This is a genomic window from Alteromonas sp. KUL49 (assembly GCF_006538345.1).
In the GTDB taxonomy this organism is placed as follows: domain Bacteria; phylum Pseudomonadota; class Gammaproteobacteria; order Enterobacterales; family Alteromonadaceae; genus Alteromonas.
Window position 1 is genome coordinate 1 of sequence record NZ_BJKL01000015.1, and the last position, 52,132, is coordinate 52,132.

48 protein-coding genes are annotated in these 52,132 nt (G+C 44.8%); 32 read left to right on the forward strand and 16 right to left on the reverse strand.

Annotation, left to right across the window (positions count from 1 at the left end; genetic code table 11):
• On the reverse strand, window positions 1–2,019 hold a 2,019-nt coding region (locus EYS00_RS18920), incomplete at its 3' end, for a phosphoenolpyruvate carboxylase (protein WP_130639480.1).
• Window positions 2,020–2,252: 233 nt separating this feature from the next.
• Here EYS00_RS18920 and EYS00_RS18925 point away from each other — a divergent pair.
• The 18 genes from EYS00_RS18925 (at window position 2,253) to EYS00_RS19010 (ending at window position 21,742) form a co-directional block, all read left to right on the forward strand.
• Window positions 2,253–2,873 carry an FKBP-type peptidyl-prolyl cis-trans isomerase gene (locus EYS00_RS18925; protein WP_130639481.1) on the forward strand — a complete coding sequence of 207 codons (621 nt, stop codon included), beginning with the start codon at window positions 2,253–2,255 and terminating at the stop codon, window positions 2,871–2,873.
• Between the two features lie 270 nt (window positions 2,874–3,143).
• The gene (locus tag EYS00_RS18930) at window positions 3,144–3,683 is read left to right on the forward strand and encodes a TRAP transporter small permease subunit (protein ID WP_130639482.1); all 540 of its coding nucleotides are present in this window, start codon (window positions 3,144–3,146) and stop codon (window positions 3,681–3,683) included.
• 1 nt (window position 3,684) lies between these two features.
• Window positions 3,685–5,058: a TRAP transporter large permease subunit gene (locus EYS00_RS18935; protein WP_130639483.1), complete on the forward strand. Its 1,374-nt coding sequence runs from the start codon at window positions 3,685–3,687 to the stop codon at window positions 5,056–5,058.
• 15 nt (window positions 5,059–5,073) lie between these two features.
• The gene (locus EYS00_RS18940) at window positions 5,074–6,198 is read left to right on the forward strand and encodes a TRAP transporter substrate-binding protein (RefSeq protein WP_130639484.1); all 1,125 of its coding nucleotides are present in this window, start codon (window positions 5,074–5,076) and stop codon (window positions 6,196–6,198) included.
• Window positions 6,199–6,312: 114 nt separating this feature from the next.
• Entirely contained in the window at window positions 6,313–7,491 is a 1,179-nt protein-coding gene (gene fabV, locus EYS00_RS18945) for an enoyl-ACP reductase FabV (protein WP_130639485.1), read from the forward strand.
• Between the two features lie 478 nt (window positions 7,492–7,969).
• On the forward strand, window positions 7,970–9,310 hold the full coding sequence (locus EYS00_RS18950; protein ID WP_130639525.1) for a Na(+)-translocating NADH-quinone reductase subunit A: 1,341 nt from the start codon (window positions 7,970–7,972) through the stop codon (window positions 9,308–9,310).
• A gap of 3 nt (window positions 9,311–9,313) precedes the next feature.
• On the forward strand, window positions 9,314–10,516 hold the full coding sequence (locus EYS00_RS18955) for an NADH:ubiquinone reductase (Na(+)-transporting) subunit B (protein WP_130639486.1): 1,203 nt from the start codon (window positions 9,314–9,316) through the stop codon (window positions 10,514–10,516).
• Window positions 10,506–11,270, forward strand: a complete 765-nt coding sequence (locus EYS00_RS18960) for a Na(+)-translocating NADH-quinone reductase subunit C (protein ID WP_130639487.1) — start codon at window positions 10,506–10,508, stop codon at window positions 11,268–11,270. The genes EYS00_RS18955 and EYS00_RS18960 overlap by 11 nt, the downstream gene beginning before the upstream one ends.
• A 10-nt stretch (window positions 11,271–11,280) precedes the next feature.
• Window positions 11,281–11,913, forward strand: a complete 633-nt coding sequence (locus tag EYS00_RS18965) for an NADH:ubiquinone reductase (Na(+)-transporting) subunit D (RefSeq protein WP_130639488.1) — start codon at window positions 11,281–11,283, stop codon at window positions 11,911–11,913.
• A 3-nt stretch (window positions 11,914–11,916) separates the two neighbouring features.
• Window positions 11,917–12,525: an NADH:ubiquinone reductase (Na(+)-transporting) subunit E gene (gene nqrE / locus EYS00_RS18970; protein ID WP_130639489.1), complete on the forward strand. Its 609-nt coding sequence runs from the start codon at window positions 11,917–11,919 to the stop codon at window positions 12,523–12,525.
• A 20-nt stretch (window positions 12,526–12,545) separates the two neighbouring features.
• Window positions 12,546–13,778 carry an NADH:ubiquinone reductase (Na(+)-transporting) subunit F gene (nqrF, locus tag EYS00_RS18975; protein ID WP_130639490.1) on the forward strand — a complete coding sequence of 411 codons (1,233 nt, stop codon included), beginning with the start codon at window positions 12,546–12,548 and terminating at the stop codon, window positions 13,776–13,778.
• A 68-nt stretch (window positions 13,779–13,846) separates the two neighbouring features.
• Window positions 13,847–14,875: an FAD:protein FMN transferase gene (locus tag EYS00_RS18980; protein ID WP_130639491.1), complete on the forward strand. Its 1,029-nt coding sequence runs from the start codon at window positions 13,847–13,849 to the stop codon at window positions 14,873–14,875.
• A 10-nt stretch (window positions 14,876–14,885) separates the two neighbouring features.
• Entirely contained in the window at window positions 14,886–15,119 is a 234-nt protein-coding gene (gene nqrM, locus EYS00_RS18985; protein ID WP_130639492.1) for a (Na+)-NQR maturation NqrM, read from the forward strand.
• A 285-nt stretch (window positions 15,120–15,404) separates the two neighbouring features.
• Window positions 15,405–17,213 carry an ATP-binding protein gene (locus EYS00_RS18990; protein ID WP_130639493.1) on the forward strand — a complete coding sequence of 603 codons (1,809 nt, stop codon included), beginning with the start codon at window positions 15,405–15,407 and terminating at the stop codon, window positions 17,211–17,213.
• Window positions 17,206–19,428, forward strand: coding sequence for an EAL domain-containing protein (locus tag EYS00_RS18995; protein ID WP_130639494.1), 2,223 nt, complete (start codon window positions 17,206–17,208; stop codon window positions 19,426–19,428). Before EYS00_RS18990 ends, EYS00_RS18995 begins: the two co-directional genes overlap by 8 nt.
• Before the next feature lie 75 nt (window positions 19,429–19,503).
• Complete coding sequence (dinB, locus tag EYS00_RS19000) at window positions 19,504–20,574, forward strand: DNA polymerase IV (RefSeq protein ID WP_130639495.1); 1,071 nt, start codon at window positions 19,504–19,506, stop codon at window positions 20,572–20,574.
• 11 nt (window positions 20,575–20,585) lie between these two features.
• A complete protein-coding gene (locus tag EYS00_RS19005) occupies window positions 20,586–20,822 on the forward strand; it encodes a DUF1653 domain-containing protein (RefSeq protein WP_130639496.1) in 237 nt (78 codons plus the stop codon).
• A gap of 56 nt (window positions 20,823–20,878) precedes the next feature.
• Window positions 20,879–21,742, forward strand: a complete 864-nt coding sequence (locus tag EYS00_RS19010; protein ID WP_130639497.1) for an MBL fold metallo-hydrolase — start codon at window positions 20,879–20,881, stop codon at window positions 21,740–21,742.
• Between the two features lie 39 nt (window positions 21,743–21,781).
• Here the strand turns inward: EYS00_RS19010 and EYS00_RS19015 are convergent, their stop codons facing one another.
• From EYS00_RS19015 to EYS00_RS19025, 3 genes are read right to left on the reverse strand one after another with little or no spacing between them, the layout of a single operon-like run.
• A complete protein-coding gene (locus tag EYS00_RS19015; protein WP_130639498.1) occupies window positions 21,782–23,041 on the reverse strand; it encodes an APC family permease in 1,260 nt (419 codons plus the stop codon).
• Window positions 23,042–23,067: 26 nt separating this feature from the next.
• The gene (locus EYS00_RS19020; RefSeq protein ID WP_130639499.1) at window positions 23,068–24,720 is read right to left on the reverse strand and encodes an amidohydrolase; all 1,653 of its coding nucleotides are present in this window, start codon (window positions 24,718–24,720) and stop codon (window positions 23,068–23,070) included.
• A 2-nt stretch (window positions 24,721–24,722) separates the two neighbouring features.
• Window positions 24,723–25,727 (reverse strand): serine/threonine dehydratase, encoded by a 1,005-nt coding sequence (locus tag EYS00_RS19025; RefSeq protein WP_130639500.1) that lies wholly within the window; start codon window positions 25,725–25,727, stop codon window positions 24,723–24,725.
• A 124-nt stretch (window positions 25,728–25,851) separates the two neighbouring features.
• Between EYS00_RS19025 and EYS00_RS19030 the strand changes: the two genes are divergently transcribed.
• Window positions 25,852–28,413, forward strand: coding sequence for a bifunctional diguanylate cyclase/phosphodiesterase (locus EYS00_RS19030; RefSeq protein WP_130639501.1), 2,562 nt, complete (start codon window positions 25,852–25,854; stop codon window positions 28,411–28,413).
• A 9-nt stretch (window positions 28,414–28,422) separates the two neighbouring features.
• Window positions 28,423–28,797 (forward strand): PH domain-containing protein, encoded by a 375-nt coding sequence (locus EYS00_RS19035; protein ID WP_130639502.1) that lies wholly within the window; start codon window positions 28,423–28,425, stop codon window positions 28,795–28,797.
• 63 nt (window positions 28,798–28,860) lie between these two features.
• On the opposite strand, the gene EYS00_RS19040 is transcribed toward EYS00_RS19035, so the two are convergent.
• Complete coding sequence (locus EYS00_RS19040) at window positions 28,861–31,071, reverse strand: S9 family peptidase (RefSeq protein ID WP_130639503.1); 2,211 nt, start codon at window positions 31,069–31,071, stop codon at window positions 28,861–28,863.
• Between the two features lie 61 nt (window positions 31,072–31,132).
• Between EYS00_RS19040 and EYS00_RS19045 the strand changes: the two genes are divergently transcribed.
• The 3 genes from EYS00_RS19045 (at window position 31,133) to EYS00_RS19055 (ending at window position 33,065) form a co-directional block, all read left to right on the forward strand.
• Entirely contained in the window at window positions 31,133–31,762 is a 630-nt protein-coding gene (locus EYS00_RS19045; protein ID WP_130639504.1) for an NAD(P)H-binding protein, read from the forward strand.
• 83 nt (window positions 31,763–31,845) lie between these two features.
• Window positions 31,846–32,547, forward strand: a complete 702-nt coding sequence (locus EYS00_RS19050) for a tRNA1(Val) (adenine(37)-N6)-methyltransferase (protein ID WP_165399433.1) — start codon at window positions 31,846–31,848, stop codon at window positions 32,545–32,547.
• Between the two features lie 11 nt (window positions 32,548–32,558).
• Window positions 32,559–33,065, forward strand: coding sequence for a YgjV family protein (locus EYS00_RS19055; RefSeq protein WP_130639506.1), 507 nt, complete (start codon window positions 32,559–32,561; stop codon window positions 33,063–33,065).
• Between the two features lie 60 nt (window positions 33,066–33,125).
• Here EYS00_RS19055 and EYS00_RS19060 read toward each other — a convergent pair whose 3' ends face one another.
• The 4 genes from EYS00_RS19060 to EYS00_RS19075 form a co-directional block, all read right to left on the reverse strand.
• Window positions 33,126–33,533: a biopolymer transporter ExbD gene (locus EYS00_RS19060; protein ID WP_130639507.1), complete on the reverse strand. Its 408-nt coding sequence runs from the start codon at window positions 33,531–33,533 to the stop codon at window positions 33,126–33,128.
• Window positions 33,534–33,673: 140 nt separating this feature from the next.
• Window positions 33,674–34,459: a CLCA_X family protein gene (locus tag EYS00_RS19065; RefSeq protein WP_130639508.1), complete on the reverse strand. Its 786-nt coding sequence runs from the start codon at window positions 34,457–34,459 to the stop codon at window positions 33,674–33,676.
• A 6-nt stretch (window positions 34,460–34,465) separates the two neighbouring features.
• Entirely contained in the window at window positions 34,466–35,005 is a 540-nt protein-coding gene (gene fldB, locus EYS00_RS19070; protein ID WP_130639509.1) for a flavodoxin FldB, read from the reverse strand.
• Window positions 35,006–35,053: 48 nt separating this feature from the next.
• Entirely contained in the window at window positions 35,054–36,973 is a 1,920-nt protein-coding gene (locus EYS00_RS19075) for an alkaline phosphatase family protein (RefSeq protein WP_130639510.1), read from the reverse strand.
• A 147-nt stretch (window positions 36,974–37,120) separates the two neighbouring features.
• On the opposite strand from EYS00_RS19075, the gene EYS00_RS19080 reads away from it, so the two are divergent.
• Window positions 37,121–38,236, forward strand: a complete 1,116-nt coding sequence (locus EYS00_RS19080; protein WP_130639511.1) for a hypothetical protein — start codon at window positions 37,121–37,123, stop codon at window positions 38,234–38,236.
• A gap of 249 nt (window positions 38,237–38,485) precedes the next feature.
• On the opposite strand, the gene msrA is transcribed toward EYS00_RS19080, so the two are convergent.
• Window positions 38,486–39,025 (reverse strand): peptide-methionine (S)-S-oxide reductase MsrA, encoded by a 540-nt coding sequence (gene msrA / locus EYS00_RS19085; protein ID WP_130639512.1) that lies wholly within the window; start codon window positions 39,023–39,025, stop codon window positions 38,486–38,488.
• Window positions 39,026–39,205: 180 nt separating this feature from the next.
• Here msrA and EYS00_RS19090 point away from each other — a divergent pair, with 180 nt between their 5' ends.
• Together EYS00_RS19090 and EYS00_RS19095 are read left to right on the forward strand one after the other, a co-directional pair.
• A complete protein-coding gene (locus tag EYS00_RS19090) occupies window positions 39,206–39,601 on the forward strand; it encodes a thiol-disulfide oxidoreductase DCC family protein (RefSeq protein WP_130639513.1) in 396 nt (131 codons plus the stop codon).
• Window positions 39,591–40,313, forward strand: a complete 723-nt coding sequence (locus EYS00_RS19095; RefSeq protein WP_130639514.1) for an SDR family NAD(P)-dependent oxidoreductase — start codon at window positions 39,591–39,593, stop codon at window positions 40,311–40,313. Before EYS00_RS19090 ends, EYS00_RS19095 begins: the two co-directional genes overlap by 11 nt.
• 145 nt (window positions 40,314–40,458) lie before the next feature.
• On the opposite strand, the gene EYS00_RS21115 is transcribed toward EYS00_RS19095, so the two are convergent.
• Window positions 40,459–40,584, reverse strand: a complete 126-nt coding sequence (locus EYS00_RS21115; RefSeq protein WP_258313042.1) for a hypothetical protein — start codon at window positions 40,582–40,584, stop codon at window positions 40,459–40,461.
• A gap of 186 nt (window positions 40,585–40,770) precedes the next feature.
• Here EYS00_RS21115 and EYS00_RS19100 point away from each other — a divergent pair, with 186 nt between their 5' ends.
• On the forward strand, window positions 40,771–42,192 hold the full coding sequence (locus tag EYS00_RS19100; protein ID WP_130639515.1) for a sodium-dependent transporter: 1,422 nt from the start codon (window positions 40,771–40,773) through the stop codon (window positions 42,190–42,192).
• Between the two features lie 52 nt (window positions 42,193–42,244).
• On the opposite strand, the gene EYS00_RS19105 is transcribed toward EYS00_RS19100, so the two are convergent.
• Both EYS00_RS19105 and EYS00_RS19110 read right to left on the reverse strand, forming a co-directional pair.
• Window positions 42,245–43,057, reverse strand: coding sequence for an NAD-dependent epimerase/dehydratase family protein (locus tag EYS00_RS19105; protein ID WP_130639516.1), 813 nt, complete (start codon window positions 43,055–43,057; stop codon window positions 42,245–42,247).
• Window positions 43,058–43,148: 91 nt separating this feature from the next.
• Entirely contained in the window at window positions 43,149–43,937 is a 789-nt protein-coding gene (locus EYS00_RS19110; protein ID WP_130639517.1) for a DUF2884 family protein, read from the reverse strand.
• A 298-nt stretch (window positions 43,938–44,235) separates the two neighbouring features.
• On the opposite strand from EYS00_RS19110, the gene EYS00_RS19115 reads away from it, so the two are divergent.
• A complete protein-coding gene (locus tag EYS00_RS19115) occupies window positions 44,236–44,427 on the forward strand; it encodes a hypothetical protein (protein ID WP_130639518.1) in 192 nt (63 codons plus the stop codon).
• An 87-nt stretch (window positions 44,428–44,514) separates the two neighbouring features.
• Here EYS00_RS19115 and EYS00_RS19120 read toward each other — a convergent pair whose 3' ends face one another.
• Genes EYS00_RS19120 through EYS00_RS19130 form a run of 3 tightly spaced genes read right to left on the reverse strand, consistent with a single transcriptional unit; the run spans window position 44,515 to window position 47,572 of the window.
• Window positions 44,515–45,762, reverse strand: coding sequence for a mechanosensitive ion channel family protein (locus tag EYS00_RS19120; protein ID WP_373995580.1), 1,248 nt, complete (start codon window positions 45,760–45,762; stop codon window positions 44,515–44,517).
• Between the two features lie 14 nt (window positions 45,763–45,776).
• Window positions 45,777–46,661 (reverse strand): acyltransferase, encoded by an 885-nt coding sequence (locus tag EYS00_RS19125; RefSeq protein ID WP_130639520.1) that lies wholly within the window; start codon window positions 46,659–46,661, stop codon window positions 45,777–45,779.
• On the reverse strand, window positions 46,658–47,572 hold the full coding sequence (locus EYS00_RS19130) for an acyltransferase (RefSeq protein ID WP_130639521.1): 915 nt from the start codon (window positions 47,570–47,572) through the stop codon (window positions 46,658–46,660). The genes EYS00_RS19125 and EYS00_RS19130 overlap by 4 nt, the downstream gene beginning before the upstream one ends.
• 139 nt (window positions 47,573–47,711) lie before the next feature.
• On the opposite strand from EYS00_RS19130, the gene fghA reads away from it, so the two are divergent.
• The 4 genes from fghA (at window position 47,712) to EYS00_RS19150 (ending at window position 52,095) form a co-directional block, all read left to right on the forward strand.
• Window positions 47,712–48,554 (forward strand): S-formylglutathione hydrolase, encoded by an 843-nt coding sequence (gene fghA, locus EYS00_RS19135; protein ID WP_130639522.1) that lies wholly within the window; start codon window positions 47,712–47,714, stop codon window positions 48,552–48,554.
• A 319-nt stretch (window positions 48,555–48,873) separates the two neighbouring features.
• On the forward strand, window positions 48,874–50,319 hold the full coding sequence (locus tag EYS00_RS19140; protein ID WP_242618842.1) for a sulfatase: 1,446 nt from the start codon (window positions 48,874–48,876) through the stop codon (window positions 50,317–50,319).
• Window positions 50,320–50,578: 259 nt separating this feature from the next.
• Window positions 50,579–51,598 carry a tRNA dihydrouridine(20/20a) synthase DusA gene (gene dusA / locus EYS00_RS19145; protein ID WP_130639523.1) on the forward strand — a complete coding sequence of 340 codons (1,020 nt, stop codon included), beginning with the start codon at window positions 50,579–50,581 and terminating at the stop codon, window positions 51,596–51,598.
• A gap of 215 nt (window positions 51,599–51,813) precedes the next feature.
• Entirely contained in the window at window positions 51,814–52,095 is a 282-nt protein-coding gene (locus EYS00_RS19150; RefSeq protein ID WP_130639524.1) for a hypothetical protein, read from the forward strand.
• Window positions 52,096–52,132 lie beyond the last annotated feature (37 nt).

The window sequence follows — 52,132 nt, forward strand, 5'->3', positions numbered from 1 at the left end:
GTAAGGGACAAATTCTGGATCTGATCGAACTACACCGCGATAGTTGTCACGACCTTGCGCTGCCATTTGGGTAATCACTTCACGCCATTCGTCTTTGGGTGCCGGTGGTGGGAACAACATAGCTTCGATGATCGCACTGGCGTAAATACCTAGGCTACGTTTTGCCAGTTTAGGCATACCGAACTTATAGCGAATAGTTTCGCCTTGCTCAGTCACACGGAAGCCGCCATCTAGTGAGCCTGGAGGTTGTGAGTAAATGGCTGCGTGTGCAGGTAAACCACCACGACCAATCGTACCACCACGACCGTGGAACAAAGTGAGCTCACAATCAAACTCTTTGGCTAGCGCTACGAGTGCTTCTTGTGACTGATACTGTGCCCAGCCCGCTGCAATTGCACCAGCGTCTTTTGCTGAATCCGAGTAGCCGATCATTACGAACTGACGGCCTTTAATATAACCGCGATACCAATCTACAGATAGTAGCTTGCGCATAACATCTGGCGAGTTGTTCAAATCATCGAGTGTCTCGAACAATGGTGCTACCGGCATTGGCCAATCGACACCACTCTCTTGCAATAGCAACTGAACTGCCATTACATCAGAAGGTTCACTGGCCATCGAAATAATGTAAATACCAAAGCCGTGCTTGCTGTGCTTAGCAATAACTTTACAGGTATCTAGCACTTCTTTGACGTCGTCTGAGGCATCCCATTGTGCAGGGAAAAGCGGACGCTTAGAAGCTAGCTCTCGGAGTAAGAAGGCTTGTTTGTCCGCTTCACTCCAAGATGCATAGTCACCTAAACCAAGATAACGAGTAAGCTCGCTAAATACGTTCGCATGACGTTCAGAATCTTGTCTTACGTCTAGCTTAAGTAAGTGAACACCAAATACGTTTGCACGGCGAATCGTGTCTAGTAGTAAGCCATTCGCTACAACACCAAGACCGATTTCGGTTAATGAGTCATAACAGAGCATAAGTGGCTCTAGTAACTCATCGTTACTGGCAATCCAAGCGTCTGGGTTGCTTGGGCGACCTGCTATGTAGTCGTTGATACCGTCACGAGTGACGACAAATTTCTGCAACAACGGACGTAATATGGCGCGGTATGGCTCGATGGAGTCACCTACTTTTTCGCGCAGTGCATCGTTACACTGGTACATTGATAGCTCAACTTGAAGGCGATCAAGGTCTTTGGCGAAAAGCTTAGCAGCGCGTTTGCGCGCCAATAGTAATACTTGCTCTGTGACTTTTGAGGTAACAAATGGGTTACCATCGCGGTCTCCACCCATCCAAGAGCTAAATTGAACCGGCGAAGCTTCTAAAGGCAACGACACCTGATAGTCAGCATTGAGGCGAAGGTCTAATTCGCGCATGAAGTCCGGAACGGCTTCCCAAAGTGAGTTCTCAATAACGGAGAATCCCCAACGGGCTTCATCTACTGGCGTAGGACGAACCGAGCGAATCTCTTCAGTGTGCCAGGCTTGACTAATCAGATCTGCAATTCGTGTTTCAAGTTTCATTCTGTCTGCGTCAGACAGGGATTCTTGATGAATCTCTTGAAGACAACGAGCTAATTCTTTGTGTTTGTGAATTAAGGTACGTCGAGTAACTTCCGTAGGGTGAGCAGTCAGAACCAAATCAATATTAAGCTTTCCAACAGCTTCTTGAACCTTGTCTACTGTCAGCTCTGCTTTGTCTAGGTGCTCAAACAGTGCATCAATTGACGCATCAACATTCATTGCACTGTTATACTCTTGTTCAGCGATGTTGCCCAAATTTAAAAATTGAGCGAAAGCGCGACCTACAGTGAGTAGGTCACCGTCGGTCATTGTTTTGAAAGTTTCTTTCAATTCATCGCCGCAACTAGTATCCCCTTGATATGAGGCGCGTCCGCTTTTGCGGATGTTTTCGATGCGCTCCAACCATTCTGTGCCCAAATGGCTTTCAATGGTCTCACCAAGGACCTTTCCTAAATAGCGAACAGTATCTTTTAGTTCAGCATCATAGTGTGATTGCATGCTATCCTCCTATTTTCACGGCCTTCACCTTACTGTTTCCAAACGCAGTTGTCTAACCACTTTCGGTTATAATTTACTACATTTTGTTGGGTACTTGAGGATCAGAATATTGCTGAAGGCAAGATTTATCCTGATGTGCTACACTCCGTGCACCAAAAATATTGGTCGTTTTTTACATTTACACGACTGTTTATAAAATGACCGATATGTGTAATTTAATTTCAGGAGTTATTGTGACAGATACATTTAATACTGTAGAAACCCAAGCGAGTTACGGCATTGGTTATCAAATGGGTCAGCAACTACAGTCGAATCCTTTCGATGGTTTAGCGCTAGACGCCGTTGTTGCCGGACTAAAAGATGCATTCAATGGAACTGCACCTCAGGTAGACAACGATACATTACGTGACGCATTCGGAGAAATTCATCAACGTATGCAAGCAGCGAAAGAAGAACAGAGCAAAGCAGTTATTGAAGAGGGCGCTAAGTTCTTGGAAGAAAATGCTAAGCGTGAGGAAGTGACTGTGACTGAGTCTGGTCTTCAGTACGAAGTACTTGCCGAGGGTGACGGTGAAACACCAACTGCACAAAGTACTGTGCGTACTCATTACCACGGTACATTGACAGACGGTACAGTATTCGACAGCTCATACGATCGCGGCGAGCCAGCTGAGTTCCCAGTAGGCGGCGTTATTCGCGGCTGGACTGAAGCACTTCAAATGATGAAAGTAGGTGCAAAATGGCGTTTGTACGTTCCACATGACCTTGCTTATGGTGAACAAGGTGCTGGTGCGGCAATCGGTCCATACTCAACACTAGTATTCGACGTAGAACTACTTGACGTAGTTGCTTAAGCATCATTCGCGTAATTAAAAATTACGTAAATCGTTGTTGATGGGTGGTCTAGGCCACCCATTCTTTTTCCCTTTTCAGCGTCAATCTCCTTTAATTAACACCTCTGACCATGCATTTTGTGTTGCCTCTTTGCGCTAAATGATTGGCAATTAGACGAAAACTGATTACTCTACGGACACGTGTAAAACTCGTGTTAAAAACAGGGACGGTCTTCACACTCTCGATATTCTGCCCCCTGCACAACGACTCAATGATAGAGAACAAGTAACATGTCTGATGCTCATAGCGCATCTTCATCACAATATTCCGCACCGCTCAGCCTATTAGATAAAATTAATAAAGCGCTGTTTAACGTCGTATGTATAGCAACGGTTTTGATGGTACTGGTTACCTTTGCCATTGTTGTTCTGCGCTATGGCTTTAGTATGGGGTGGATTGCCCTGCAAGAATCAGTCATGTATCTGCATGCCATCGCGTTTATGTTGGGAATGGCATATACGTTGCGCACTGAAGGACATGTGAGAGTTGATGTGCTTTACCGCGCATGGTCAGAAAAGCGCCAATTACTTGTTAACCTGTTTGGTACGATGTTTTTGCTTTTGCCCTTTGCACTTGTGGTCCTAGTGTATAGTTTGCCCTACGTGTCTGAATCCTGGCGACTCCTGGAAGCATCAAAGGAAGCGGGTGGGCTGCCGCTGGTCTATATACTTAAAACACTCATTCCCCTGATGGCAGTTCAACTTATACTGCAGGCGTTTTCAGACGTAATGAGATTATTTAAGGCATACAAAAAGCTGGGAGGGCAATAACATGGAATGGATGGCTATTGCTCTATTTGTATGTATTTGTGCCGTATTGTTGTTAGGCTACCCAGTTGCAATTTCACTTGCTGGTACCTCGTTAATTTTCGCTGGTATCGGCTACTTAAGCGGTGGGTTTGACGCTACTTACCTCACAGCGTTACCCAGTCGTTTGTACGGTATTCTCACCAATCAAACCTTAATTGCCGTGCCGCTCTTTGTCTTTATGGGAGTCGTACTAGAAAAATCGAAGGTCGCGGAAAACTTGCTTCTCGCTATGTCGGCACTTATGTCTAAGTATCAGTCTGGCATGGCAGCGTCTGTGGTCATTGTGGGCATGTTGTTAGCCGCAAGCACGGGCATTGTGGGTGCTACGGTGGTTACCATGGGCTTGCTGTCTTTACCTGCCATGTTGAAGCGAGGCTATTCCGCATCGCTGGCAACCGGCACAATTTGTGCCACGGGTACTCTTGGTCAGATTATTCCGCCGTCGATTGCTTTAGTGCTGCTTGGTGACGTTCTTTCTAGTGCTTATCAAAAAGCACAGCTCTCTATGGGTATTTTCTCACCAGAGTCTGTATCTGTGGGAGATTTATTTGTAGGAGCTATGGTGCCTGGGCTTCTCCTCGTAGCTGCGTATCTTATTTATGTGATTTTTGTCGCCAGAAATAAAACGCAAGTAGATGAAACTAGCGAGAACAACGACAATGTTCTTGCTTTTGATGGCACGTTACTTGGTGCATTACTTCCGCCGCTTAGTCTAATATTCATCGTACTCGGTTCCATTCTCACTGGATATGCGACACCCACTGAAGCTGCGGGTGTTGGTGCAACTGGCGCACTTATTCTGGCGCTCGGTAAAGGGCAGCTGTCGTTTGGTCGCCTCAAAGAGGTAAGCCAAGAGACCACACGCATTACCTGTATGGTGTTTTTCATTCTCATCGGCGCATCGATATTTTCACTGGTGTTTCGAGGGTTTGGTGGCGAACATCTAGTACAAAACTTTTTAACTAACCTTCCGGGTGGTGTGGTCACCGCTATGATTTTGGTGATGACGCTGGTCTTCGTTTTAGGGTTCATCCTCGATTTTATTGAAATTACCTTCGTTGTTGTGCCAATTGTGGCGCCAATTTTACTCGCTATGGGAGTAGACCCCGTATGGCTGGGGATTATGTTGGCAGTGAATCTTCAAACCTCATTTCTAACGCCACCTTTTGGGTTCGCACTGTTCTATTTGCGCGGTGTGGCCCCAGCGCACGTGAAGACTTCAGACATCTATCGAGGCGTAGTGCCGTTTATCGCTATCCAGTTGATGCTACTGCTAGCATTAGCAATTTGGCCATCTCTGGCAACCTGGCTTCCAGATTTGGTATACAACTCTTAAAAAGGTATCGAGCTAATGATCAAACAATCTATTACCCGAATCACGAGTATTGCCGCAGTGGCAATAAGTGCGTTGATTGCCGGTTGCTCTCAGCCTCCTGCTCAGCAGCAGGGTAGTGCACCAGTGGCAGAACAGCAGACCTATGAATGGAAAATGGTAACCGCGTGGCCGAAGAATTTTCCGGGGTTAGGTCGAGGCCCTGAAACCTTTGCCGAGTATGTTGAAGAAATGTCAGGAGGGCGCCTTAAGGTCACCGTTTATGGTGCAGGAGAGTTAGTCCCTGGTTTTGAAGTATTCGACGCCGTTTCTCAAGGTACTGCGCAAATGGGACACGCTGGCGCATATTATTGGAAAGGAAAGATGCCTGCGGCACCTATATTTTCTGCTATCCCCTTTGGTATGAACGTCACAGAAATGAATTCATGGCTACATTACGGTGGTGGTATGGAGCTATGGCAAGAATTGTATGCGCCTTTTGGTGTCATCCCTTTTGCAGGTGGTAATACAGGTGTGCAAATGGCGGGATGGTTTAAAGAAGAAATTACCAGCTTGGATGACTTTGCCGGCCTTAATATGCGTATTCCCGGCCTCGGCGGCGAAGTGTTCAAGGAAGTGGGCGGTGTTCCTGTTACCCTTACCGGCGGTCAAATATTTGTGTCGTTACAAACTGGAGCCATTGATGCCACAGAGTGGGTAGGTCCATACAATGATCTAGCATTTGGTCTTTATCGCGCGGCAGATTATTACTATCACTCAGGATGGCACGAGCCAGGCACAATGTTGGAATTTATCGTCAATGAGGCAGCTTACAAGGAGCTACCTAGCGATTTACAAGCGATTGTTCGCGTTGCTACACGGGCTGTTAATCAAGATATGCTTGACGAATATACGGCAAGAAATAACAACGCACTTCAAACGTTAATCAATGAGCATGGGGTGCAGGTAAAAGCACTACCAGAAGACGTTATGGAGGCACTGAAAGCTGCCACTGTGACCGTCATGGAGCGACAATCTGCTGAAGACGAAACTTTTGCTCGAATCTACCAAGCTTATCAAGCTTTTTTCAAAGATGTATCTGCGTATCACGAGCTTTCAGAACATACCTATTACGAAAATCGTGAGAGCGATGGCGATGAATAGCGATTAAATAAAGCGTGCCGGTTTTGTTGGTTTTGCCAACAAGGTATCTGCTCCGAGTTGTTATAACCCTTGGCACCATTACAATAGCCGCACGCAATAAAAAGGAAATAAAATATGGTTATTAAGCCTAAAGTCAGAGGCTTTATCTGTACCAACGCTCACCCAGCGGGTTGTGCAGCATCAGTAGAAGAACAAATTGCCTACATTAAATCACAATCTGGGTTTGAAGACGGTCCAAAAAATGTTTTGGTGATCGGGAGTTCTACAGGCTACGGCTTGGCCTCAAGAATTACTTCTGCGTTTGGATATGGCGCTAAAACACTGGGTGTTTGCTTCGAAAAAGCCCCCACCGAGCGTAAAACAGGTACTGCTGGTTGGTACAATACGTCTGCATTTCACCAACAAGCCAAAGATGCAGGCCTGTATGCTGAAACACTAAACGGTGATGCCTTCTCTGATGAGCTTAAAACGCAAACCATCGAAAAAATCAAAGCAGATTTAGGTTCAGTAGACTTAGTGGTCTACAGCTTAGCTTCTCCCCGCCGTACTGATCCAGTAACAGGAGAAACGTACAAGTCGACACTGAAGCCAGTAGGAGATACCTACACCACAAAGACTTACGACACCGACAAAGACAAAGTTCACGAAGTCACGTTAGAGCCGGCTAACGACCAAGAGATTGCTGACACCATAAAAGTGATGGGCGGCGAAGATTGGGAGCGTTGGATGGATGCATTGGCGTCGGCTGGTGTATTGTCTGAAGGTTGTAAAACCACTGCGTACACTTATATAGGTAAAGCCCTTACATGGCCTATTTATGGTCAAGCGACTATTGGTAAAGCAAAAGAAGACTTGGATCGAGCAGCTGCGACAATCATTGCCAAACACAGTAGCTTGAAAGTCGAAGCAAACGTAAGTTCACTCAAAGCCTTGGTAACTCAAGCGAGCTCAGCTATTCCGGTTATGCCCCTGTATATCTCATTGATTTATAAGGTGATGAAGGAAGAGGGTACACACGAAGGCTGTATCGAACAAATCTTCGGTTTGTTTACAGAATGTTTGTATGGTGACTCGCCAACCTTAGACGATAACAACCGTTATCGTATGGACGGCAAAGAAACCAACGATGCTACCCAAGCAAAAATCGAAGCATTATGGAATCAAGTGACCCAAGAAAACTTCCATGAGCTCAGTGATTATGCAGGCTATCACCATGAATTCCTGAAGTTATTTGGTTTCGACATTGCATCTGTAGACTACGAACAAGACGTAGAAACGCTTGCAAGTTGGTAACTAAAAAACGTGAAAAAGCCGTCCATTGCGACGGCTTTTTTGTGGCTTAACTAATTTTAAGACTTCCACAAGACCGTGTAATTACGGAAACTTTACAGATATTTTTGGAAAATTTCCGCTTTATCCTTGATTTGCATAGCACAACTGACGTTGTTAATGCTAAAATCCCGAAATTAAGTGGGGGTCTAATTTTCCACTTAAGCGCTACAGTGCAGACAGCTTTCACAGGCAACAAAAATAATAAGTGAGTAGTTTTCTGTAACTGGTCAAGTTAAGGCGTACAGCTAATATAGCGGTATACATCGGGAGCGTTCTAGATGCTGGATTAATAAATCAGGCATACCAGTACTCTTAAGTTCGTTTCCTACTATCATAATGAAGATGTTTATATCTGTAGTAAATGCGTTTTCGCATGCTGACAGGCAGCTTGTCTGCGGTCATGCAAAAGGGTATTTCTATTAAAGTAGTGCGATTACATATGATAAAAATCAAGAAAGGTCTCGACCTCCCAATTGAGGGAGCGCCGACGCAGGACATCTCCGATGGAGCTTCTGTGTCTCGCGTTGCCATTCTGGGAGAAGAATATGTGGGTATGCGCCCTACCATGCACATCCAAGTTGGTGATGTAGTGAAGAAAGGCCAAGTTCTTTTTGTTGATAAAAAGAACCCAGGCGTAAAATTCACAGCACCGGCAGCGGGTGAGGTGGTAGAGGTTAACCGTGGTGCAAAACGCGTTCTTCAATCTGTGGTTATTAAAGTTAACGGCGATGAAGCTGTTAAATTTGATACTGTAGCAGCTGACAAGATTGCCAGTGCCCCACGAGAGCAACTTCAATCCATCCTTGTTGAATCTGGTTTGTGGACGGCTTTCCGTACTCGTCCATTCAGCAAATCACCAGCGCTTGACTCAGTGCCAAGCTCCATTTTTGTTACCGCCATCGACACTAACCCGCTTGCTGCAGATCCTGCAGTGATTGTTGGTGAACGTTCTGACGATTTCGTGAATGGTTTGAAAGCACTTACTCAGTTGAGTGGTGGCAAGGTTTATGTGTGTAAAGCACCAGGTGCATCTATTGCTACTGGCGATGCCGCGGTAGACGTAGAGGAATTCGGCGGGCCACATCCAGCGGGTCTGGCTGGTACACACATTCACTACCTAGATTCTGCAGGTATGAACAAGCAGGTTTGGCACCTTAACTACCAAGACGTTATTGCTATTGGCGCGTTGCTTACAACGGGTGAACTAGACAGTCGTCGAGTGGTTGCGATTGGAGGTCCTGCTGCAACTAATCCTCGTTTGGTTCGCACTGTTGTAGGTGCTGACTTGTCAGAGCTTACAGCAAACGAGCAAGCAGAAGGCGAGATTCGCGTTGTGTCTGGTTCTGTTCTTAACGGAACAACAGCACAAGGTGTTCACGGGTTCTTAGGTCGCTTCCACACGCAAGTTTCTATTCTTAAAGAAGGCCGAGAGAAGAAATTCTTGGGCTGGATTCTTCCAGGATCAAACCAGCATTCTGTTACTCGTGCCTATCTAGGTCACTTGAACGGAAGTAAGAAGTTTGACATGACAACAACAACCAATGGTTCTGAGCGCTCTATGGTGCCCATTGGTAACTACGAACGTGTTATGCCCCTAGATATCATTCCTACGCTGCTATTGCGTGATTTGATATCTGGTGATTGTGACGGTGCTCAATCATTGGGTTGCCTTGAATTGGATGAAGAAGATTTGGCGTTGTGTACTTATGTATGCCCGGGCAAATACACTTATGGTCCAATCTTGCGTGACGTTTTGACCACTATTGAGAAAGAGGGTTAAGTCATGGGTTTGAAAGCGTATTTAGAAAAAATCGAACCGGATTTTGAACCGGGTGGTAAGTACGAGAAGTGGTATGCGTTATATGAAGCTGCTGCGACTATCTTCTACACGCCTGGTAAAGTAAACAAAGCTGGCACGCACGTTCGTGACAGTATCGACCTTAAACGTATCATGATCATGGTGTGGATGGCGACATTCCCGGCAATGTTCTTCGGTATGTACAATATTGGTTTTCAAGCGCAAGACGCTATTGCCGCTGGTGCAGGTACGCTACCTGATACGTGGCAGGCAGCGATTTTTACCGCACTAGGTGGTGATTTAACCAACGCTGGTGTGCTGGGCTTGTTCTTCTACGGCGCATGCTTCTGGTTACCTATTTATGCAACGACCTTCGTTGTGGGTGGTTTCTGGGAAGTACTTTTCGCCTCAGTGCGCAAGCATGAAGTTAATGAAGGCTTCTTCGTAACCTCTGTGCTGTTCGCGTTAACCCTACCTGCAACTATTCCGTTGTGGCAGGTAGCGCTAGGTATTACCTTTGGTGTTGTTATTGCGAAAGAAGTCTTCGGTGGTACAGGCCGAAACTTCCTTAACCCAGCACTATCTGGTCGTGCTTTCCTTTACTTTGCCTATCCTGCGCAAATCTCTGGTGACCAAGTTTGGGTCGCTGCTGATGGTTACTCAGGTGCAACGTCTCTAAGCCAAGCAGCTTCTGGAAACCTAGACTACAGCAACATGGATCTGTGGATGAATTCATTCATAGGTACTATCTCTGGTTCTGCCGGTGAAGTATCAGCACTCGCTATTATGATTGGTGGTCTATTTATCATGTACATGCGAATTGCGAGCTGGCGTATCGTCGCTGGTGTTGCGGTCGGCGTAGCATTCTTTGCAACGCTATTAAACATGATTGGCAGCGACACGAACGCAATGTTTGCAATGCCTGCACATTGGCACTTTGTTGTTGGTGGTTTGGCGTTCGGTATGTTCTTTATGGCGACTGACCCGGTATCTGCGTCATTTACCAACCAAGGTAAGTGGGCATACGGTATCTTCATTGGCTTTATGACGGTACTTGTTCGCGTCCTTAACCCAGCCTTCCCTGAAGGTGTAATGCTAGCAATTTTGTTTGCTAACCTTTGGGCGCCATTGTTCGACTATTTCGTTGCGCAGAGCAATATCAAGCGGAGGGTAGCACGTGTCGGCTAAGAAAGAATCTTTAGGAAAAACAGTCGGTATCGTTGTTGCCGTATGTTTGGTGTGTTCAATTGTTGTATCTGGCGCGGCAGTAGGCTTGCGTTCATTGCAGCAAACCAATGCAGCACTTGATAAAAAGAGCAACATATTGACGGCTGCGGGTTTGTACGAGCAAGGTATGAGCAACAGCGCTATCGAAAGCACGTTCGAAGGTCAAATTGCAGAACGCTTTGTTGACCTTGAAACGGGCCAGTTTGTTGACGCTCCTTCAGCGAACTACGATATGTACAAAGCTGCTAAAGTCGATGACCTTAGTATAAAAGTTGAAGGTAGCAATGTTGGCTTCCAGCGCCGCGCGAAAGTGGCGAGTGTTTATTTGGTAAGCAATGACGCTGGTGAAGTCACTCGCGTTATTCTTCCGGTACACGGAAGCGGCCTTTGGGACCTTATGTATGGTTTCTTAGCGTTGGATGCAGATGGCGCAACTGTGCGTGAACTTATCTACTACCAACAAAAAGAAACGCCAGGACTCGGTGGTGAGGTTCAAAACCCTGCATGGCAGGCAAAATGGGATGGTAAGAAACTATTCGAAGGTAGCGATGTTGCTTTCCGTGTAGTGAAAAACGCTAACCCATCTAACCCATACACTATTGACGCGTTGTCAGGTGCTACGCTAACCAGTAACGGTGTTGAAAACACCATTCTTTACTGGGTAGGTGAGCAGGGCTTTGGCCCATTCCTGAAGACTCAAGCATGGCGTTCTTAAGGAGAGTCTCATGGCAGATACTAAAGAAATGAAGAAGGCGCTCTTTGGGCCGATTCTTGATAACAACCCAATTGCCTTGCAGGTACTAGGGATTTGTTCAGCCTTGGCGATTACTACAAAGCTTGAAACGGCGTTAGTAATGTCTTTGGCACTTACCGCCGTTGTGGCGTTCTCAAACTTGTTTATCTCGTTAATTCGTAACCAGATACCGTCAAGTGTACGTATCATCATCCAAATGACAATTATTGCGTCTTTGGTAATCGTAGTTGACCAAATCTTGAAGGCATATTCCTACGAGATTTCTAAACAGCTGTCGGTATTCGTTGGTCTTATCATAACCAACTGTATCGTAATGGGGCGCGCAGAAGCTTACGCGATGAAGAGTCCACCGCTCATGAGCTTCTTAGACGGTATTGGTAATGGTCTAGGCTACTCATTTATTTTGATCGTTATCGGTACAATCAAAGAGCTGTTTGGTTTTGGTACTATCCTTGGTTTCGAAATCCTTCCACTAATACAAAACGGTGGTTGGTATCAAGGTAACGGTCTACTGATTCTTCCATTTAGCTCGTTCTTCCTCATCGGCGGTATGATTTGGTTTATCCGTACCATTCGTCCAGCGCAAGTAGAGCCTAAGGAGTAAGTCGTGGAACATTATTTATCGTTGTTTGTTCGCTCAATTTTTGTTGAGAACATGGCGTTATCACTATTCTTGGGTATGTGTACCTTCTTGGCGGTATCTAAGAAAGTTAAGACCGCTATGGGTCTGGGTGTAGCGGTTGTCGTGGTACTTGGTATCTCGGTTCCTGTTAACCAAATCATTTACGTAAACATTCTTGCTCCAGGTGCACTAGCATGGGCTGGTTTCCCTGACGCAGACTTAAGTTTTCTTAACTTTTTGACCTTCATTGGCGTTATCGCCGCGCTGGTTCAGATTTTGGAAATGAGTTTGGATAAGTTTTTCCCTGCACTTTACAACGCGTTAGGTATTTTCCTTCCGCTAATTACGGTTAACTGTGCGATTTTCGGTGGTGTGGCGTTTGCTGTACAACGTGAATACAACTTGACCGAAAGTGTGGTTTACGGCGTAGGAAGTGGTATCGGTTGGGCAATCGCCATCGTACTTCTTGCTGCTGTACGTGAAAAACTGAAATATGCTGACATGCCTGATGGTATCCGTGGTCTTGGCTCTGTGTTCATGATCGCTGGTCTAATGGCGTTGGGCTTCCAGTCGTTCACTGGTATTCAGCTGTAATCAAGCTTGGGAGCGAATAAATGAATCAATTAGAAATTTATCTTGGCGTCGGCATGTTTATTGCCATCGTTTTGGCGCTGGTATTTATCATCATGTTTGCCAAGTCTAAATTGGTACCGTCTGGTGACGTTACTATTACCATCAATGGTGATCCTGACAAAGCAATCAAAACCGCACCAGGCGGTAAATTGCTGGGTGCCCTAGCCGATGCAGGTTACTTCGTATCGTCAGCTTGTGGTGGTGGTGGCTCTTGTGGCCAGTGTCGTGTAGACGTTCACGCTGGTGGCGGCGAAATTCTACCTACCGAGCTTGACCACATTACTAAAGGTGAAGCCCGTGAAGGTTGCCGTTTGTCATGTCAGGTTGCAGTTAAGCAAGACATGGACATCGAGCTAGAAGAATCAGTATTTGGTGTTAAGAAGTGGGATTGTGACGTTATCTCTAACGACAACAAAGCGACTTTCATCAAAGAGCTTAAACTTGCTATTCCAAATGGCGAGAGCGTTCCTTTCCGTGCCGGTGGTTACATTCAGATCGAAGCCCCTGCACACCACGTTAAGTACAAAGACTTCGACATCCCAGAAGAATATCGTGCTGACTGGGAACGTTTTGGTTTCTTCGATATTGAGTCTAAAGTAGATGACGAAACCATTCGTGCATACTCAATGGCGAACTATCCAGAAGAAGAAGGCATTATTATGCTGAACGTGCGTATTGCTACGCCGCCGCCCAATAACCTGAGCCTACCAGCGGGTAAGATGTCATCTTACATCTGGAGCCTTAAAGAAGGCGATAAAGCTACGATTTCTGGTCCGTTCGGTGAATTCTTCGCGAAAGAAACTGACGCTGAAATGGTATTCGTTGGTGGTGGTGCAGGTATGGCGCCAATGCGTTCACATATCTTCGACCAACTTCGTCGCTTGAATTCTGACCGTAAAATCAGCTTCTGGTACGGTGCCCGTTCATTACGTGAAATGTTCTATGTAGAAGACTTTGATGAGTTGTCTGCAGAAAACGAAAACTTTGATTGGCACGTAGCACTTTCTGATCCTCAACCAGAGGACAACTGGGAAGGTTACACAGGGTTTATCCACCAAGTACTTCTAGAAAACTACTTGAAAGATCACCCAGCACCAGAAGATTGTGAGTTTTACATGTGTGGACCACCTATGATGAATGCTGCGGTTATCGACATGCTTAAGAATCTAGGTGTTGAAGACGAAAACATCATGCTAGATGACTTTGGTGGCTAACCCCCCGAAGGTAAAAAATTAGAAAGGGGGCATAAGCCCCCTTTTTTGTGGACTGAAGGAATGAATCAGTGACCCGTTTCGCCATTAGAATAATGCTTGCAGCGCTTGCTGTGGGGATACTTATACTAGCCAGTTGTAGCAAGGATCCCTTGCCTGTCGTGCACTTGCAGGGCAGTACTATGGGGACTACCTACAATGTAAAATACGTTGTTGTCGATGGTATCGAGATAGATAACCTACAGCAGCAAATCGATGAAAGGTTGGTAGATGTTAATAAGAAAATGTCTACCTATGACCCAACATCTGAATTGTCGAGATTCAACCAATATCGTTACACTGATGACTTTGCCATATCACCAGACACGCATTATGTGGTTGAAGAAGCGCTCCATCTTGCAAGACTGAGTAACGGCGTTTTAGACGTGACTGTTGGTCCATTGGTTAATTTGTGGGGATTCGGTCCTAACAAGCAACCGGAGACTACTCCAACACAGATGCAGATTGACGATATTCGCGCGTATGTTGGGTATGACAAAATTTCACTGTCTGATGGTGTTATTCGAAAGTCACACCCGATGACATATGTGGACTTGTCGACTATCGCAAAAGGCTACGGTGTAGACGAAGTGGCGCGTATTTTAGAATCGCATAATCTCGCTAATTACCTCGTTGAGATTGGTGGTGAGATGCGTGTTAAAGGAGAGCGTGGCGATGGTAGTGAGTGGATCATTGCAATCGAAAAGCCCGTATCCACAGAGCGTGCGATTCAAAAGTTAGTGTCGGTGGGGGAAAATGCCATTGCGACTTCTGGTGATTACCGTAATTACTATGAAGAAGACGGTGTACGTTATTCTCACTTGATTGACCCAAATACTGGTAAGCCCATCACCCACAACCTTGTTGCAGTTACCGTTGTTCACCCTTCATCAATGACTGCCGACGGACTTGCAACTGCATTCAATGTGATGGGTTGGGAGAGTGCAAAAGCGATAGCGGAGCAAGAAAAGCTTGCTGTGTTCTTGATTAGAAGAACAGCTGACGGATTTGAAGAGTACATATCTTCAGAATTTGATAAACTTGTCGACGTGAAAAACTAAGAGGTACGCCATGTCTACATTCATTCTTGCATTTGTGTTCTTCCTTTTAATGGTTATCGCTATGGCCGTAGGCTACTTAGTGCAACGTAAATCAATTTCAGGCAGTTGCGGCGGGTTGGGTGCGATTGGTATTGAAAAGGCTTGTGATTGCCCTGAGCCATGTGATCGCAAGAAAGCGCGTATGGAAAAAGAAGAAGCACGAGAGAAGAAGTTAGCTGAGTGGAAGCAAAACCAAATTTTGTAGTCCACAAATAGTTTCATGGTTAGTATGAACGCCCACTAGTGATTTCGTCTAGTTTGGGCGTTTGTTTTATCTAGCGCCTACTTTTTTATTTCTGTTTATGCGGCCCTCACGGGTGCACTTGCTTGCTGTTTAAAATGCTGTTTTTACGTTGACTTTTCCCAGTTTTGAACAAGTATTTAGTGTAGTGAATCTCCACATAGCGCTTATATTCTTGTGTTCTCTTGGTTAATAACCCATCTTGCCTACAAAATAGAGAAAAGCCTTAAATTTAGGCGACCTTTACTCATGGTGTTTTCCTGCGTAATTAGCGCAGTGGTTATCGCTGTGTTGTTGCTTTCATTCAGTTCTACTCAGCGTATTTTTGAGCGCAATATCGAACAGGATACCCGAGATATTTACCGTTATTTCGACGCAGAAATTAAGAGCCAGTCTAGCCTCCAATCCCTATTGATTAACGCCATTGCAATGCGCCCTGATATTCAAAATGCGTTCGAGACAAAAACACATAATTTTGCAGGTTTGATTGACGACTTTTACTTGTCTGCTAACCAATCTCACAATATCACTCACTTGTATTTTCACGGTCTCGATAAAGTGGTTATTTATCGAGCGCACGGTCCCACACGCAATGGCGACGTGATAAATAGATACACTCTCGCCGATGCCATGCGTTTTAATCGGACCACCTCGGGATTAGAGCTGGGAAAATACGGAGTTTTTACGCTTAGAACAGTAGCGCCTGTCTTCAGCAATGGGAGTGTTGTAGGCTACATTGAGGCAGGAATGGAAATCGGCCATGTTATCAAGAAAACACAGTCCCAGTTCGACGTTGAGATAATCGATGTATTTCAAACCCAGCGACTAGTGAATACTACCTCTGAGACTATATTCTCCCTGACCGAGCGTCATAGCGATGGCAATCAAGTGGAAAACTATACACTTCAGTACAGCACACCAGCGGTTCTCGACAGTGTTGACCTGTCGGAAATTCCCTATCTTCTTTCTCACGATAATACGGATTCTGTGATAGGTCTTGTATCAGGTAATCGCGCGTTTTCCTCCAGACCACTTTACGACTATCACGGCGATTTTATCGCGAAGCAAATCATTGTCAGAGATATTACGGAAAAGCTCGCAACCAGAAGAACGGATATATTGCTGATTTTATGCTCTATTCTTTTAGCTGCTGCCGTTGGATTCTGGGTGTTCAACCATGTACTTCTGCACCTAGAAGCATTGTTTGCTGCCTATTTGGAAAAACAGAGTAAGCAACGTCAAATTATCGAAAACAATATGAAAAGCTTACAGTCAGCACAGGAGAGTCTGGTTCAGCAAGAAAAACTCGCCTCTCTCGGAAATATCGTGGCTGGCGTCGCGCATGAGATAAATACGCCTTTGGGTATCTCTGTGATGATGGGAAGTACGATGCAGCAGAGCGTGACATCGTTTATACAACAGCTCAAGTCAGGTCAATTGAGACGTTCAGATGTTGAAGCATTTGAAACGGATACCCAGGAGGCATTCAACGTGTTGCTGCCAGCGTTGGATAGAGCGGCCGGACTCATCCAAAGTTTCAAAGGTGTCGCCGTTAATCAGGCAAGTGAAAACCGAGCTAAGTTTGATTTGGAAGAAGTGATTACTAGCGTGCTCGATACCCTCAAGCACACCATCAAAAATAAACCTATCGAGTACACCCTTGAAATTACAGAGCAGATTTCACTAGATAGCTATCCCGGACCATTGGGACAAGTTATTACAAACCTTTTTGAAAACTCGGTGATTCACGGGTTCAAAGATGATCAAAACGGGCTTATTGAAATAAGTGCAGCAATGACTTCTGACCACAATCACGTCGAGATCAAGGTGAAAGACAATGGTGTTGGTATGACGCAAGAAGCCCTAGAAAAGGCATTTGATCCATTTTTCACCACACGGTTTGGCCAAGGTGGTTCAGGGTTGGGGTTGAATATCATTTTCAATATTGTTGAGCGAGTCCTCGGCGGAAAAGTACGCGCCAAGAGTGAACTTAATAAGGGTTCACAATTTATAATTAATATTCCTCTAGTAGCACCGGGAGAAGTTGAGCATGTCTGACGATTTTATTAGTTTGCTGGATGATGAGCCAGAAAACATAGATGATAGTCGCTCACAGGTAGAGCCTTGGGTTATTGGCATAATTGACGATGAGCCCTCGGTTCATGCGGCGACAGAGTTAGCGTTGCGAGGTGTTACCTTATACGACCGCCCGCTTAAATTTGTAAAAGCTTATAGCGCCAAAGAGGGATTTGAGCTGATCAAAGACAATCCCAATATGGCGGTAGTGCTGCTCGACGTGGTGATGGAGACATCAGATGCCGGTTTGCTATTGGTCGACCGAATCAGAAGTGAACTTGAAAATCAGGTGCTACAAATAGTCTTGCGAACAGGTCAAGCGGGTTATGCGCCTGAAGAAGATGTCATTGTTAAATATGAAATAAACTCTTATAAAACCAAGAGCGAGCTCACCCGTCAGAAACTGTTTACTGCAGTAGCTACTGCGCTGCGAAGCTTCCAGCAACTAGAAACCATAGAAAATAGCCGCAATGGTCTTCGCTCTATTATTAAGGCCTCTGCCATGCTCATGCAAGAGCGTGCAGTTTACGAGTTTTCCTCTGGGGTACTTGAGCAAATAGATGCCCTGTTTGACCTAGGTGCCAATAGTATGTTCTGTGTGTCTCAACGGCCCAGTATGGAGAACCAGCTCTTTAAACAAGGGCCTCAGGGCTACTACGTAGTGGCGGCAAATACTAAATACAAAGACTATTACGGCAAAGACATTACTACCTTGCGTGCAGGTTTGGATGAGATGGAGCTAGCGTGTAAGGCTCTTGAAGAAAAAAAGCATCAATTTAATGATGATTATGGTTGTGTCTATCTAAGTACACCCGCAGGGTGGGAAGGGGTAATAGCTACTGACAATACCGAAGGTTTGACGACCGCAGACCAAGAGCTTTTACAATTGTTTTGTATGAATGTGGCCTTGGGGTTAGAAAATGCAAAGTATTTTAGCTACCTCAATCAAGCGGCTTTCAATGATGAATTGACAGGTTTACACAATCGCACTGGGTTCATTCAAGAAGGAATGCATTATTTGGCTCGGGCCGATAAAAGCTGCTCTCTATACCTCATTGATATTGACTACTTTCACGAAATTATTACCTCTCTTGGTTATGAATTTGGTAACACTATTCTCAACAAGTTTGCTGATGTGATCAAAGAACTCTACGGTCATAACGCCTTGGTTGCGCGCATTCATGCTGATGTTTTTGCGGTACTTACATACAGTGACACCAAATCTGCACACGAGGTTGCAGTACAGTGCTCTAGACCTATGTTAGTCGACGGTCAATCGATACGCTTAGGGTTAACTGTGGGGCTTTGCCGCAGCGATATGCCATGCAGTACAAATGATGTTGCTAATATGCTTAGACAAGCTGAATTGGCACTTCATGTGGCAAAAACGACCAAACGCGGTTCTGGACAGAACTTTGACGAGTCCTATGAAGTGGAGTCTCGCAAGAGCATGACTATACTGAGTGACTTGCGTTTGGGCTTTGAGAAAAAAGAACTCTTCTTAGTGTTACAGCCAAAAGTGGATATGAAAACCGCTAAGGTTGTTGGGTACGAATCATTGATTAGGTGGCGTCACCCTGAAAAGGGAATGATTCCTCCGGGAGCATTTCTTACCTCGGTAGAAAAGTCAGGTATGTACTATGACTTGGATATGTATGTGGCCAATCACGTGTGCGAAATTGTCAACGCTAATCCAGATTTGAGCCTACCTATATCCTTCAATGTGTCCGCAAATTCGTTAAATCACGAAGCGTTTGTAGGTGATCTAATAGAAGTCTTTAATAAACACAAAGTGAGTGTTGATAAGGTGCAGGTTGAGATTACTGAAAACGCGCTTATTCATTCTGATCAATCGATTCTGCGGTTACAGTCGTTGTCTGATCACGGATTTGTAATTTGTTTGGACGATTTTGGCGCAGGTTTCTCGTCGTTGGGGTACCTACTCAATATGCCCCTTGATGTGATCAAAATCGATCGTATTTTCTTAGCGGATATTGTGTCGAACACGCGTTCTTATGCATTATTAAAAGGTATTGTAAGTATTATTAAGGAGTTAGATAAACAAATTGTAGTGGAAGGTGTAGAAACAGAAGAACAAAGAGTTTTGTTACAACAAATTGGCCTAGTAGAGGCACAGGGTTTCTTGTTTCATAGGCCCTTACCGGTTGACGAAGCTGTGGCGTTAGCAAGTAAATAATTACCACAGAGAACTTTATTCACCGAGACTGTGTTGTTATACTGTTTTTATATACAGCTATCGGTGAATGGGGATATGAGTCAACGTAAAATCATTCATGTGGATATGGATTGTTTTTATGCCGCAGTGGAAATGCGTGACAACCCTGCACTCAAAAATATTCCCATTGCCATTGGCGGTAGCTCTGACCGCAGAGGTGTTATTGCCACTTGCAATTATCCCGCCCGTAAATTTGGCGTTCGCTCGGCCATGGCCACTGCGCAAGCGCTCAAACTATGCCCCAATCTTACCTTAGTGAAAGGAAGAATGGAGGTTTATGCAAAGGAGTCTAAACGTATCAGGGCAATTTTTGCAGACTACACTGATATTATTGAACCTCTTTCGCTAGACGAAGCCTATCTAGATGTCACCGATAGCCCGCACTTCAAAGGTAGTGCGACGTGTATAGCTCAAGAGATACGCCGTCGCATTGAGTGCGAATTGGGGCTTACGGCCTCCGCTGGTGTAGCGCCTTGTAAGTTTGTTGCAAAGGTCGCAAGTGACGAGAACAAACCCAATGGTATTTGTATCGTCCCTCCTGAAAAACTCGATGAATTCGTCAAACAGATGCCCCTTAAAAAAATTCCAGGGGTAGGTAAAGTCACCTTGCTGAAACTCAATCGGCTTGGATTACACTCCTGTGAGGACGTTCGACAGTTTCCAAAGAAAGAGCTACAGAAATCATTCGGTAAGTTTGGTGATGTACTATGGGAAAGAGCCCATGGCATCGACGAGCGAGAGTTGTGTGTATCTCGAGAGCGAAAATCTATTGGTGTTGAGCGTACCCTTAGTGCTGATTTAAGCAGTGTGGAAGAATGTGAGTCATTGGTACCTAAGTTGTTAGAAACTTTAAAATCTCGTATTAGTCGCCACCAAGAAAAAAATGGTAACCGTATTGGTATTCGCACGCTTGGAGTGAAATTGAAGTTTCAAGATTTTCAGCAAACCACCGTTGAGCATCGTCAGGAAGGCTTTGATGAGGGATATTTTCTCACCTTATTGCAAGAGGCTTATAGCCGTTCTCGTGGACGAGGTGTTAGATTAGTGGGCTTGCATGTGGGCTTATCCCAATCACAAGATATCACCCAATTGTCGTTCCCCTTTTAGGAGTAAAAAAGTTGACAAAAGAGTTTCGCGCGGGCCGCTATAAGCATTACAAAGGTGCTTTTTATGACGTTTACGAAGTTGCCACCCATTCGGAGGATGAGTCTTTATTAGTGGTATATCGTCCATGTTATGGCGGGAAAAAGTTATGGGTGCGCCCGTTTGATATGTTCTTTGAAAGTGTGAAAGTCGAGGGCAAGACTGTTCCCCGCTTTGCATACGTGGGGGAAATACCTGAAGAGGAAAAATGATCTAAAGGTATAAATCGTCCATAGTGTAATTATCAATATCCAGCAGATAGAAAACAATGAAAAGAATAGTCTCTTACACCTTTGCTACCTTATTTTTGATTGTTGCCAGTTCAGCGCAGGCACAGAGTCGCTTTGATAATGTTGAGGTTACCGCCGAGCAAGTAAACGGTAACGTACACATGCTAACTGGTTTTGGTGGGAACATCGGTGTGTCGGCTGGCGATGATGGCATTTTGATTATCGACGACCAATTTGCCCCATTAGCAGAAAAAATTGCCGCTCAACTGGACAAGTTAGGTAGCGACGCGCCCAAATACGTTATTAACACGCATTATCACGGTGATCACACCGGCTCCAATGCCTTTTTTCATTCTCACAAAGGTGCAACGGTCTTTGCCCACAGCAATGTTCGAGTACGTTTGGCAAATGATGAAGAGATAGAGCCGGAAGCACTGCCTACAGTGACCTACGAAGACGGTATAAAACTCTATTTTAATGATGATGTATTGCACGTCATTCACTTACCCACCGGACATACCGATGGTGACAGTGTGGTGTGGTTTGAAAAGGCCGATGTATTACATACCGGTGACTTATTCTTCAATGGTATGTTTCCCTACATAGACTTAGGAGCTGGAGGGAGTGTTGAAGGGTACATGGACTCCGTTCGCATTCTTCTTGATAAAATTAGTGATGAGACACTAATCATACCCGGCCACGGTAAGGTGAGTAACAAAGCCGAATACGCCGCGTTTCTGGCAATGATTGAAGAAACGTTTGCTTTTGTAAAAGCAAAGAAAGCCGAGGGAATGAGTGTAGAAGACGTCGTGAAATCTGGTTTGGACGAGAAGTGGGGAACTTGGAATTGGAACTTTATTACCACTGAACGCTGGATCAACACGCTCTATACGGACGCCTAGACCATAAAACGCTGGAGTGAATACACCCCAGCGTTTTCTTTATCCTTCTTTCTTAAATCTGGACCAGATAAACCACAAAATGGCTCCCAAGGTTATTTCACCAACTAGAAATAGCCAAGACTCTGTTGTTGATTGAGCGATGGACCAGGCACATACGATTAGGGCAACGACAGGCAAGCAGCGCTCTAGTAAGGAGGTATCATGTATGCGTTGGTATTTCATCAATACAGCAATGCATACTGCATAAACCACTAGGCGAGCAAGTACGCTGGCAACAGCCAACCATACAAAACTTCCACTCAGGGCGAGTAAACCGGCGACTATGCCCAGAATCACGATAGAAATATGTGGTGTGGCGTAGGTAGGATGTACCCTAGCCAAGAAAGTCGGCACTTGCTTTTCCATGGCCATGGCATAGGTTAGTCGCGATGTGGAAATCATATTGGCGAGTAGGTTTCCAGCAACAGATATCACTGCTGTCGCTGTCATAACGAGCCCCCCCGTTTTACCAAATATGATATTTGCTAGCGTAACTAAAGGTGCGTCTTCAACTTGCTGGTTACCCACTACTTCCCAATAGAGCCACTGAACTAAAAAGTAAAATAACGCGATACTCATTACCGTAAGTAAAAGCGCTCTTGGGATCGACTTTTCAGGAGAACGGGTTTCACCACTGGTTACAACAACGGTTTCAAAGCCAATAAAAGCATACAGAGTAAGTAATGCGCCCGCTGATATAGCATCTAGTGGAGGAATAGTACTTTGTTGCACTACACTGAATTCTAATTGCAAAAAGCCAAATACCAGAAGTGCGACAAGTGGCACTATTTTGAGCAAGGATACACTGTTAAGTGAGCGCATAGCTGTTCTCAGGCCGGTGACATTTACCCAGATAAGTAAACCAGTAATACACAGTATTGCTACGCCCTTAACTACACCATTATTTAACTCTGGCCATAAGTAACCTGCATACAACAGCAATACATGCATATTGGCAGCAATTGCGGTTACCCGAGCCAAATAGTATATGAAGCCCGTTTGAAATGATGCTGCCGAACCAAATCCCGCGTTTGCGTACTCCACAGGACCACCAGTACGAGGGTAAGCTGCGACGAGCTTGCCAAAGCACCATACGATGGACAGCATGAAAAGCCCGAAGATGATAAATACCCAAGGACTAAAGCTTCCTAACTGGGCGGCCATTTTGGCGGGTAGAGCAAAAATACCTGCACCTATTAAACCGTTCAGGACGAGTAAGGCGGCTCCGATACCACTGATGTTTCTAGATAAACTACTCATAAAACTAGACGCGTGTTATCTCGAACTTACTTTTCATACACTTTTTCTCCGGCAATAAAAGTAGCCAACACCGTTGGCTGCCAGAGTGTTTCCGGTGCAGACTCGAAGATATCCCTATCAATAAAGATAAAATCAGCCCATTTCCCCGGTGTGAGTGTACCCAGCGTGTCTTCCATGTGCCCTGCGTATGCAGCATCTAATGTGAACCCTCTAAAAGCTTGCTCTAGAGTAAGTGCCTCATGTGAGTACCAGCCAGCTACCGGTTGATTGTTTCTGTCTTGACGAGTCACCGCAGCGTGAAGCCCGTAAAAAGGGTTGGCAAGTTCCACAGGGAAATCTGAGCCCAAAGGTAGAGGGATGCCTGATTCAAGGAGCGTTTTCCACGCATACGCCCCAGCCATACGCTCCTGCCCGATACGATCCTCAGCCATATTTTTATCACTAGTCGCGTGAGTGGGCTGCATAGAAGGAAGTACACCTAGCGTAGCAAAGCGAGGTAGGTCGTTGACTGAAATCACCTGTGCGTGCTCTATTCTGTGTCGTAGTTCACTACCGCCGATAGCATCAAAAGTAGACTCGAACTCATTGAGTGCGACATGGTTCGCTTTGTCGCCAATGGCGTGATAGTTCAGCTGAAAACCGGCATTAATAACTGTGATGAATAAGGGTTTCATACTCTCAGGTTGGGTGAGTAACAGCCCGTGTTGGTTGGGCGCATCATCGTAGGGTTCAAGTAATGCGGCACCACGACTACCCAATGCGCCATCACCATAGGCTTTGACTGAACGAATGTATAAAAAGTCTTTTGCATCTCGAACCGTGCCTTTGGCGAGTATTTTCATTAGATCAGGATCGGTGGCACTAACCATAGCGTAAACGCGAAGTGGCATTTCCCCATGTAACGCTTGCTTAATATAAAAGTCATAAACGTCTCTGCCTACGCCCGCATCGTGCATCGATGTAATACCTTGCGACAGAAGGTGCTCTGCAGCGGCATTGAGTTGACGTTCAAACACTGCATTACTTGCTTGAGGCAAATGAACTTCTACCAGTGCCATCGCATTGTCGATAAGCACGCCGGTGGGGTTACCTTCAGCGTCTTTGATGATTTGCCCGCCTACTGGAGATGGGGTGTCTTTAGTGATACCAGCAATCTCGAGAGCTTTTGAGTTTGCCCATCCAGCATGACCGTCTACACGAGTGAGCCAAACAGGGCGTGAGCGCTCAGCGGTGTCCAGATCGCTAGCTCGAGGAAATGCTCGATCAGACCACAATTCTTGGTTCCAGCCTCGCCCTGTAATCCAGGGCTGACCTTGGTTAGCAAACGCATAGGCCGCAACTTTATCGGCAGCATCGGCAGCACTAGAGGTTGCTCGTAGGTCGACTTCTAAAAGGTTTGCGCCTAAGCCAAGTAAATGGCCGTGAGCATCGATAAGCCCTGGTAACATCACTTGTCCTTTGCCATCAATAGTTTCCGACACCGTAAGATCGATACTATTCAAATCCGGATTGAGCGAGTGTACTTTGCCTTCCTCAATGAGTATTGATGAAAACGTAATGAGTTTACCTGCTTCGTCAAGGGTGTACCCTTTAACATCTGAGACCAAGGTTGCTGATACGGCAGTGTTGGTACCAAGGCATACACTGAAAAACAGCGCTGCAAGTCGAGCTATCTTCATTGTTATTCTTCCGTCGTTATTATTGGAGGCTGAAGCAAATAGTCATGCTCCCAAATGGCCTGCATTGATAATTGGCTGATATTCCCACCAGAGATCATTACTAGTGCTGTTTGTCCTGGCGGTGTATTGATGGCCCACGAGGCCACTGCCGCCATGGTCATGGCACAGGTGGGTTCAATATGAAGCTTGAGTAGGTGTTGTAACCACTGCGTCCAGTACGCGATTTGCACTTCGTCTACTTCATAAAAGTCGTCGAGTTGCTGAATAATAGGAAAGGTCAGTTCACCTACCGCTGGTGTAGCTGCGCCGTCTGCAAGCGTATTAGGAGTGGATGACAACGCCACTATTTCTCCTGCTTGAAGAGATTGAGAGGCATCATTGGCGTTAGCGGGCTCTGCTCCGATAACCAATGCTTCAGGCGCTTTTTCTCGCGCTGCGATAAGTGTACCCGAGAGTAATCCTCCACCACCGCAAGGTGCGAAAATAGCATCTACCTGCTCAGCGTCTTCCAGTGCCTCTAGTGCAGCTGTACCTTGCCCCGCAATAATATCTTGGTGATTGAACGGAGGGATCCAAACGGTATCCTCTGCCTGGGCTGCAACGGCTACCGCTGCATCAGCTTCAGGGCGAGTAGCAAATCGTTTAATTGTCGCGCCGTAGCCTTCTGTTGCCGCTGCTTTTATGGGCGAGACAGATTCAGTGGTGTAGATGGTTGCTGGAATACCAAACTGGGCGGCCGCGTAGGCAACGGCCTGCGCGTGATTGCCTGAACTATTGGCAACAATATGTTTGGGGAGTTTGCCTTCCTCTTCTAAGCGGCATAAAAAATTCAGTGCGCCCCTGATTTTGAATGCGCCTATGGTTTGTAGACATTCAGCTTTAAAGAGGATGCGGTGACCCATCCAACGGTTGAGCAAACTGGATTCCATGATAGGTGTTCGTTTCACCTTACCCGCCAGCCGTTCCATTGCTTTACTAATGTCTGAAAAATCAACGATTTCACTCATCACATCGTCCAGTTACTCTTGTTATAGGCTTATACCTTATCATTCGAAGGAGGGATCCGCGAATTCATAATAAATTCATATTTCTCAACTAACTTAGGCAATCCTTCCTCGGGGAGTTGTTGTCATGCAAAAAAGAGTAAAGCACCGAGTTTATGGTTTACCAGTGGTATTGTTCCTGTTTCTCTCCATGTTGTTTGTGGCTGCGGGAGTGTACCTAGAGCGGGACGAAAAACGCGTTCGCATCTCAAAAGCCCAGTCAGTTGCTCAGCAAGTTAAAATTGGTCTTGAAGTTTTTTCTAATGAACGTATCCAAGCTATTCAAAACTTGATGCGAACTTGGCCCACATTCCAGCCCAATCAAGTAGACTGGTTTAATGCGCAAGCCGTTTCGTTAATGGGAATGCAACGTGGCTTTAGCTCTTTAACCTTTGCCGATAGCAATCAGGTTATTCAATGGGTTGCATTGCCCACCAATACTCTTGCTTCCAGAATCGATAATACGCTACATGGCGATACTCTCGAGCGGACAGGTTTGTTTGTATCAGCACAGAAAGAAGCACTTGATAGCACCCTCGTTTACTCTGATGTTACTGAGCATCATCACATCCTTGTGGGTCGAGCTATTAGTCCGCAGGAACCCGAGCATGGCTATATAGTCGCGGGCTTTGATGTGCAAAACATTCTTGGCGTAATGCTGGGAGAGTTAGTAGGGCCTCAGTTTAATTTTGTATTACGTGCAAACGATGAGGATTTATACTCAAGCGGATCGTTTATTGACGATGGTACGGTAGTTACTGTCGACAGTTTTCCCTTCATTGAACGTGAATTTACGCTCTCGATGCAGTCGATTGCCGGGAGCTACCGACCGGGCCTACTGCTGACGATTATTGGACTTTTTATGTCCGCGCTAGCGAGCTGGATTTTTCACAAACAAATGCAAGGGGCAGTGAGCCTCACCGTAAGTCAGCAGCGATATCAAACGGCGAGTGATGCTTCGTTAGATGCACTGCTGATTTATCAGCCGCGTGATGGTGACTTCGCCCTAGTAGAAGCCAATCGCTATAGCCGCCAGCTATTTCATGGGGTGGATGAAAACCTCTTAAGCGCGCCGCTTTCAGAACAGCTTGCGATGTTAGGACACAGTGAACTACTACCTAAAATACTCCACGTGATCGAGAGTGGTGAGCCCTTTGAGCAGTATGTTTCCATACCGTCAGATATCATCAGTCCTGATTGGATTAAAGTGCAGGTGGTTAAAGCTGCCGACACGATCGCGCTGACGGTAAGAGATGTCACCAAAGAGCATGCTCTTCAAGAGGAAGTGGCATTCCAAGCAAACCACGACCAACTCACCGGCTTATTGAATCGTTACGCGTTTGACAACGAGTTGAAAGACATATTGTCCGCAGATACAACGCCGCCTGAGAACATTGCACACGAGGGCGAAGATGTAGCAAAAAGCTTGGGCGTGATGTGTTTCGTGGATATGGATCGCTTCAAATTAGTAAACGACAGTTGTGGACACCCTGCTGGTGACAAGCTTTTGAAGGAAGTATCAGCGCTCTTTGCTCAACACATTGGTGAGAGTGACTTGTTGGCGCGTATAGGGGGCGATGAATTTTGCTTTATCTATCGAGGACAGTCTTTAGAAGAGGTTAAAAAGCGCTTAGACCGGCTGCTTGATGCTATTTCCAGCTATCGTTTCGTTTATGACGAAAAGTTATTCTTCGTTGGCGCAAGTATCGGTGTTATTGAAATCGATCCCAATGCAACATCTGCAGCGGATTTGATAAAAGCAGCAGATAACGCCTGTTACAAAGCAAAGCACTTGGGGCGCAATCGTTATTTTGTCTATCAGGCCAAAGACGCACATTTAGCCACTAACAACAACGACAATGATGTACTTAACTCACTGCACAACGCACTCCAATATGATGGGTTTGAGTTGTTCAGTCAGGCAATTGTACCGCTCACTAACTCCCTTAATGTGTTTCAACAGCCTGCTTTAGAGCATTTTGAAATTCTCCTTCGTCTCAGCAATAAAGATGGTGCTTTGATTAGTCCAGGGTTGTTTATTCCGTTGGCTGAACGTCACGGGCTGATGAACAAGGTCGACTTGTGGGTAGTGGAAAATACGCTCAAGGCGCTTGATGCAAGTCCAGACTATCTGCCTAAAATTGGCAAAGTTGCTATCAACTTGTCGGGAATAACACTGGGCGATGAAATCACGCTCCATAAAATCGTCGAATATGTTGAAGCTAGTCAAGTACCTGCCAATAAGATTTGTTTTGAAATCACAGAAACCACAGCAGTAACCAACTTAAATGCAGCTAAGTTGTTTATATCCACATTAAGAGCCCTTGGATGCCGATTTGCCTTGGACGATTTTGGTGCTGGCATGTCGTCATTTATGTATCTGAAAAACCTTGATGTAGATTACGTAAAAATTGACGGCTCTTTTGTTAGAAACATGGTGAATGACAAAATAGACCGAGCTACGGTTAAGGCCATCAACAGTATCGCCCATAGTATGGGTAAAGAAACCGTAGCAGAATTTGTGGGCGATAATGAAACCTGTGAAGCCTTGCGCACACTAAGAGTCGACTTTGGGCAGGGTTTTGCACTGGACAAACCCAAGCCTTTGTCCCATCGTATTAGCTGGACACCAAATCTCGCGTCAGCGTAGGAGAGCAAAATGGGATTATTTGACACCATACTGGGTAACGCCAGTGAAACCGATGCCAGTGAAGTTAACGAAGAGCTGAGCCCAATTTTATCCGATAACGAAAGTGTTGTAGCAGCATTTAAGCTGGTACGAGACTTAAGTGTTTTCACCAACAAACGACTAATACTGGTTGATAAACAAGGTTTGACGGGAAGAAAGGTGAATTACCATTCGATTCCTTACAAGTCTATTACTCAGTTTATCGTGGAAACGGCCGGACACTTCGACACTGACGCGGAGCTGAAAATTTGGTTGTCGGGTAAAAGTGATGCCCTTGAAATAGAACTGAGTGCGTCGAGCGCTCAAGCGGTACAGAAAACATTGGCAAACCAATTGTTTTCATAAACTCGCTTTATAGGCCAATAACTTAAAACGAAAAGGCGATGCATGTGCATCGCCTTTTGTTTATCACTCTTGCGTAGGATGCAAGTTTCTGTTGAAGAAGTTTGTGATGGTTTTATACAGGTGAATACCTGTTTGTTTACCGCGAATACTGTGTTTTTTACCTGGGTAATCCATGGTCTCAAACGGAATCGCCAAATCCTGAAGGTGCTTGTATAGCATAGTAGAATGAGTAAACAACACGTTGTCATCCGCCATTCCATGGTAAATAAGCAGTGGACCTTTTAGATCTTTCGCGTAAGGGAATACGGATGATGCGGTATATGCATCATCGTCGGTAACGGGGTTACCCATATAGCGTTCGGTGTAGTGGGTATCGTAGAGCCTCCAGTCGGTTACCGGTGCACCAGACACCCCCGCTGCAAAGTGATCGCCCGCTTTGAACATGCTCATTAGTGTCATGTAACCGCCGTAGCTGTGCCCGTAAACACCGATGCGATCTGCATCTACATAGGGAAGGGTGCGAAGGAACTCGACGCCTGCCACTTGATCTTCAACTTCAATAAAACCCATGCGCTTGTAAATAGGATCTTCGAAGGCTTTACCGCGATAGTTTGAACCTCGGTTATCAATTGAGAACACCACGTAGCCTTGGTCTACCCAATGCTGCATCAGTAGGCCTCGGTTTCCGCCCCAACTATTAGTCACGACTTGCGCGTGCGGACCGCCGTAAAGATAAACAATAACCGGATGCTTTTTCTTCAAGTTTTCGGGTTTGTACAAACGGTACTGAAGTTCTGCGCCATCTTTGGTTTGAATAGTGCCAAAATCAGGCGTCGTCCAATCCGCTACGTACGGGTGAAGGGGGTGGCCCTCTACTACTGCATTTTCTTCAAGCCAAGTGATACGCTCGCCAGCTGCCGTGTTTAGGCTAACTTGTGCAGGTGTATTAGCGGTTGAAAAGCGGTCAATAAAAATTGACGCATCACGGCTGAAAGCAACGTGGTGATAGGCGCCCGCTTCAGTAATACGAGTAGTGTTTTTGCCGTCTAGCGTTACCGAATACAAGTGGCTTTCAAGCGGTGTATCTTTGCGTCCGCTGAAATAAATGAGGTTGTTTTTTAGGTCAATGGCTTCAACATCATCAACTACCCAATCGCCTTTGGTCAGTTGACTCACCAGTGAACCGTCGTTGTTGTACAAATAAAGATGTTTAAAGCCGTCGCGCTCAGATGCCCAAACAAACTGATTGCGTGCACCTAAGAAATATAAGTCATCGTGTAAGTTAATCCAGGTTAGACTTGTTTCTGTAAGTAGAACACTTTGGGTTTTGCTTTGGGTGTTAAACGCGCGAAGTTCCAGTGTTTGTTGATCACGAGTTTGCCATTGATAAGTAAATGTCTTGCTGTCTGACATCCAGTTGCCGCGAGCAAAATAAATGTCTTTATCTTCACCTAAATCAACCCATGTATCCTTGCCAGTAGCAAGCTCGTGAATAGCTAGCTCCACAATCACGTTAGGTGTGCCAGCTTTGGGGTATTTTTGTTCAATGAGTTTAATCTCATCGGCATAGATCTCTGAGCGCGTTATCACTTCGACAGGAGTTTCATCTACTTTGGTAAAAGCAATGAATGACTCATCAGGTGACCACCAGTAGCCGGTCATTCTGCTCATTTCTTCTTGGGCAACAAATTCGGCCATACCAAACTTGATGTTACCGCCACCTTCAGTGGTGATTGCCGTTTCTTTACCAGTGGTAATGTGCTTTACGTAAAGGTTTTGGTCACGAATAAACGAGATGAAGTTGCCTTTCGGCGACAGCTTGATATCGGTTTCGAATGCTTCGGTATCCAGCAGTTGTTGTGCGCCTTTCTCGCCGAGCTTGTGGTAATACACATCACCACCCAGAGGGAATAGGAGCGCTTTACCATCGTCAGACCACTGGTAACTTACAATACCACTGCCTGACAGACGCATACGTTCACGACGGGCTTTCTCTTCATCGGATAAGGTTTCTTCTCCTGCTTGAAGGTCATTAGAATCAAACAGCATACGTGTTTGACCGCTCGCGATATGGTATTCCCACAAATCTAAGCGTTCGTAGTCGGTGTCTTTACCTTTTAGAAAGGTAACGCGCTCTCCATCGGGAGATACTTTTAGTGATCTTGGCGCGTTGCCATCGAGTGAGGGAGAAGAGAAAATACGATCAATAGTGAGCGTTTCTGCCTGAATTACAGTACTGAGCATAGCGGCTCCAATTAATAAGGCTTTTTTCATTGTCGTTTGCATTATTGTTAGTTGAATACCTGATTGTAGAGAAACCACAGGATGATACAAGGTGAGTAGTTTAAAAACAGCGCTTGTGCTAGGAGCGACCGGATTAGTGGGACGAAATCTAGTAAACCTGCTTTTACAAGACCCCCGATACGGGGAAGTGACGTGCTTAGTTCGAAGACCACTGCAAACTAACCACTATCCCGATCCATTTAACAAGTTAAAGCCCGTGGTTATAGACTTCGAGAATTACCATGACTATCAAGGCTACTTTGGTGTGGATCATGTCTTTTGCTGCTTGGGCACAACGCTCAAACAAGCAGGCTCTAAGCAGGCTTTTAGGCAGGTGGACTTTACCTTGGTTCACGTTTCCGCTCAGCTGGCCCGTGGTCAACGGGCGGGCAGTTTTGTGTGGATCTCTTCGGTGGGCGCAGATCCGAAAAGTAAAAACTTTTATCTCAGAGTCAAAGGGGAGCTGGATAATGCAATTTTACGTATGCCTCAACTGCCCTATGCTGCCGCGGTAAAGCCCTCGTTATTGCTCGGTGAGCGCAACGATATGCGCCTTGGCGAAGATATAGCGCAAAAGCTGGCTCCGTATTACAGTCCGCTCATGCGCGGGCCGTTAAAAAAGTTTCGACCAGTGCGTGCTCTCGATGTAGCGAACAAAATGGTAACGTTACAAAAATGGTAAACTACCTCCTTTGTGTAATGTAGTGAGTAAGTTAGTCTATGTTTCGCTGTAAGCAGTTCGTGATACATCAAGACAAGTGTGCGATGAAGGTGAACACCGACAGCTTAACTTTAGGGAGTTGGGTAGGGCAGCAACACGCCGTTAAGCTGGCGGTGCCCACCACTATTCTTGATATAGGCACCGGGACGGGAATTTTGGCGTTAATGCTCGCTCAGCAAAGTGGTGAAGCCGCCCACATTGACGCTGTTGAACTTGATGTAAATGCAGCACTTCAAGCAGCTGAGAATGTGAAGTTATCTCCATGGGTCAACAAAGTGGTGGTGCACAATACGGATATTCATCACTTTGATTCAAACATTCGTTATGAACTAATCGTAAGTAACCCACCATACTTTGCACATTCACAACAACACACCCATGCTTACGACAAACAAAGTGATGCCAGGAGGGCGGCGCGACAAACCAGTCAGTTAACAGAACAAGCATTGTTCACTGAAGTCATGTTACGACTAACTGACGATGGAACGTTTTTCTGCTTGTACCCGTTTGATACGCGTGATGAGAAGCTGGCGATAGCAGAGCAGCTTGGGTTACATTGCAAGGCAATGCTACACATTCGTCACAGCGCCGGTACTAAACCTTATGTGACCGCGTTTTGCTTTGTCAGGCATACATCTATCCTTGTCCAAACAAGAGTCACGGATGAGCTTTCTATTCGAAGTGCGACCAATGAATATACTGATGAGTTTAAAGCATTATGTCGCGACTTTTATCTTAAGTTTTAAAGAGGTTGTTCATGCTAATACTGGCTGAAGCGTTTGGCGCAGTTGCTGTTGTATTAAATTTTATTGGCTATCGCCAGCGACATGTTGATCGTTATTTGATTTGGTCTGCCTGTGCATTGGCATGTGTAAGTACTCACTTTTTTATGCTGGGAGCGATGGCGGCAGGTGTTGGCACTATGCTGGCTTGTATTCGTAATGTTGTCGCTTTGAAGTACCGCGGTAAGCGGGTGGTTAGTATATTTATTGCGAGTAATCTTTGCTTTTTTGCTTATGAGTGGTTTGTGCTGAATCACGACGCAATGATTTTAGTGGCATATGCGTCTTCACTCATATTCACCGTGGGATCTATTATGATCCGTGACACGGTATTAATGAAACGCTGGTTCTTGTTAGCGGAATTTTTGGGGTTGGTCTATGCGCTGTCGGTGGGCAGTATATTTGGCACCATATTTAACATTAGCAATATGGCAAGCATTTTTATCTCGATGTATAAATCGAGAAAAAGTAGCGGTGAGTAACTGATTTTAGACACAAAAAAACCGGTGAAGCACCGGTTTTTTTAATTCTGTATAAAAGCGTTAGCCTTTTTTCACTAGTACAGACACTTTAGCAATACCGGCTATTTTCACCTGGTTCATTACTTCAACTACTGTACCGTGCTCAGTATCTTCGTGCGCTTGGATAGCCGCAGAATCAGTGTTGTTTTCCGCTAGGAAAGTTTGTGTGTTAGCAACAACACGACGAATATCAACCTCACGGCCACCCATCATGATTGTGCCGTTCTCATCTATGCGGATAGACAAAGAGCTTGAAGGCTGATCGTTCTTGTTTTGATTGTCCTCTGGACGGTTTACATCCAAACCTTTCTCTTTCACAAACGAGGTGGTTACGATGAAGAAAATCAACATGATGAACACGATGTCCAACATGGGGGTCATATCAATCTGAGCCTCGTCTTCAGCCGAGGTATGCTTTTTTCTTTTCATCTCGTCTTCTTTTTTGTTACGTTCGAGCGCTTTAGTATACTGCTTGTTACAAAAATAAACAGGGGTTTTGTACAAAACAATAGAGGCACTACCACTTGTTGTTGAATATTTGTTCAGTTTTTGCGGATAAAAACGACAAACTAATTGTTTTTGTGTGAAACTGCCGCGCCAAGTTGGTAAAAATACAACATCAACACAGATTCCAGCGCTGCTCTCAAGGTATCACGAGGATAAATGCCCAGTCTAGCTTCTGTGGACTTTTTTGTTCCGGATACCAGAAATGAATTCTTGATCACGTTGTCTTGCACTGTAGCTTCAAATGCGCGAGCGGCCATCTCTTGAGGTCGGGAATAATAATACATTTTTAGCGCACGGTCAGCCTCGACTGAGCGCACGAAGAAATCATTTGGTCGTCCATTATCATCGAGAAAAAGCAAAGTAAAATAGTCGTCTAGCTTTTTATTTAACGGATGTGGGCTCAGTTTTGTGTTGTCTAACCAGGCCTGCGACGCAAAGGCTGTTGAAGGTACATTTTCATACATTCTCGGGGCAATGTAATGGTCAAAGGCATGAAACCACTCGTGGGCCAGCGCGCCTGCGCCAGCGTTTTTGGCCAGGGCCAATTGGCGCTTTTGACTATCGTAATGAGCGCTACTGTGTTTTTGCCCGCCACTGCCAAACGCCAAAGACAAGCTTCCATTGAGTGATAACACGCTCTCATTGACGTTTAAAATGGTTTGTAAGTCGTATAGCGCATCAAAGAAGAGATTGGCCGCGATTTGTTGCTCTTCTTTGGTGACCCACTTGCCGATAGTAATACTGCGAAAATTAAACAGCTTTCTAATATCCTGAAAAGAAACATCAGCACCGTCTCTATGACTCGGACCGTTGCGATAAAAAGGCTGATGAAGTCTTCCGGTAGACACGCTAATTTAACTACTCATTTCAACGAGTATTTGCTCACACCATTGAGCAATACGTTCATCAGTTTGGTCAAACTGATTTTCGTCATCGAGAGAAAGACCAACAAAGTGGGTTTTGTCTTCGTTAAGCGCTTTCGATTGAGTAAACTCGTAACCGCTATTTGGCCAGTGTCCAATAACCTTGCAGTTCGAGGGCGCAATAGCGTCGTGCAACATACCTAAAGCATCTTGGAACCAGTCAGCATAGCCATACTGATCGCCCAAACCAAACAAAGCGATGATCTTGCCATCTAGATTTAGCGTGTGCACTTCTTCCCAATGAGATTCCCAGTCTTCTTGAAGTTCACCAAAATCCCACGTCGAGATGCCAAAAATGACGATGTCGTAGTGTTGGGTCAGCGATAAGCTGTCATCTTTGATGTTATGTAGTGTTACTACTTCTTCATCAAATAAGGTATTCAGCTGCCCTTGGATTTTCTCAGCAGCCATCTCGGTATAACAGGTAGTTGATCCGTAAAATAAACCAATGGAAATCGTTGGTTCACTCATGAAGTACCTCGTATTCTTCGGAAATTTAGTGAGGGGGTTAGCCTACAACTACCCCTCTTTTATGGGCGGGAATTCTACTTCTTTTCCATCACTCATCAAAGCCTTGCACAACACAGTATGATTATCTGGGCTTAATTCAAGTAAACCAATCGCACTACCGTTCAGAAGTTCTCCTCGCGAACCCGCGGGTTTACGCGCTTTTACCGTCATGTTTCGCCTACGGGTGAAAATATTCAGTAATGACGACGGACCGTAAAGTGCTCGATTGATTCGATCTAGCGTTTTAATGAGTTTGTCGGGGAACGCATTCTTCATTCCGCTACACGTAAACTGAGTGATATGCGGACTGTTTTTTCGATACCTGAGTCTTACGTCATAAACAAAGGAATAGTGCACATCGCCAGACAATATAATGAATTCTGGAGGGGTATTGTAATGGGTGAAAATGTTCAGCATCACATTGGCTGTGCCTTGATGGGCCATCCAGTTTTCAGCGTCTACCGTGAGGGCCTTGCCGAAAAAGGTAAACACTTTCTGAATTGCCTCGATAAATTTAACCCCATAAATGGGTGCCGCCGAAATTACGATTACAGCTTCTTTACCGATGATTCCTTGCTGAAAATCACAAAGAGCTTCCCAATCCATCAAACCTGAGGGTTTGTTTAAGCTCGACTCAGAACGCCAGCGGCGAGTACGCGTATCGAGCACCGCGATAGGTGGCGTGGTGTCTAAACGATAGTCCCACTGTTCGAAGTGCAATAAGGTCTGAATAAACTCATCTTGCTCTTTAAGTGACGACGTTTGAAACACTTGCTTCGCTTGGTTGATAAGTGGCGCAACTTTGGTCGGAGCATTTCCCCAACCCTGACACAATAAGTAGCCGGTGAGTGCATTCCCTATCATCCGCTTAGAAAATGGATTGTTGTATACCTCTTGTTCCCAGCCGCGAGTGAGGTTCCAGTCATCAGTGACGTCGTGATCATCAAAAATCATATAGCTGGGGATATGTGCAAGTACTCGTTGTACTCTTGGTAAATCCTCAACAAAGTTTTCAATGACTTTTTGTTCTTCATCAAAGAGCCCTTGGTGGATGTCTGGCACTTTTTCTGAAGAAAGTTTAATGTTTTCCCACAATACTGGTGACCACACCAGCAAATACATGGCGATAATCTCGTTACACGAAATGAGATGGTTTTTCGCATTCACCGAGGTAAACACTGGCTTTTTCTTAGCGCCAAAGAACATTGACGCCAGCAAGGTATTGGTTGCTATTTGAGGCAGTAATTGTTCGCGCTCGTAGTAGTTATGAACGTGGTTGGGCAAGTCATCTGAATGGCTAACTGTTGCACCTTCAATGGATTCTCCCGTCAGCCCCAACATAGAAATGGTTTGCTGTATGGCTTGTAGCATAGGCCCAGCGACATCGTCAGCATAAATTTGGTCGCCGGTCATAAACAAAATGTCTGGTTTGTCGTTTCCAGTCGCATTTGCTTCCGCAAAAACGTTATCTACCTGCGCAAGTGCGTCTCCACCTTTATGGTGAGGCTTTCTACAAGAGCCATGAAGAATCTTGGTCGGTGAGGGCACCCAGCGAAAACTCAGTGAAGGTTCGCCTTTGTAGAGCAGGCGAGGAAGATACTTTTGCCAGTCTTCTTGAAATCCATCATCCGCAAACTGAATGTCATAGCTTATTGGTTCGTTGGGCGTGAATGCTTGAGTAGGGGTAACCGACAACAGGTAAATATGTGCGAATTCGCCAACGCTCACGTATTCGCTGCTTGACCGAGTTTCTAGTTTTATACCGTTTTGCGCGAGCAATACGTCGACATCAACCACTTTAGAGGTAACTAACCATAGGTGGCAGCTTGTAGCTGACACATGTCTGACGATAGGACCTGCGATGACTGCGGGGAGCGAAGACGAAAAAATAACGACGGATCCTTCTTTGATGTTGTTTTTTGTTACCATACTCTTTTTTGGGCTTTAGGGGTATCGTCTATATACTCCGTTACAAATTTCACATTTATTTACGTAGAAATGACACGAATTGGTCATAATCTAGACTGTGATGATAAGTAATACTCCAATTTTTATATGTTTAGGAAAATATAGCTAATGAACAAATCATTGATTGCTATTGCAGCATTAGCATTAGTCATCTCGGGGTGCGGTGATGCGAAAACATCGCCCGTCCTATCAGAGTCCCAATCCGTAATTTTGGTCGGCGGGCAGTGGATTACTGGTGAAGATGGCAACATCATGGAAGATCCTCAAACCTCTGGTCTTATTGCCGTTAACTCTGAGCTCATTACTATTGCCGACGCGAGTGCGTTAGAGCATCAGCAATTGAAACTCCATACGATTTCCCCTGATACCGCGCTAATTACCGCACAGTCTGAAACCTTCACCCAGTCTCGGCGGGTGCGCAGAAGTTGTTTTAGTACTTATTTGTCAAGCTCCCCTGATTTAGAGGCCTTGGTGGTGAACCCTGCTAACCCAGATGTGTTTTACACCGTTACTGAGGATGCAACGCGAACAGGAGCTTTGTCGGTGTCATGTCAGAACAAGGTTGCCAACACTGGTTCAACAGATTACCCAACCTTATTGGTTAGGTTAGAGCGCAAGGGTGAGGGGCTTATTGAGATTACCCATGTTAGACCTCTACAATTCCCTGCAGAGTACGAGGTGGGTAACTTTCCAAACGATGGTATCGAAGGAATGGCGCTGCATACCGACGGTACACTCTATCTGGGCTTAGAGAAAGACAAAGCTGGACAACCAAGAGTATTCACCCTAACACTCAATGAAGGTTTTTGGCAAAGTAGCGATTTTGCGGTAGTCAGCGATCCACAGCTCGATGTGCCTCGCTTTACACAAGGGAATCACCCCATCAATGGAATGACCTTATACACTCATCAAAACGGTTTATTCTTGTTGGCTGCGGCACGAAACGACGATGAGTTATGGATTATTGATACGCAAGGCAACAGGCCGACCAAAAAGCTACAGCTGAGCTTTCAAGCACCAGCGTTAGAAGGGTGTGCGGCGTCGATTATGGATAACGCGTCAATAGAGGGGCTAGCAGTCATCGGGCAAACCTTGTATCTCATTAACGACCCGTGGAAAAAGCACTATTTAGAAAACATCACCTGTGAGGCAGAAAAACCTCGTTATGAAGCCATGGCTCCATTGCTTTTTGAGCTTACGCTAGATTCAGGATGGTTTGAGTAACCATACGGGAGGAAAAGTGGCGTACAACCTTATGCCGAACAATTAAATTCGGACGGTTGTTTTGACGCCACTGAGGGAAAGAAGCAACTTTTTCCGTCACGCCATTAACCCATCCCTGGGGGGCTCCGCTTCGGCATCCATGCCTCAGACGGACGTAAAAAGTGCCTTGCTTTCCCTCCAAAATCTCAACTTTTTCCAGATGAGTGGTAAAAGGTTGTACGCCACTTTTCGATACAGATTGCGTCGAGGTTAGCTTTTTAATCGCGCAGCGAAAGTTTTCTTAAACTTGGCTAATTTAGGGGCGACTACCATTGAGCAATATTGGTTCTGAGGATTATTTTTGAAATAGTCTTGGTGGTAGTCTTCTGCTTGGTAGTAGTTGTTTATTGCTACGACTTCAGTCACTACGGGGTCTGGCCAAATTTCTTCTTTAGTGATTTCGTCGATGATAGCTTCGGCTTGGGCTTTTTGATCTTCGTTGTGATAGAACACTGCACTTCGGTATTGAGTACCCACATCGTTGCCTTGTCGATTGAGCTGAGTCGGATTGTGCAAAGAGAAAAATATCTCCAGAATTTCTCGGTATGAGATACTGTTTGCATCAAAGGTGACTTGAACGACCTCAGCATGCCCAGTCTCTCCTGTGCATACCGCCTTGTAGCTTGGGTTATCAATATGGCCTCCGGCATAGCCGGAAAATGCGCTTACAACGCCATCTACACTATTAAATGCAGATTCAATACACCAAAAACAACCTCCCGCCAGCGTTGCTACTTGTGTGTTTTCCATCGTTTTTCCTCATTCTTTCTTTGCTACACAGTGTGGGTATAAGTCATTTAGTTCTCAAGTCATCCGTACGGTATTTTTTAGCGTATATAGATATATGAAATGCTGCGATGTTTTAACTTTTTGCAGTACGACCGATAGCTAATGCGATATTGCAGTTCTTTACGTTTCATGAGTAATTATATGATCATTTTTTACGATGGATTTTGTCCTCTTTGCATGGCTGAAATGCGTCATCTAAAAAAGCGCGATAAACACAATGTACTCCAACTTGTAGACATTCAATCGCCGACCTTTGAGCAAGAGTACCCTTACCTCAATTGGGAGGACCTCAACGCAAGGATCCACGGAATGTTGCCAGACGGCACCTTAATTACAGGGTTAGACGTAACACATTTAGCATGGGATGCGGTAGGTATGGGCTGGTTATACGCGCCTCTCCGTTGGCCTGTGATAAAACCTATTGCAGATTGGTTCTACACTAAATTTGCTAAACACAGATACACCATCTCTTATTTACTTACAGGCAAAAAACGAGGTTGTGATCGATGTATTCCGGAGTCTAACAATGACAAATAACGTTCTAGTTGTCGGTGCATCAGGGGCTATTGGGCAAGCATTGGTCGAGCAGTTGGCAAGCGAGGGGAATATTGTATACGCGGTGAGTAGAGACGGTGCACGTCCTGTACACTGGCCGGAGACGGTAAGCGTATTTGCAATGCCTCAGCATGACGAACAAGCGATGGAGCAATTTAAAGCTGATTTGATGGAAAGTGGCGTTCGTTTTTCTTTGGTGGTTGTCACTACCGGCGTTCTACATAATTCAGAAAGATCTTTACTCCCTGAAAAGCGTTTAGAAGATATTTCAGCGCAAGCGTTAAGTGAGTACTTCACCGTAAACAGTGTTATTCCCATGCTGTGGTTAAAGCTTATCGTTCCGCTAGTAGAAAATAATGCCACGGTAGTGTGTTTAAGTGCTCGAGTGGGAAGTATCTCAGACAATAAATTGGGTGGTTGGTATGGATACCGGGCTTCTAAAGCAGCGTTAAACATGTACATAAAAACCGCCTCGGTAGAATATCAACGACGTAAGAAGGGGGTTGTTTTTGTTAGCTACCACCCCGGAACAGTGGATAGTGCCCTCTCTGCACCATTTCAGAAAAATGTGGCGTCAAAAAAACTGTTTACACCAGAGTTTACCACTCAGCAGTTGCTGCAACATATCAAAGGGTTAGACCGTGACAAGGCGGTTCATTTTATAGACTGGCAGGGCGTAGAGATTGAGTGGTAATTCATATTTCCACGCCTGCAGCCAGTAATCCTCGACCAACCTCAAGACTTTTCCAAATACTGCTGTTACCATGCAGTGCTAGGGGCTGTTGATCTTTGCAGTACGTTTTTGCAGCGAAGTGTTTGTCATTTAGACAAGGAAATGCTCATGCCGTGTAGCCATCTACACAAGTGAGCGTTGACGCCGTATAAATGACAAACAATTGCTGCCTGAAAGGTTCATCCAAGCGAACCTCATACTGCTTCACTCGTTGCTCTTTTGGAATAACCAAACTACGCGCCTCGTTTATTGTCTGAGGCTCGCTTGGAGTGAACAAAAAGTGTACTGCAAAGGTCAACAGCCCCTAGAGTGTGTTTGCGCTACATAAAGTACAAACAAACTGATGATTATCAGGTTGAAGTAATACAACTATTGCCATCCCGGTACACATAAGAATAACTCAACAAGAGGAAGGTATATGAGCGGGGCCAGAGAACAGTTCGGATCACGCATTGGATTCATTTTAGCGGCAGCAGGTTCTGCCGTTGGTATAGGTAATTTAGTAGGGTTCCCAGTGGGAGCTGCAAAAAATGGCGGTGGTGCATTTTTATTGATGTATGCCATTTTTGTGTTCGCCATTTGTTTACCTGTAATGCTTGCAGAAATGTCTGTGGGCCGCCACGCTCGCAAAGATCCTTTGGGAGCGTATCGAGAAATCAGCGGTAATGCTCCGCATTGGAAACTCGCTGGTTGGATGGCAATTGCTACACCTTTCATGATAGCCGTGTTTTACATGGTTATTACGGTGTGGATCTTTGGATACTTGGTTGAAGCTGTCAGCGGAAACTTAGCCGAATTAGCCAACCCAGAAACCTTTAACACCTTTATTAACTCATCCACCGTTTTTGCATACATGGCCGTTGTTGTAGCTGTGGTATATCTAATTCTGCAAGGTGGTGTGAAAAAAGGCATCGAAAAAGCGGCTAAGCTCCTCATGCCCGCGCTGTTTGTAATGCTGCTCGGTTTAGTGGTGTTTGTACTTACTCGTGACAACGCGATGGCGGGAGTAGAGTTCTACCTTGTGCCTGACTTTTCAAAGATAACAGCGCCAGTTATCAACGGCGCGTTGTCGCAAGCATTTTTCTCACTTTCATTGGGTATGGGGATTCTAATTACCTACGGTAGTTACATGAACAAGCAGTCAGATGTGCCTAATTCAGCGAAGCTGGTGGCTATTACTGACACAGCCGTCGCTTTTACTGCTGGCTTGATGATACTTCCTGCGATTTTCTCATTTAATCCCGATATCAATCCAGACGAATTGAGTGAGTCTTCTGTAGGTATGATTTTTACTTATTTACCTGAGATTTTCTTGGCACTACAGTCCTCTATTGGTTACTTCGGCGCATCTGCGGTGGCAAGTTTGTTTTTCTTGTTGGTATTTTTTGCGGCAATAACGTCATTGGTTTCAATTTTTGAAGTACCAGTAGCGGCACTCATGGACGAGAAAGGTGTTAGCCGCAAGTGGGCGCTAGCATCGTTGGGAAGCGTCATGATTGTGCTGGCGGCGCTGAGCGCGTTGTCGTTCGGTAAAGTAGAGTTTTTGACTAAATTCGTTGCTTACGCTGGCGCTGACAAATCTCTTTTCGACGTGATCTACGACGTATTTTACGACACGATTTTGCCGTTGAATGGCTTGTTGATTTGTATTTTTGTGATCTATCGTTGGAAGCGAGCTAACTTCAACAAAGCTCTCGAAGAGGGCAGTGAGAATTTTACGGGCAGTTGGTTCGAGCGTTATGTTGATATCTCGTTGAAAACCTTTATTCCTGCCATTTTGTTGATTATCTTTATCAACACTGTTGCGGTTAAATACTTCCAAATTAGCCTATTTGGCTAGAGTGATTGCAGTAGCAGTGCGTATTTGGCGCACTGCTATTCAGATAGGCGTGTTACGCTAAATCGCCGAACTTGGGTGTTACCCCCAAGGCTTGCCAACTCTTCTCAGCGTTTATTACCTTACCACAAGGTGGTTTGTCAGTATCGTCAAAAGTGGGCAACGTTAGTTCTCGTTCCGACGCCAATTTCGTGTAGTAGTCGCCTCGTTTAGGGTGAGATGGTGAACTTAGATGAAATACTTCTCCTCGTGGCACTCGACTTATAACGCTAACCAAGGCCTCTGCTACGTCTCTCCCATCAACCAGGTTAACTCTTTTATTACCTTGTTTGAGGTGCCTTCCGGATAGGCTATTTACCGGATGTCGATCTGGGCCAATAAGTCCCGACAGTCTTACGATAGTTGAGCAATGTGGAGCATTTACTAGCAAGTGGTTTTCAATTGCTACATGAGCGATGGCCGATGAGGTTTCAGGTTGGGTTGCACTCGTTTCTGTAATTTTGTTGCTGTGGCTATCACCATAAACCGAAGTGGTACTAATAAAAACAATTTGCTCAACATTTGCTTCTAGTGCGTCATTCACCAGTGATTTCATTTGATGGGTATAAGCTTCAAAATCAGCTCTTCTTCTGCCTGGGGGTATATTGAGAATCAGTGTGCTGTGACTCAATAGTGACACAAGATTTACTGTGTCATCACCTAGTTTAAAAATATAGGAATCAATGCCTTTGGCCTTTAACCGTTCGGCTTTGTCAGGTGTGGTGGTAGTTGCCGCTACATGCCAATTGTTAATATTATCGGCAGTGAGCTTAGCCTCTACATAACCTGCCATCCACCCATAACCACAAAATACAACTCGCCGTGCCATTTACACCCCTTAAAGCAGAAAAAGTATGATAGTTATAACATCATACTTTTTTTCGTCGCTTTGAGTTCAGCGTTTGTTGATTGAAGCGAAATTACATTCTCATGTGACCGTCTACATTGAATAGATCAAGGCCATCTAGCCCAGGGATTTCAGTTTGCATTTTATCTTCTGCAAAGTCGGCTTTGACTAGTACTTCACATAAAGCATCTGCTCTTATCTCTAGCGCTTCTGCTTGTGCCTCTACACGCTCTTCAATGGTTTCGCCAAAGCGTTCCATACGTTCTTCAAAGGCGCTCATGTCTCCGCCTTCCCACAACATTTGAGTACCAATAGAGATGAGAATTTTACCCATTGATTGCGTTATCAATGACTCAAGTTCTTGTTCAAATTCAGATTCCCACGAGTTTCCAAACCAACCAGACTCTCCAAAGTTGTTTGAGTCTATTCGCACATTACCGTGGCTATCGTAAAACGCAGTATCAAGTTCCTGGCTCAAAGATGTGAACATATCGCGGAATTCATCATCTAGGTCGTCATCACCTAACAGCTCACCAAATACCTCTGATACGGCAACATTAGCAATTTCCAATCCGTCTTTTGCTAGTTCGAGTGTCATTGGAATTGCAGTATCAATGTGTGTGTAGTAATCAGATACCCACATTTGCTGCTGACCATCCAACTGCATCACTTCACCGTTTACAGACAGCTGATGCTCAGGGGTAATTGTCATGGTCGAACCGTTTTTCATATCAACAGTAAGCACACCTTTGTAATACTGCAGATTACCATCCAATTCGATATCACAGCTATTGTCATGAGCATAAGCTGCGTTGGCTGATAAAAGTAAACCGGTAACTGCAAGTGCTAATTGTTTTTTCATCAGGGATCCTTATCCATTTCTAATCAATCGGCCACACTGGGCATTTGTTTTTAAAGTTGCAAAGGCTAGGCCAAAAAATAAAATTTATGAAATACAGTCACTTATGAATTATCATTGAGTTCATTAGTTGAGGATTAGTCAATTCTGTAGTGAAAAAACTAACAAATTAGCTATTTTGACCAAGATCAAAAATGTTACGGTAAAGCCCAAAATTCCATAGTTATCTTTTTGATTGCCATGTTCAATTCCCCATAATTGGTGCATAATAACGCCAGATTTTGTAAAGGGTTAAGAGATTATGGCAGATTGGACTAATGCACTCATGTTCGCTGTTGCACTATTGGCTTTCACTTTAGGGCTTAGCAGCATCATTATGAGTTTCATGACGACCGAAACTGGCGCTAAAGGCATGCAAGAGAAGATCGAGTATGGTTTCTTTGGCGTTTCAGGTTTAGTGGTGTGTCTTATGATGGGATATGCACTCGCTTAACCTAGCTAGCGCTACCCAACATTCACTATCAAAAAAGCGATGTAGAGTTACATCGCTTTTTTTGTGCTTGGTGTTGCTAATGTTACTTTAACCTTTCAGGTTGGAGTCTCTTTGATAAGCTTTTAGCTCAAATAGTGGAAGCATGGCCATAACATGGTCAAAAATATCCGCCTGAATGTGTTCGTACGCCACCCAATTTTTTTCTTTGCTAAAACAATAGAGCTCAAGAGGAAGTCCTAGCTCATTGGGGCGAAGTTGACGCACCATGACTGTGAGTGACTGGTTCACCATCGGATGCTGACGTAAGTAGTGTTCCAAATACGCTCTGAACGTGCCTATGTTGGTCAGTGCACGTCGGTTTCCCACGTCGCTCGCTGCAATATTTTGACTTTCATGATACTCGGCAAGGTCCTTGTATTTGCTTTGCATGTAGTCTTTCAACGGACGGATATTCGATAGGGTGGAAAGTAGCGCATCGTCGCAGAGCTTAATAGACTGAATATCAATATAAATTGCGCGCTTAATTCGTCTTCCGCCTGACTCCTGCATACCACGCCAATTTTTTATGACTTCGGTGGTGAGGCTATAAGTAGGAAGTGTCGAAATAGTATTGTCCCAGTTCTGCACTTTAACCGTGGTGAGTCCAATTTGCTTTATCTCACCATCGACCTCAAATTTTTGCACCTCGATCCAATCGCCGTTATTAAACATGCGGTTAGCTGCAATTTGAATGCCTGCAACAAAACCTAAAATAGTGTCTCTAAAAATTAATAACAACACTGCAGCTATGGCAGTGAAACCAGATACAACTAATAGCGGGCTTTTATCTGCTATCAGCGATATACACAGCACCAATACTAATAAAGTCAGCGCTAACTTTAATACTTGTATGAAACCGGTAATGGGTGCTCGCTTGGCATGTGCCGAAGCGTTGTAGGCATCTTCTACAGTGCTTAATATTGCGTATATGGCCAGTAGTCCACTCACGAGCATGTACAACTGGGCGCCCTTCACCAGAAGACTGCTCAACGAGGAAGATTCGCTAATGAGCATGGGAGTACACAAATACACAAACATGGCTGGCAGAATATGTAGCAATCGACGGAAAAAGCCGTGTTCGTGTAAGGCGTCGTCCCAACGGTTACTCGTTTTGGCAATCCACGCAATGAGCTTTGGACGAAGAATGAGGCGAGCGATCAGATACAGTATGGTGGCAAACAGAAATAGTGTGCTTAGCGCTATCACCTGATAGTTAAATGAATCTAACGTAAGTGTAGGGAACACTCCAGTAAATACATCGAGTAGATATTCCTGTGCTGGTGTACTCATGCGAATGCCCCTATTTTAGCCTAGTTCAACAGATTTGCTATGGTGGAGTCTTTGTTTTTCCACAAGTTATTTAACCATTTCTGGATTTGCTCTCTAGCAGTAGGGCCCGATTCGACCACTTGAGTTTCAGGCACAGGTGTGACGTTCACGTCGATAATGATTTTCGTCATAGTACCGCTCAGCATAGCCATCATCGGGTGTTTTTTATTCTCTGGATAAAGTAATGAAATATCCAATACGTTGGTAAACAAGTGCCCCATTGCACCCATGGTAAATGATACTCCGCCGGCTTTAGGGGGTAATAGGTGTTGATAGGGACTCTGTTTAGCAAGGTGTTTTTGCTCGGTAAAGCGAGTGCCTTCAACAAAATTAATTACCGTTGTGGGAACCGTTCTAAATTTTTCGCAAGAAGCTTTGGTGGTCTCTAGGTCTTTGCCGCGTTTTTCGGGGTGCTTTTCAAGATAAGCTCTTGTGTATCTTTGCATAAAAGGCATGTCTAGTGCCCATGCAGCCAAACCTACAAAAGGGAGCCAAATCAGCTCTTTTTTGAGAAAGAACTTTGGTGCTGGAATGCGATTCGCGGCAAATTCAATAAGGAGCACTATGTCTAGATAACTTAAGTGGTTTGCAATAATCAAATACCACTTATTTTTTGATAATTCGCCGTGTACCGCACATTCGATATCAACAGCGTTGAATACTCGAATGAAAAATACACTGACTTTGCCAAAGCTAAACATGAAAGCGTGCATCAAACCATTCCAGAATAACCTTACTTTTTGGCCCAGTGGTAGAAGCTTGATAAGGCCGAAGATGATCACTAAGCCACCCCATAATGCAAGATTCGCTATTTGGAGTGTGGTGTGTACAACAAAAACTAATGGAGATAAAAGGGTGCGTATCATAGTGACTTCTGATTTGTTTGGTTTAGTTCTAATAAGTTGTTTTTCTGCTGCCACTGTGCATTGAGCCAGCTTTGGAAGCGAGTACGCACTTGCGGGTTTTCAAAATAGTCATCGCTGAAGTGTCCGTTTTCTACAATGTCTTTGATAGGTGTTACTTGTATGTTTACACGAATATTCTTCACTTTCCCACAAACAAAGTCCCAGTAGCTTGGAATTTCCGCAGGATATTCAATGGTTACATCGATAAGTTTATGTAGCTGACTTCCCATCGCCGACAGTACAAAGGCAACTCCACCGGCCTTTGGTTTGAGAAGGCGAGAAAAAGGCGATTTTTGACGACTATGTTTCTCTTCAGTAAATCGAGTGCCTTCAACAAAATTCATTATACTGACTGGCTTGAACCTAAATTTTTCACACGCTTTTTTTGTAGTTTCCATATCTTTGCCTTTCATGTGCGGATTTTTTGCAAGATATGACTTTGAGTATCTGCGCATGAACGGAAAGTCGAGTGCCCACCAGGCAAGCCCGAGAATCGGTACGTAAATCAGTTCTTTTTTTAGAAAGAACTTCAAGAATGGGATTTTGCGATTAAAAATTCTCTGCAGTACGAGAATATCAACCCATGATTGATGATTTGCAATGACCAAGTACCAGTCTTTGGGTGTAAGTGCATCAAGCCCTGTTACGTCAATTTGAGTTCGGCTGAATATTTTCTGATTGAGGTTATTCACCGATATCCACGCAGTAGCGCAGGCATCTAAGATATACGATATGAGTTTTCTCCAAGGCTCAAATGGAATTAATTTGAAGACCGAAAAAATCAAGATTGGCGTCGCCCAAAACACTGTGTTGACGAAATAAAGTAACACTGACACTGAGCCTATTGCGTGAGAGAAGAAATTACTAATCATCGATCCTACCTTTACCTTAATCTCGCCTAGTGTAAACGAACTGATTGAAAAATCCGACCAGTGACTTACTTCTATTGAGTATTGTGCCGTAAACTTACGCTATGATTTACAAAAGAATATTGTGATTTAGAGAGTTTTTATGGAACTGATTAGCGAAAATCGAGTGTTTGGTGGGCGTCATTGTAGATATTCTCATTCTGCTACTACTACGAATTGCACCATGACCTTTGCTATCTTTTTACCCCCCTTTGCTTCCGCGGAAAACCCAGTCCCCGTCTTGTACTGGCTGTCGGGCCTCACCTGTACCGATCAAAACTTTATGCAAAAAGCGGGTGCAATGAAATTGGCAGCTCAGCTTGGTATGGCGATTGTGGCCTCTGACACTAGCCCAAGGGGTGATACCGTGCCGGATGATAAAGCTCAGGCCTATGATTTTGGTTTGGGTGCTGGTTTTTACGTTGATGCGACCGAGGCACCTTGGTCTACTCACTATAATATGTACTCTTATGTGGTTGATGAGCTACCTGCACTTATTGAGTCAAACTTCCCGGTGACTGGCGAAAAGTCAATATCAGGACACTCCATGGGAGGCCACGGTGCGATGGTGATTGGCCTGCGCAATCCAAATCGATACGTATCGATTTCTGCATTCAGCCCCATATCTTCACCTATGAATTGCCCGTGGGGACAAAAAGCGCTGGCTGGATACCTAGGTGACGACCAAAGTCGTTGGCAAGTCTATGACAGCGCTTATTTACTGGCTGAGAAAACCCATGAAATTCCCTTGCTTGTTGAACAGGGAACACAAGACGAGTTTTTGGTAGAACAGCTTAAACCCGAAGCATTAATCAATGCTGCGAACTCTTCCGATTCAACGCTTACGTTGAATATGCATGAAGGCTATGACCACAGTTATTTTTTCATTGCCTCTTTTATCGATGATCACTTAACTTGGCACGCAGAATATTTAGGGTTGGTGTAATTATTTAGACTCTCGCTCCGAATAAAAGTGAGGCGTAATCACCTCACTTCTGTTCATCTCAATCAATGAGTAGTGATTTAACAACACTAACATTCTCCACCCTCCCACTGTAGTCCTTTACCGAGCCATGGATTTACACCACTGGCCCTTGCCTGAGTTTACTGGGTGATGATTTTTGATTAATATTGATTTATCATGATTTAAAAAGATTTAACAAGGTAAGGGCGCAAGCGTAGTCAAACTTGTACTTTTGCGTTTCGCGTAGTGTGTCCCACTACTAACAAGCTGCCTTGTAATAACAAGAATCCTCGGAGTAAATGTGAGAATTTTCAAAATCGTTGTTGCCATCTCGACGCTCTTGCAGGGGCTGACTATCACAATAGCAGCACAAGCTGCCGAAGCTGTTAGTGAACCTGATGAACACCAAAACATCGTAATGATTGTTGTCGACGACCTGCGACCAGTATTAGGTGTATACGGAGATCAGAAGGCGCACACGCCGAACATCGATGCTCTGGCAAATAGAGGCGTCACCTTTACTCATGCGTATGCGAATGTACCTGTTTGCGGCGCATCTCGGGCTAGCATGTTAACAGGTTTGAGACCGACAAAAGATCGCTTTTGGGACTACAAAGCTAAAGCACAAGATGACGTACCGGGGGCTAAATCTTTACCTCAAGTCTTACGGGAAGCTGGCTATTATACAATGGCCATAGGCAAGATATTTCATCATAGTAGCGATCTGGCTGATGTGAGTTGGAGCCAAAGACCCCAGTCGGCAGGAATGTCTCACGCCACTGCGTTAAACCCTGAATCGGAACAATATCAAAAGCCAAGAGCAAACAATCCAAATGTTTTCAAAGGCCCTTGGTACGAATATGCGAATGTTGAAAATGAAGCTTATCCCGACGGTCGCGTTAAAGAAAAAGCACTTGATGCTCTTGAAGAACTGTCGAAAAATGATCAGCCCTTTTTCCTTAGTGTGGGATTTATTCGTCCACATTTGCCATTTTACGCGCCAGAGCGATACTACGACTTACACCCAGAGGACAAGTTCACCCCCTTCTTCCATCGAGAAAAGCCTTCGGGTGCGCCAGAGAGCTTAAAGGGGTCGGGTGAAATACGCTCGTATCATTTCAGAGATTACGAATACAACAGCGATGCTTTTCATGTGTCGTCACAACGGGGCTACTATGCTTCTGTGAGTTATATTGATGCTTTAGTGGGTGACATTACCAAGCAGATACAAGCGCTAGGTTTGGAAAAAAACACCACTTTGGTATTTCTAAGTGATCACGGTTTTAATTTAGGTGAACACAACTTTTGGACAAAACATAACCTGTTAGATACCGCTATGCGTATCCCTGTAATTCTTGCAGGCCCAAATATCGCTGAAAATCAAAAGACCAATGCGCTAATCGAGTTAGTTGATATTTTTCCCACAGTGACAGAGATCGCTAGTGTGACCCACGCTGAAGACATTGCAGGTGAAAGCTTTGTTCATGTGCTCGAAAATCCCGAGCTTGACCATAAACAACAAATTTATGCGCGATTTAAAGCGGGTGATGCAGTTGTCAGCCACAAAGGTATCTTTGCTTCTTACATGACTGACACTGCTGCAAGAGACGAAATGTTTTTTGACTTAGTATCAGACCCTCATGAAACACAGAACGTTGTTGACCAGTCGGCTTATTCAACAGTTACACATGCGTTACGTGAGCTTCTTAATAATTGTATCGAAAAGCAGAAGTGTGAAACTCAATGAAGTAACAAGTCTGTTCCTAACTCATTTTAATTGACTAGCACTAACGCTTCAGTGTGATTTCTATATCAATATGGCGGTTCGCCTCTGAAGCGTTTTTTGATAATATACCCGCCTTTAAATATGTCCTTTGATTCTGTCACTCTCTTTACCCCACTTTGGGTATAAAAGTTGACTGATTCCATTGAAGTCACCGATTTTTTGAAGGTAATGTTTTGCAATATAACGTGTTAATTGCACGCAAACCCATGGACGCGGTTTTATGAGTGCCCAAAAGTTAAATCGCAAATTTAGCGTTGCACCTATGCTCGATTGGACTGACCGTCACTGCCGCTATTTTTTGCGTTTATTATCTCGCAACACGCTTTTATACACAGAAATGGTCACCACTGGCGCGATCATTTATGGCAAAGGAGATTATCTTGGTTACAACCAAGAAGAACACCCAGTAGCTTTGCAGTTAGGTGGTTGTGACCCAGATGATATGGCCAGATGTGCGGTCTTGGCGCAAGAGCGTGGTTATGACGAAGTAAATATCAACGTGGGTTGCCCGTCAGACCGAGTAAAAAATGGCAGCTTTGGTGCAAGTTTGATGGCGCGCCCTGAAGTGGTTGCTGAATGTGTTTCAGCCATGCAAAAGCAAGTAGATATTCCAGTGACTGTAAAGTGTCGTATTGGTATCGATGATATGGATGAGTACGAAGACTTTGCCAAGTTTATTGATATTGTTGCCAATAGCGGGTGTGACACATTTATCGTCCATGCAAGAAAGGCATGGCTGCAAGGATTAAGTCCGAAAGAAAATCGTGAGATTCCGCCACTTAATTACCCCAGAGTACATGCGTTAAAGCAAGCGCACCCAGAATTGTCTATAAGCATCAATGGTGGTGTAAAAACCATTGAGGGCACGCTGGAGCAATTGACTCATGTCGATGGTGTAATGATGGGGAGAGAGGTTTACTCGAATCCTTACATACTCTCTAGCATAGATAAGCAAGTGTTTAACGACCACTCTCATGACATTATTTCTCGTCGAGAAGCTGTGCTAAAAATGCAGGAGTACATTGAAGGTCAAGACGATCCTTACTTTAAGCCATGGCATGCTGCACGGCATATGTTAGGACTCTATCAAGGTCAGGCCGGTGGACGTATCTGGCGTCGCTACCTGAGTCAAAACGGAACGGGTAAATCACCAGACCCTCAACTACTGCTCAATGCACTTGATGCGGTGGAAACTGCACAAAAAGAAGTGGAGAGCTTTAACGCGTCTCGAGCGGTGTAAATCTACTGGTCAAAATAGCTAATATCATTAGTTGTTTTGACCATTTATTAACCAGTGTTTCTTTTGTTCACCTACTCAAAAAAAGCTCAAATCACTTTTTTATATTTAAAATCATTTGGTTATCTGTTTTTATCTACTTGGCATAGGTTTAGCAATCCTCATAGGCATAGCAACTGCGGCGGGCCGTTGCACTAGATTCTTTTTTGAGGAAAACCATGAAAACGTCAATCATTGCAGCATCTTTACTTACATCAGTAGTCATCAGTCAGCCAGTCTCAGCGCAAGAGTCTGTGTTAGAAAACTTGCTTACTAATGTGGTAACCCATGCCTTCGAGGTGACATCTTTTGAGATTGAAAATAATGTTTACCAAGCTATAGCCAGTGCCTCGTTCCATTTTGAGCTCGACGGTGATGAGGCAAAAGGTACTGTCAGCGTAACAGACATTGCAGAAGCAAAGCAGCCTGAAGATGAGGCTATATCGCATGCTGCAGAGTGATCTGCTCGAAACACTACTGATAAACACTATAAAAAAC

Excerpts from the sequence above, each read along its gene's own strand:
- EYS00_RS18930 (WP_130639482.1), top strand. The coding sequence starts at position 3,144 with ATGTCTGATGCTCATAGCGCATCTTCATCACAATATTCCGCACCGCTC.
- EYS00_RS18935 (WP_130639483.1), top strand. The coding sequence starts at position 3,685 with ATGGAATGGATGGCTATTGCTCTATTTGTATGTATTTGTGCCGTATTG.
- EYS00_RS18940 (WP_130639484.1), top strand. The coding sequence starts at position 5,074 with ATGATCAAACAATCTATTACCCGAATCACGAGTATTGCCGCAGTGGCA.
- fabV (WP_130639485.1), top strand. The coding sequence starts at position 6,313 with ATGGTTATTAAGCCTAAAGTCAGAGGCTTTATCTGTACCAACGCTCAC.
- EYS00_RS18950 (WP_130639525.1), top strand. The coding sequence starts at position 7,970 with ATGATAAAAATCAAGAAAGGTCTCGACCTCCCAATTGAGGGAGCGCCG.
- EYS00_RS18955 (WP_130639486.1), top strand. The coding sequence starts at position 9,314 with ATGGGTTTGAAAGCGTATTTAGAAAAAATCGAACCGGATTTTGAACCG.
- EYS00_RS18965 (WP_130639488.1), top strand. The coding sequence starts at position 11,281 with ATGGCAGATACTAAAGAAATGAAGAAGGCGCTCTTTGGGCCGATTCTT.
- nqrF (WP_130639490.1), top strand. The coding sequence starts at position 12,546 with ATGAATCAATTAGAAATTTATCTTGGCGTCGGCATGTTTATTGCCATC.
- nqrM (WP_130639492.1), top strand. The coding sequence starts at position 14,886 with ATGTCTACATTCATTCTTGCATTTGTGTTCTTCCTTTTAATGGTTATC.
- EYS00_RS18990 (WP_130639493.1), top strand. The coding sequence starts at position 15,405 with ATGGTGTTTTCCTGCGTAATTAGCGCAGTGGTTATCGCTGTGTTGTTG.
- EYS00_RS18995 (WP_130639494.1), top strand. The coding sequence starts at position 17,206 with ATGTCTGACGATTTTATTAGTTTGCTGGATGATGAGCCAGAAAACATA.
- dinB (WP_130639495.1), top strand. The coding sequence starts at position 19,504 with ATGAGTCAACGTAAAATCATTCATGTGGATATGGATTGTTTTTATGCC.
- EYS00_RS19010 (WP_130639497.1), top strand. The coding sequence starts at position 20,879 with ATGAAAAGAATAGTCTCTTACACCTTTGCTACCTTATTTTTGATTGTT.
- EYS00_RS19015 (WP_130639498.1), bottom strand. The coding sequence starts at position 23,041 with ATGAGTAGTTTATCTAGAAACATCAGTGGTATCGGAGCCGCCTTACTC.
- EYS00_RS19020 (WP_130639499.1), bottom strand. The coding sequence starts at position 24,720 with ATGAAGATAGCTCGACTTGCAGCGCTGTTTTTCAGTGTATGCCTTGGT.
- EYS00_RS19025 (WP_130639500.1), bottom strand. The coding sequence starts at position 25,727 with ATGAGTGAAATCGTTGATTTTTCAGACATTAGTAAAGCAATGGAACGG.
- EYS00_RS19030 (WP_130639501.1), top strand. The coding sequence starts at position 25,852 with ATGCAAAAAAGAGTAAAGCACCGAGTTTATGGTTTACCAGTGGTATTG.
- EYS00_RS19035 (WP_130639502.1), top strand. The coding sequence starts at position 28,423 with ATGGGATTATTTGACACCATACTGGGTAACGCCAGTGAAACCGATGCC.
- EYS00_RS19040 (WP_130639503.1), bottom strand. The coding sequence starts at position 31,071 with ATGAAAAAAGCCTTATTAATTGGAGCCGCTATGCTCAGTACTGTAATT.
- EYS00_RS19050 (WP_165399433.1), top strand. The coding sequence starts at position 31,846 with ATGAAGGTGAACACCGACAGCTTAACTTTAGGGAGTTGGGTAGGGCAG.
- EYS00_RS19055 (WP_130639506.1), top strand. The coding sequence starts at position 32,559 with ATGCTAATACTGGCTGAAGCGTTTGGCGCAGTTGCTGTTGTATTAAAT.
- EYS00_RS19060 (WP_130639507.1), bottom strand. The coding sequence starts at position 33,533 with ATGAAAAGAAAAAAGCATACCTCGGCTGAAGACGAGGCTCAGATTGAT.
- fldB (WP_130639509.1), bottom strand. The coding sequence starts at position 35,005 with ATGAGTGAACCAACGATTTCCATTGGTTTATTTTACGGATCAACTACC.
- EYS00_RS19075 (WP_130639510.1), bottom strand. The coding sequence starts at position 36,973 with ATGGTAACAAAAAACAACATCAAAGAAGGATCCGTCGTTATTTTTTCG.
- EYS00_RS19080 (WP_130639511.1), top strand. The coding sequence starts at position 37,121 with ATGAACAAATCATTGATTGCTATTGCAGCATTAGCATTAGTCATCTCG.
- msrA (WP_130639512.1), bottom strand. The coding sequence starts at position 39,025 with ATGGAAAACACACAAGTAGCAACGCTGGCGGGAGGTTGTTTTTGGTGT.
- EYS00_RS19090 (WP_130639513.1), top strand. The coding sequence starts at position 39,206 with ATGATCATTTTTTACGATGGATTTTGTCCTCTTTGCATGGCTGAAATG.
- EYS00_RS19095 (WP_130639514.1), top strand. The coding sequence starts at position 39,591 with ATGACAAATAACGTTCTAGTTGTCGGTGCATCAGGGGCTATTGGGCAA.
- EYS00_RS19100 (WP_130639515.1), top strand. The coding sequence starts at position 40,771 with ATGAGCGGGGCCAGAGAACAGTTCGGATCACGCATTGGATTCATTTTA.
- EYS00_RS19105 (WP_130639516.1), bottom strand. The coding sequence starts at position 43,057 with ATGGCACGGCGAGTTGTATTTTGTGGTTATGGGTGGATGGCAGGTTAT.
- EYS00_RS19110 (WP_130639517.1), bottom strand. The coding sequence starts at position 43,937 with ATGAAAAAACAATTAGCACTTGCAGTTACCGGTTTACTTTTATCAGCC.
- EYS00_RS19115 (WP_130639518.1), top strand. The coding sequence starts at position 44,236 with ATGGCAGATTGGACTAATGCACTCATGTTCGCTGTTGCACTATTGGCT.
- EYS00_RS19125 (WP_130639520.1), bottom strand. The coding sequence starts at position 46,661 with ATGATACGCACCCTTTTATCTCCATTAGTTTTTGTTGTACACACCACA.
- EYS00_RS19130 (WP_130639521.1), bottom strand. The coding sequence starts at position 47,572 with ATGATTAGTAATTTCTTCTCTCACGCAATAGGCTCAGTGTCAGTGTTA.
- fghA (WP_130639522.1), top strand. The coding sequence starts at position 47,712 with ATGGAACTGATTAGCGAAAATCGAGTGTTTGGTGGGCGTCATTGTAGA.
- dusA (WP_130639523.1), top strand. The coding sequence starts at position 50,579 with ATGAGTGCCCAAAAGTTAAATCGCAAATTTAGCGTTGCACCTATGCTC.
- EYS00_RS19150 (WP_130639524.1), top strand. The coding sequence starts at position 51,814 with ATGAAAACGTCAATCATTGCAGCATCTTTACTTACATCAGTAGTCATC.